The organism is Streptococcus sp. 27098_8_73 (assembly GCF_041432495.1).
Taxonomy (GTDB): domain Bacteria; phylum Bacillota; class Bacilli; order Lactobacillales; family Streptococcaceae; genus Streptococcus.
In genome coordinates, this window is record NZ_JAPVZT010000007.1 from 57,672 (window position 1) to 106,087 (window position 48,416).

The 48,416-nt window shown below is 43.3% G+C and carries 48 protein-coding genes and 2 pseudogenes (1 of these 50 only partly in view); 9 read left to right on the top strand and 41 right to left on the bottom strand.

What is annotated here, in order from left to right:
* A protein-coding gene (locus O3651_RS06280; protein WP_371609917.1) for an NUDIX hydrolase crosses the window boundary here: on the bottom strand, positions 1-486 show its 5' portion. It extends 66 nt beyond the left edge of the window; only the first 486 of its 552 coding nucleotides appear in the window; the start codon lies at positions 484-486; its stop codon lies off the left edge, out of view.
* An 8-nt stretch (positions 487-494) separates the two neighbouring features.
* Positions 495-1,874, bottom strand: a complete 1,380-nt coding sequence (gene glmU / locus O3651_RS06285; RefSeq protein ID WP_371609918.1) for a bifunctional UDP-N-acetylglucosamine diphosphorylase/glucosamine-1-phosphate N-acetyltransferase GlmU — start codon at positions 1,872-1,874, stop codon at positions 495-497.
* 528 nt (positions 1,875-2,402) lie between these two features.
* Here glmU and O3651_RS06290 point away from each other — a divergent pair.
* The gene (locus tag O3651_RS06290; RefSeq protein ID WP_125379822.1) at positions 2,403-2,687 is read left to right on the top strand and encodes a bacteriocin immunity protein; all 285 of its coding nucleotides are present in this window, start codon (positions 2,403-2,405) and stop codon (positions 2,685-2,687) included.
* A gap of 292 nt (positions 2,688-2,979) precedes the next feature.
* On the opposite strand, the gene O3651_RS06295 is transcribed toward O3651_RS06290, so the two are convergent.
* The 10 genes from O3651_RS06295 to rsmH form a co-directional block, all read right to left on the bottom strand.
* A complete protein-coding gene (locus O3651_RS06295) occupies positions 2,980-6,432 on the bottom strand; it encodes a GBS Bsp-like repeat-containing protein (RefSeq protein ID WP_371609919.1) in 3,453 nt (1,150 codons plus the stop codon).
* Positions 6,433-6,639: 207 nt separating this feature from the next.
* Positions 6,640-7,551, bottom strand: a complete 912-nt coding sequence (gene trxB, locus O3651_RS06300; RefSeq protein WP_371609950.1) for a thioredoxin-disulfide reductase — start codon at positions 7,549-7,551, stop codon at positions 6,640-6,642.
* 68 nt (positions 7,552-7,619) lie between these two features.
* Positions 7,620-7,844 carry a DUF4059 family protein gene (locus O3651_RS06305; protein ID WP_045500825.1) on the bottom strand — a complete coding sequence of 75 codons (225 nt, stop codon included), beginning with the start codon at positions 7,842-7,844 and terminating at the stop codon, positions 7,620-7,622.
* A 94-nt stretch (positions 7,845-7,938) separates the two neighbouring features.
* A complete protein-coding gene (locus tag O3651_RS06310) occupies positions 7,939-8,682 on the bottom strand; it encodes an amino acid ABC transporter ATP-binding protein (RefSeq protein WP_048764972.1) in 744 nt (247 codons plus the stop codon).
* Positions 8,682-9,488: an amino acid ABC transporter permease gene (locus tag O3651_RS06315; RefSeq protein ID WP_371609920.1), complete on the bottom strand. Its 807-nt coding sequence runs from the start codon at positions 9,486-9,488 to the stop codon at positions 8,682-8,684. Before O3651_RS06315 ends, O3651_RS06310 begins: the two co-directional genes overlap by 1 nt.
* Positions 9,489-9,696: 208 nt before the next feature.
* On the bottom strand, positions 9,697-11,040 hold the full coding sequence (locus tag O3651_RS06320) for a DEAD/DEAH box helicase (RefSeq protein WP_371609921.1): 1,344 nt from the start codon (positions 11,038-11,040) through the stop codon (positions 9,697-9,699).
* A 100-nt stretch (positions 11,041-11,140) separates the two neighbouring features.
* On the bottom strand, positions 11,141-12,124 hold the full coding sequence (gene mraY, locus O3651_RS06325; RefSeq protein WP_371609922.1) for a phospho-N-acetylmuramoyl-pentapeptide-transferase: 984 nt from the start codon (positions 12,122-12,124) through the stop codon (positions 11,141-11,143).
* A 1-nt stretch (position 12,125) separates the two neighbouring features.
* Positions 12,126-14,411, bottom strand: coding sequence for a penicillin-binding protein PBP2X (gene pbp2X, locus O3651_RS06330; protein ID WP_371609923.1), 2,286 nt, complete (start codon positions 14,409-14,411; stop codon positions 12,126-12,128).
* A complete protein-coding gene (gene ftsL / locus O3651_RS06335) occupies positions 14,404-14,724 on the bottom strand; it encodes a cell division protein FtsL (RefSeq protein WP_005591835.1) in 321 nt (106 codons plus the stop codon). Before ftsL ends, pbp2X begins: the two co-directional genes overlap by 8 nt.
* A gap of 5 nt (positions 14,725-14,729) precedes the next feature.
* Positions 14,730-15,680 (bottom strand): 16S rRNA (cytosine(1402)-N(4))-methyltransferase RsmH, encoded by a 951-nt coding sequence (rsmH, locus tag O3651_RS06340; RefSeq protein WP_125372060.1) that lies wholly within the window; start codon positions 15,678-15,680, stop codon positions 14,730-14,732.
* A 247-nt stretch (positions 15,681-15,927) separates the two neighbouring features.
* Between rsmH and O3651_RS06345 the strand changes: the two genes are divergently transcribed.
* On the top strand, positions 15,928-17,151 hold the full coding sequence (locus tag O3651_RS06345; RefSeq protein WP_371609924.1) for a transporter: 1,224 nt from the start codon (positions 15,928-15,930) through the stop codon (positions 17,149-17,151).
* Positions 17,152-17,204: 53 nt separating this feature from the next.
* Here O3651_RS06345 and htpX read toward each other — a convergent pair whose 3' ends face one another.
* Both htpX and O3651_RS06355 read right to left on the bottom strand, forming a co-directional pair.
* Positions 17,205-18,101, bottom strand: coding sequence for a zinc metalloprotease HtpX (gene htpX / locus O3651_RS06350; RefSeq protein WP_371609925.1), 897 nt, complete (start codon positions 18,099-18,101; stop codon positions 17,205-17,207).
* Between the two features lie 9 nt (positions 18,102-18,110).
* A complete protein-coding gene (locus O3651_RS06355) occupies positions 18,111-18,668 on the bottom strand; it encodes a LemA family protein (protein ID WP_062005658.1) in 558 nt (185 codons plus the stop codon).
* Between the two features lie 290 nt (positions 18,669-18,958).
* On the opposite strand from O3651_RS06355, the gene rsmG reads away from it, so the two are divergent.
* The 3 genes from rsmG (at position 18,959) to O3651_RS06370 (ending at position 21,108) form a co-directional block, all read left to right on the top strand.
* The gene (rsmG, locus tag O3651_RS06360; protein ID WP_371609951.1) at positions 18,959-19,672 is read left to right on the top strand and encodes a 16S rRNA (guanine(527)-N(7))-methyltransferase RsmG; all 714 of its coding nucleotides are present in this window, start codon (positions 18,959-18,961) and stop codon (positions 19,670-19,672) included.
* A 210-nt stretch (positions 19,673-19,882) separates the two neighbouring features.
* Positions 19,883-20,710 carry an exodeoxyribonuclease III gene (locus O3651_RS06365; RefSeq protein WP_371609926.1) on the top strand — a complete coding sequence of 276 codons (828 nt, stop codon included), beginning with the start codon at positions 19,883-19,885 and terminating at the stop codon, positions 20,708-20,710.
* A gap of 11 nt (positions 20,711-20,721) precedes the next feature.
* Positions 20,722-21,108: a bleomycin resistance protein gene (locus tag O3651_RS06370; RefSeq protein ID WP_371609927.1), complete on the top strand. Its 387-nt coding sequence runs from the start codon at positions 20,722-20,724 to the stop codon at positions 21,106-21,108.
* Between the two features lie 349 nt (positions 21,109-21,457).
* On the opposite strand, the gene O3651_RS06375 is transcribed toward O3651_RS06370, so the two are convergent.
* The 9 genes from O3651_RS06375 to O3651_RS06415 all read right to left on the bottom strand — a co-directional run bounded on the left by O3651_RS06375 (position 21,458) and on the right by O3651_RS06415 (position 27,541).
* Entirely contained in the window at positions 21,458-22,552 is a 1,095-nt protein-coding gene (locus O3651_RS06375) for a nucleotidyltransferase (RefSeq protein ID WP_371609928.1), read from the bottom strand.
* 1 nt (position 22,553) lies between these two features.
* Positions 22,554-23,288, bottom strand: a complete 735-nt coding sequence (locus O3651_RS06380) for a class I SAM-dependent methyltransferase (RefSeq protein ID WP_371609929.1) — start codon at positions 23,286-23,288, stop codon at positions 22,554-22,556.
* Positions 23,289-23,362: 74 nt separating this feature from the next.
* The gene (gene rsfS / locus O3651_RS06385) at positions 23,363-23,728 is read right to left on the bottom strand and encodes a ribosome silencing factor (protein ID WP_371609930.1); all 366 of its coding nucleotides are present in this window, start codon (positions 23,726-23,728) and stop codon (positions 23,363-23,365) included.
* A 9-nt stretch (positions 23,729-23,737) separates the two neighbouring features.
* Positions 23,738-24,241: a cysteine hydrolase family protein gene (locus O3651_RS06390; protein WP_371609931.1), complete on the bottom strand. Its 504-nt coding sequence runs from the start codon at positions 24,239-24,241 to the stop codon at positions 23,738-23,740.
* Positions 24,238-24,837, bottom strand: coding sequence for a bis(5'-nucleosyl)-tetraphosphatase (symmetrical) YqeK (gene yqeK, locus O3651_RS06395; protein ID WP_371609932.1), 600 nt, complete (start codon positions 24,835-24,837; stop codon positions 24,238-24,240). The genes O3651_RS06390 and yqeK overlap by 4 nt, the downstream gene beginning before the upstream one ends.
* Complete coding sequence (locus tag O3651_RS06400; protein WP_371609933.1) at positions 24,834-25,466, bottom strand: nicotinate-nucleotide adenylyltransferase; 633 nt, start codon at positions 25,464-25,466, stop codon at positions 24,834-24,836. The genes yqeK and O3651_RS06400 overlap by 4 nt, the downstream gene beginning before the upstream one ends.
* A gap of 28 nt (positions 25,467-25,494) precedes the next feature.
* Positions 25,495-25,806: a ribosome assembly RNA-binding protein YhbY gene (gene yhbY, locus O3651_RS06405; protein WP_002896287.1), complete on the bottom strand. Its 312-nt coding sequence runs from the start codon at positions 25,804-25,806 to the stop codon at positions 25,495-25,497.
* A 98-nt stretch (positions 25,807-25,904) separates the two neighbouring features.
* Entirely contained in the window at positions 25,905-27,011 is a 1,107-nt protein-coding gene (yqeH, locus tag O3651_RS06410) for a ribosome biogenesis GTPase YqeH (RefSeq protein WP_371609934.1), read from the bottom strand.
* Between the two features lie 2 nt (positions 27,012-27,013).
* Positions 27,014-27,541 carry a YqeG family HAD IIIA-type phosphatase gene (locus tag O3651_RS06415; protein ID WP_371609935.1) on the bottom strand — a complete coding sequence of 176 codons (528 nt, stop codon included), beginning with the start codon at positions 27,539-27,541 and terminating at the stop codon, positions 27,014-27,016.
* Between the two features lie 131 nt (positions 27,542-27,672).
* Here O3651_RS06415 and O3651_RS06420 point away from each other — a divergent pair, with 131 nt between their 5' ends.
* A complete protein-coding gene (locus tag O3651_RS06420; protein ID WP_371609936.1) occupies positions 27,673-28,299 on the top strand; it encodes a TVP38/TMEM64 family protein in 627 nt (208 codons plus the stop codon).
* A 203-nt stretch (positions 28,300-28,502) separates the two neighbouring features.
* Here O3651_RS06420 and O3651_RS06425 read toward each other — a convergent pair whose 3' ends face one another.
* The 5 genes and pseudogenes from O3651_RS06425 to O3651_RS06445 all read right to left on the bottom strand — a co-directional run bounded on the left by O3651_RS06425 (position 28,503) and on the right by O3651_RS06445 (position 33,109).
* The gene (locus O3651_RS06425; RefSeq protein WP_371609937.1) at positions 28,503-29,756 is read right to left on the bottom strand and encodes an LCP family protein; all 1,254 of its coding nucleotides are present in this window, start codon (positions 29,754-29,756) and stop codon (positions 28,503-28,505) included.
* Positions 29,757-29,762: 6 nt separating this feature from the next.
* A pseudogene (locus O3651_RS06430) lies at positions 29,763-30,283 on the bottom strand (N-acetyltransferase family protein).
* Positions 30,276-30,716 (bottom strand): tRNA (adenosine(37)-N6)-threonylcarbamoyltransferase complex ATPase subunit type 1 TsaE, encoded by a 441-nt coding sequence (gene tsaE, locus O3651_RS06435; protein WP_371609938.1) that lies wholly within the window; start codon positions 30,714-30,716, stop codon positions 30,276-30,278. Before tsaE ends, O3651_RS06430 begins: the two are co-directional and overlap by 8 nt.
* Positions 30,717-30,920: 204 nt before the next feature.
* A complete protein-coding gene (locus tag O3651_RS06440) occupies positions 30,921-32,342 on the bottom strand; it encodes an NCS2 family permease (RefSeq protein WP_015605350.1) in 1,422 nt (473 codons plus the stop codon).
* A 164-nt stretch (positions 32,343-32,506) separates the two neighbouring features.
* Positions 32,507-33,109, bottom strand: coding sequence for a DUF1361 domain-containing protein (locus O3651_RS06445; RefSeq protein ID WP_148888248.1), 603 nt, complete (start codon positions 33,107-33,109; stop codon positions 32,507-32,509).
* Positions 33,110-33,271: 162 nt separating this feature from the next.
* Between O3651_RS06445 and O3651_RS06450 the strand changes: the two genes are divergently transcribed.
* Positions 33,272-34,084, top strand: a complete 813-nt coding sequence (locus O3651_RS06450; RefSeq protein ID WP_371609939.1) for a Cof-type HAD-IIB family hydrolase — start codon at positions 33,272-33,274, stop codon at positions 34,082-34,084.
* A 120-nt stretch (positions 34,085-34,204) separates the two neighbouring features.
* On the opposite strand, the gene O3651_RS06455 is transcribed toward O3651_RS06450, so the two are convergent.
* From O3651_RS06455 to O3651_RS06470, 4 genes are read right to left on the bottom strand one after another with little or no spacing between them, the layout of a single operon-like run.
* Positions 34,205-35,071 (bottom strand): cysteine ABC transporter substrate-binding protein, encoded by an 867-nt coding sequence (locus tag O3651_RS06455; protein WP_371609940.1) that lies wholly within the window; start codon positions 35,069-35,071, stop codon positions 34,205-34,207.
* Between the two features lie 11 nt (positions 35,072-35,082).
* Positions 35,083-35,841 (bottom strand): amino acid ABC transporter ATP-binding protein, encoded by a 759-nt coding sequence (locus tag O3651_RS06460; RefSeq protein ID WP_371609941.1) that lies wholly within the window; start codon positions 35,839-35,841, stop codon positions 35,083-35,085.
* Positions 35,842-36,519 carry an amino acid ABC transporter permease gene (locus tag O3651_RS06465; RefSeq protein ID WP_371609942.1) on the bottom strand — a complete coding sequence of 226 codons (678 nt, stop codon included), beginning with the start codon at positions 36,517-36,519 and terminating at the stop codon, positions 35,842-35,844.
* A complete protein-coding gene (locus O3651_RS06470; protein ID WP_371609943.1) occupies positions 36,479-37,159 on the bottom strand; it encodes an amino acid ABC transporter permease in 681 nt (226 codons plus the stop codon). The genes O3651_RS06465 and O3651_RS06470 overlap by 41 nt, the downstream gene beginning before the upstream one ends.
* A 216-nt stretch (positions 37,160-37,375) precedes the next feature.
* On the opposite strand from O3651_RS06470, the gene lctO reads away from it, so the two are divergent.
* Positions 37,376-38,512: an L-lactate oxidase gene (lctO, locus tag O3651_RS06475; RefSeq protein WP_371609944.1), complete on the top strand. Its 1,137-nt coding sequence runs from the start codon at positions 37,376-37,378 to the stop codon at positions 38,510-38,512.
* A gap of 313 nt (positions 38,513-38,825) precedes the next feature.
* Here the strand turns inward: lctO and O3651_RS06480 are convergent, their stop codons facing one another.
* From O3651_RS06480 to O3651_RS06520, 9 genes are all read right to left on the bottom strand, one after another.
* On the bottom strand, positions 38,826-39,368 hold the full coding sequence (locus O3651_RS06480) for a hypothetical protein (RefSeq protein ID WP_371609945.1): 543 nt from the start codon (positions 39,366-39,368) through the stop codon (positions 38,826-38,828).
* 30 nt (positions 39,369-39,398) lie between these two features.
* Positions 39,399-40,403 carry a hypothetical protein gene (locus O3651_RS06485; RefSeq protein ID WP_371609946.1) on the bottom strand — a complete coding sequence of 335 codons (1,005 nt, stop codon included), beginning with the start codon at positions 40,401-40,403 and terminating at the stop codon, positions 39,399-39,401.
* Between the two features lie 16 nt (positions 40,404-40,419).
* Positions 40,420-41,082 (bottom strand): hypothetical protein, encoded by a 663-nt coding sequence (locus O3651_RS06490; RefSeq protein WP_371609947.1) that lies wholly within the window; start codon positions 41,080-41,082, stop codon positions 40,420-40,422.
* An 87-nt stretch (positions 41,083-41,169) separates the two neighbouring features.
* Positions 41,170-41,931: a DUF6261 family protein gene (locus O3651_RS06495; protein ID WP_371609952.1), complete on the bottom strand. Its 762-nt coding sequence runs from the start codon at positions 41,929-41,931 to the stop codon at positions 41,170-41,172.
* A gap of 636 nt (positions 41,932-42,567) precedes the next feature.
* Positions 42,568-43,413 (bottom strand): aldo/keto reductase, encoded by an 846-nt coding sequence (locus tag O3651_RS06500; protein ID WP_371609948.1) that lies wholly within the window; start codon positions 43,411-43,413, stop codon positions 42,568-42,570.
* An 11-nt stretch (positions 43,414-43,424) separates the two neighbouring features.
* Positions 43,425-43,613: a hypothetical protein gene (locus tag O3651_RS06505; RefSeq protein WP_125388213.1), complete on the bottom strand. Its 189-nt coding sequence runs from the start codon at positions 43,611-43,613 to the stop codon at positions 43,425-43,427.
* Between the two features lie 218 nt (positions 43,614-43,831).
* Positions 43,832-44,998, bottom strand: coding sequence for an N-acetylglucosamine-6-phosphate deacetylase (nagA, locus tag O3651_RS06510; RefSeq protein ID WP_048763992.1), 1,167 nt, complete (start codon positions 44,996-44,998; stop codon positions 43,832-43,834).
* Between the two features lie 297 nt (positions 44,999-45,295).
* On the bottom strand, positions 45,296-46,927 hold the full coding sequence (locus O3651_RS06515; RefSeq protein ID WP_125447652.1) for a Na/Pi cotransporter family protein: 1,632 nt from the start codon (positions 46,925-46,927) through the stop codon (positions 45,296-45,298).
* A 396-nt stretch (positions 46,928-47,323) separates the two neighbouring features.
* Positions 47,324-47,863 (bottom strand): LPXTG cell wall anchor domain-containing protein, encoded by a 540-nt coding sequence (locus tag O3651_RS06520; RefSeq protein WP_371609949.1) that lies wholly within the window; start codon positions 47,861-47,863, stop codon positions 47,324-47,326.
* A 100-nt stretch (positions 47,864-47,963) separates the two neighbouring features.
* Here O3651_RS06520 and O3651_RS06525 point away from each other — a divergent pair.
* Positions 47,964-48,416 (top strand): annotated as a pseudogene (locus O3651_RS06525) (hypothetical protein); the annotation flags it as partial.

Below are 48,416 nucleotides of genomic sequence, written 5' to 3' on the forward strand. Positions count from 1 at the left end.
ACCGTTTTTCAGCAACTGCTCCGCCTCCTCCAGACTGACCTCAAAAAGTTCCAATGTTTCATCCTCGTCTTGAGGACGAGGGTTTTCGACCTTTGTTAAATGGCTGGCGCTGTAGAGCTTGATTTTTTCATTGCAAAAACCGATGGCAGAGTAGAAATCATAGACCAACTCCAGCTGAGCAGTGTAGCCGGTCTCTTCTTCTAATTCTCGGAGGGCAGCCGCTTGCGGATCTGCATTCTCTCCTAGCTCAAGCTTACCAGCTGGAATCTCGTAAGAAGTCGCTTCAATTGCCTTGCGGTACTGCTTGACTAAAATCATCTTATTTTCTGGGGTGATAGCAATCACAGCCACTGCGCCATTATGAAAAATCAAATCCCGTTGAGCTTGGCCTTTGCCCTCTGGCAGCTCTACCTGGTCCTGAACCACTTTAAAAATCGGTCCCTGATAAATCTCCGTCCGTTGGACGGTTTTTTCTTCAAATTCCATGGCTGAACCTACTTATTTTGAGGATGGTGAGGAAGACGCTTAGCATAATCTTCCTTGTTAATCTGACGGCCACGTCCCAGAGCAATGGCATCTGCTGGCACATCTTTAGTAATAGTGGAACCCGCACCGACAAGTGAATTGTCACCCAGCTCAACTGGGGCAATAATGGTCGAGTTGGAACCAACAAAGACATTATCTCCAATGATAGTCTTATATTTCTTCTGACCATCATAATTGACCGTAATTGTACCCGCACCAAAGTTGACATTAGCGCCAACCTCAGAGTTTCCAATGTAGGTCAAATGGCCAGCCTTGGTATTTTCTCCAATTGACGATCCTTTAACTTCAACAAAGTTGCCGACATGGACATCCTTAGCCAGACTAGAACCTGGACGAATGTGAGCGTAAGGCCCAACCGTCACTCCATCTGCCAATCTAGACTCTTCAATCATCGAGTTTGTAATGACCGCTCGCTGACCAATTTCTGAATCTACAATATAAGTCCCATTGGTCAGGATCGTCTCTGCCCCAATCTTTGTTTGACCTTTCAGAGTCACGTTGGCTTCAATTTGCACTTCAGGCGCGATTTCTACATCAATATCGATATAGGTCGCATGAGGATTGACAAAGCTGACACCGTTAATCATGTGCTGCTGGTTAATCCGGCGGCGCATAATGCTTTCAGCTGTCGCCAAAGCCACGCGGTCGTTGACACCGAGACTTTCGTCAAAGTCTTTCAGCGTATAAGCACCGACCTTTTCACCATTCTCGCGGAAAATGCCAATCACATCTGTAATATAGTATTCTCCTTGAGCATTGTTGGTATTGATATTTTTGAGTGCCTCAAAGAGACGGGCATTGTCAAAGACATAAGTCCCTGTATTGATTTCCTTGATTTGTTGCTCAAAGTCAGAAGCATCCTTCTGCTCGACAATTTTGATGACTTCTCCATGCTGGTTGCGCACGATCCGGCCATAGCCAAAAGGATTGTCCGCTTCTGCTGTCAGGATTGTCGCAACATTCTTGTGATTGATATGAAAGTCAATCAGATTTTTCAGACTTTCTCCCGTAATCAGAGGAGTGTCGCCAGCAATAACTAATGTTTGACCAGTTAGATTTTCCAAAACAGGCTCAGCCATCATAACCGCGTGACCCGTTCCCAGCTGCTCGGTCTGACGGACAAACTCTGTCTGACCTGCCAAGACTTGCTCGACTAGCTCTGCCTTGTGGCCAACAACTGTCACAGTCTTCTCAGGCTCAATAGCATTGACACTGCGGAAAACATGCTCCAACATGGAAATCCCTGCCACCTTGTGCAAGACCTTTGGTAAATCTGATTTCATGCGAGTACCCTTACCCGCAGCCAAAATAACGGCATAATTTGTCATAAATGAACTCTTTTCTCTAAGATATTACCCTTATTATACCACTAAAAGAGAATTTTTTAAAATGCTAATTGCAGAAGCAGGAAATCGCACTTAGAGAAAAAGGTTTATGGACCAAATCACTCTGCTCAATTCGCAATCTACTCCATCCAGACCAATTCTTTAAACTTCTTCTAGCGGAGCTTAAAAACGTTTTTTCCTTCGTTTATACTAGCTTTTGATAGCAGCGAATGATCAGCAAATTGTTCTCCTTAAACACACTATATGTCTAATACTTCTATTATCAAAATTTGGTTGACGATTACACATTTAAAATTGATAAGTAAAGAAATATTTGCTATAATGATATAAAATCAAATGTTCACCCCTGTCTTATAAAGTGCAGGAAACTCTCAAATCTACTAGGACAATACTATTATTATGTGACCCATTTTGGGATGATACTATTCAAGAATTGAGAGCCCCATTTTATAGTTTTATTGTTTTTAACTAGCCAATTTATAAATTTAAAGTTGTAAGGAGATCTTGGTTATGATGTTTACTAAAAATCGCAAGAAGAGAGATGAATACTACCAACAGATTGACAGAATCTATAATAGCGATAGTATCATCATTAGCTCAAAGCTACGTGAAGAGCTCCTAAATAGTGCCAAAGGGCTACAGAAGGGGGACCAAATCAGTTATTTGGCATTTAAGTTGTATCCTTTTGTATGTGACGAGGTGCTGAAGAATAAGTCCGATGAATTGATCGCATTCAAAAAATACCTTGAAAAAACAAGATGGAAATATTATTGGGGAAGTGTACTCATTCGTTAGGGCATAAGTTGCAACTGGCACTTTTGAAAGCATTCAAGATGAATACGCAAATCATCTTCCAATATGGTATGATGATCAAAAACTCATAGAATCTCATAGTGGAGCTGGTGGGCTAGCAACTTACAGTTCACACTAGTTGAGGCTCTGTGAGTTTTTTTCTTGTACGATATTTACAATCTAGCCATAAAAAAGAGGTTAGGACTCTTTTGTCCCAACCTCCTGAATATAGGTACTGTTAGTTCACTAAAGTGGGCTAGAGCCCCATATAAAGTATTTTGTGACCAGCTACAATCTAAGCTCTCACAGAGATAAATGGTGAGCCTTCTGTATTATCTTCAGGCGCTCCGCTCTTTGAACCAAAGATATAATCCACTGAGTACCAACCGTTATTATTAGCATTATAAGGATCATAGACCTGGGTTTGGCCATTTTGATAGCCTCTTAAGACTATCTCATGGGTAACAGGATAGCTAGCAAAGACGCTATTACCAACAGCCGCCATGACATGATGACCTGCTGCCAAAGCTTCTTTAAGGGCTGCTGATGAATGCAAGACATCTGTGGTCAGTCCCCAGTTCTGTGCCCCTTGGACAATCCCCTTACTTGACGTTCCAAATAGACCATTTTTGTTAAAGGAGTCCGTATGATGATAAAGGAAGTCCGCTACGGTTGTTGGTAAAACCGTTTGACCTGTAATACCAGAAATAGTCATTGCTAATGTGGTAGGAACACAGCCAGTAGCTGCTAAATTATATTTTCCATAATATAAACCAGCCCATCTAGGATCACGTTGTGAATAATATGGCGTATCATAAACTCCTCTGCTGACTGTTGTAGTCGTTCCACCAACGCCTACCAAACTACCATCATTTTGAACATAATAGAGGTGAATATTGTATTCCCCAGTAGAATATTTATGGCTAGAGGTGCGTACTAAAGCCTTATAACTACCATCGGCTTGCTTTTGAGCCCGATACCAAACAATGTCATCCTGACCATTGACACTTGACCAAGTTGGCAATTTGACTTCCTGGACTCCTTTTGGACTATAAACATTGGTTACTACAACTTCGAATGTGCCTAATCGAGGATTATTATTTTTAATGGTGATTTGACCCGTTGGCTTAATGTGCTCTGAAGCTACATTCGCTGTTGTCTTCGTGCCTCCGACCCCGACCATACGGCCATCATTCTGAACATAGTAGAGGTGGATATTGTATTCGCCTGTAGAATACTTGTGGTCACGTAGATTGACCTGTGCCTTGTAAGTACCATCGGCTTGCTTGACTGCTGTGTACCAAATAATGTCGTCCTGACCATTAGCACTTGACCAAGTTGGCAATTTGACTTCCTTGACACCATAAGCATTCTCGACTTCAGAAACCACCACTTCAAAGGTGCCTGTCTGTTGATTATTATTCTGGATAGTCAGCTTACCTTTCGGGGTTCCTAGAGATACGGTCGTCTTGGTTCCTCCAACTCCGACCAACTGGCCATTATTCCCTACATAATAGAGATGGACATTATACTCACCTGTAGAATATTTATGGTCGCTCGCCTTAATATTCATCTTGTAGGTACCATCAGACTGCTTGACAGCTCGATACCAGATAATATCATCTCCACCATTGACGCTAGACCAAGTTGGCAGAAGCACTTCACGAACTCCCTCTGGACTGCTCACTCCGCTCACGACAACATCAAAACTACCTGTTGTTGGATTATTATTGGCAATCGTGAGAGTTCCCTTTGGTTTAGCGACAGAAACAGTGGTTGTTGTGCCACTAACCCCAATCATCTGGCCATTATCTTGAAGATAGTAAAGGTGGATATGATACTCACCAGTAGACATCTTATGGTTGCGAGCTTGAATGCTAGCCCTGTAGGTACCATCGGACTGCTTGGTCGCTGTGTACCAAACAAGGTCATCTCCACCCTTATCACTAGACCAAATCGGCAGATGTACACTCTTGACGCCAAAAGGACTGACAACATCAGACACAACAACATCGAAGCTGCCCGTATCCGGGTTGTTGTTCTCAATTTTCAAAGTTCCTTTAGGCTTAGCTGCTAAACTGAACTGGGTGCCTGCTACACCGACTAGTTGGCCGTCATCTTGAATATAGTAAAGGTGAACAGTGTAGTCCCCCAAAGAATATTTGTGATCCCGAGCCTGGATACGAGCCCGATAGGTGCCATCGGCCTGCTTGATTGCTGTGTGCCAGACTAGATCATCTTGACCTTTATCGTTAGACCAAGTCGGCAACTTGACTTCCTTGACACCAAAAGGATTGGAGACTCCTGAGACAACGACATCAAAGCTACCAGTAGCTGGATCGTTGTTCTCAATTTTCAAGGTTCCTTTAGGGTGAGATAGGCTAACTGTTGTTCGAGTCCCACCTACACCAACCAGCTGACCATCATCTTGAATATAGTAGAGATGGACATTGTATTCGCCTGTTGATTTCTTATGATTTACTGCTTTGACAGTTGCTCGATAAGTACCATCCGCCTGCTTGACTGCTGTGTACCATATCAGGTCATCACCACCTTTGTCGCTGGACCAAGTTGGTAACTTGACTTCCTTGACGCCATAAGGACTAGAAACACCAGAAACAACAACATCAAAGCTGCCCGTATCCGGATTATTGTTTTCAATTTTCAGCGTTCCTTTAGGCTGAGCCTTAGAAACTGTAGTCCTTGTACCACCTACACCGACCAACTGGCCATTATCCTGAACATAATAGAGATGGATATTGTACTCACCTAGAGAGTTCTTGTGGTGGGAAGCTTTGACTGTGACAGTGTAGTTGCCATTGGTCTGGCGCTGCGCCTCGTACCAAACTAGATCGTCTTGACCATTGACACTAGACCAAACAGGAACAACAACTTTTTTCACACCATAAGGATTAGAAACTCCTGAGACAACAACATCGAAACTACCTGTGTCTGGATTATTATTGACAATATCAATTTTTCCTTGTGGTTTGCCGATGGTAACCGTTGTTTTTGTACCGCCTACACCGACCAACTGATTATCTTCCAAGAGATAATAGAGGTGGATATTGTACTCACCTGTGGACATCTTATGGTCACGAGCTGTAACGCTAATTTTATAGGTGCCATCCACTTGTCGTTTAGCATCGTACCAGATAATATCATCCTGACCATTCACGCTGGACCAAGTTGGTAGGGCGACTTTTTTAATAGGCTTAGGGGATGAGATATTGGTTACATGCACATCGAAAGTACCAGCATTTGGATCCACATTTGTAATATTGATAGTGCCTTGAGGCTTGTCATCAGCTGCCCGAGAAACTCTCGCTTTTGGCTCAGATTCTGCTCTTGTTTCTGCCTCTTGTGGCTTATCAGAAGAAGCTGTCACAGATCTAAATGAAGATCTCCCTGAAGAAATGTTTTCAGAAGGGACTGGTGCCAAATCGTTCTTAGGCTGTTCAATTGACGAGTTATCCTCCTTTTCAGAGGAACTTGAAGCGACTTTTTCGTCTTTGCCTAAAGAAGCCTCAGATACACCACTATCTTTCTTTGTCTCAGAATCTACTTCTAAAGGCTTGCTAGCTAGATCAGACTGTTTGCCAGCATCTCGATTGGTCACAGCAACCGAAGGCTCCGTTTGCTGTCTATCATTTGCTGCTTGATTTGTTTCGTCAGCAAAAACGCTATTAGCACTGGCTGCTAATAAAATAGCTGTACTAGCTAGATAAACTAATCCTTTTGTTTTCATACGCTTTCTCCATCCTTTTTAGAGTTGCACACCTTTATTGTAGCATAATAGGACAATTATTACAAATTGGTAACAGATTTGTATCGTTTAATCCAAAACTGAATCGAAACCTATTCTTTCTATTATGTAATTCGTAAACAAAAATAAAAAGAGCTGGGAAAGACCAAAAAATGATTCATTTTTGATCTTATCCCAACCTCTTCCTCTTTAATGTTCTGTGATGTATTTATAAACTTCTTGGCCTGCGACTGCTCCATCTCCAACAGCTGTGGTGATTTGGCGTAGGTCTTTCTGACGGACATCACCAATAGCATAAATGCCGTCAATAGCTGTTTTCATATGTTGATCCGTCACAATCCAGCCAGCTTCATCGCAAATACCCAGATCTTTGACAAAGTCGCTAACAGGATCTAGGCCGACATAAACAAAGACGCCGCCAAAGTCTGACTCGCTGATTTGTCCCGTTTTTACATTTTCAAAAACCACACTGGTTACCCTACGGTCATCTCCTTTGATTTCTTTTACAACGGAATCCCAGATAAAGCTGATTTTTTCATTGGCAAAGGCCCGCTCCTGCAAGAGCTTTTGCGCCCGTAGTTGGTCACGACGGTGAACAATGGTCACAGACTTTGCAAAGCGCGTGAGGAAAATCGCTTCTTCAACGGCAGAATCGCCACCTCCGACCACTAAGAGATCCTCACCACGGAAAAAAGCACCATCGCAGACCGCACAGTAGGAAACGCCGCGGCTATTGTATTCTTCCTCTCCAGTAACTCCTAGATGACGATGGTTGGCGCCAGGAGCCAAAATCACTGTCTTGGTTTCAAAGACTTCATCCTCAGTAATGATTTTCTTAAAGTCGCCATGGTCTTCAATCTTTTCAACCTGACCAAATAGATGTTCTACACCTAGATTTTCTAAGGGTTCAAACATCTTTTCAGCCAGCTCTGGTCCGCTGATACGAGCATAACCGGGATAATTTTCAATCTCCGCAGTATTATTCATCTGGCCGCCGTAAATACCGCGTTCCAGCAAGGCCACTTTTAAATTGCTTCTAGCTGCATAGAGGGCTGCTGTCATTCCCGCAGGACCAGCTCCAATAATCATTGTATCGTACATCATCTTTTTCCTTTCTCTTTGTTGTAACTACAGTTATTCTAACAAACTAGCGCATCTTTTACAAGTATTTAAGCTTTGAGAACAACCAGTAAGCCAAAAATCGCAAAAGACAAGATTGGAATCGTCATAATTGTAATCAAAAGAAGATCGTAAATTTGGCTTTGACCTACCGCAAGCGTCCGATCCTTGCGACCGAGCCGCTGCAATAAAAGCCACAAACCATCGGCAAGTCCTACCAGAATCGTCGTATAAATGAGACTTTGGATATAGAGAGAAAAAATTTTAATTAACATGTCAGCTCCTAAATAATCAGTTGCCTTAAAAAGGTTCTAGTCGAAAACAAACCCAGCTGGTCTAGCCAACTGAGCTTTCACTTTTTCTATTATATCAAATATAAGTCCGTTTGTAACTAGCAAAGAATTCTTTGGTTCTCGCTTCCTTGGGATGATTGATAATCTCCTCTGGACTACCTGACTCGATAATATGGCCCTTATCCAAGAAAAGTACTCGATCTGCTACCTGAGAAACAAAAGATATATCATGGCTGACCAGAATCATGGTTTGTCCTGCTTTGGCAGCGTCAGCAATGGATTTCTCTACCTCACCGACTAGCTCTGGGTCAAGGGCTGAGGTCGGCTCATCTAGCAAAAGAACATCTGGCTTCATGGCTAAGGCCCGCGCTAAAGCCACCCGCTGTTTTTGACCGCCTGATAAATGCTTGGGATAATGATTCTCACGATCAGACAAGCCCACCTTTGCCAACTCTTCCTTGGCAATTTTAGTCGCCTCTTGGTCAGACAAGTTTTTAACTACCAGCAGACCTTCCTTGACATTTTCCAGAGCCGTTCGACGGGAAAATAAATTGAACTGTTGGAAAACCATGGCCAATTTTCGACGCAGAGTCAAGATTTCATCTGGTGAAATGGTTGAAAAATCCACCTTGAAGTTATCAATTTCAATCCTTCCGCTGTCTGGCCGTTCCAGATAATTAAGACTGCGCAGGAAGGTTGATTTGCCAGCACCTGAGGAGCCTATTAGAGCAATGACTTCGCCTTTTTGAATTTCCAAACTCAGGTTATCCAAGACCTTTTGGCCAGAAAATTCCTTACTTAACTGGGAAATTTTAATCATCAAATCCTACCTCCTTGCGCTTGCTCCATTTTGTCCAGATTGGCTGGCGCCTTGATATCCATAGTTTTTTCAATCGCACGACCGATTTGCTCAATCACGATATTGACAATCCAGTAAATAATGGAAACGGAAATAAAGCGCTCAAAATAACGATAATCGGAGCCACCGATAGCCTGAGCTTTGGCAAAGACTTCTACGACACCCGCACTAAAGGCCAGAGATGTTCCTTTGGTCAAGCCAATGAGGGAGTTGATCAGAGTCGGTGTTGCCACAACTGCTGCATTAGGAATGATGACCCGCAGATAAACTTGGCGATTGGTCATTCCCAGACTGCGAGCTGCTTCAATCTCACCCGGATCTACCGAAAGAATGGCTGCCCGAATCGTCTCACTGGCATAGGCCGCTTCATTGAAAGCAAAGGCAATAATTGCAAAGACTGAGGCAGGAATGGCATTGATATTAAAAGCCGTCCCATACTTTTGATTGATGGCTTTCAGCAGGAGCGGAATCCCGAAATAGGTCAGCATGAGCTGAACCAAAAGGGGCGTCCCACGGAGGAAGCTCACAAAGAGAGCCTGAATAGGATACAGAATTCTTGTGCGGTTAATCTTGACCACTGCGAAAATCATGGCCAAGATAATGCCGAAAAATGCACCACCCAGTGTCAACAAAAGTGTGACAGGTAAGGTTTTCAGAATCGCTGGAATGGCATCAAAAACAGCCCGTAAACTAAATAATTTGCCGTCTGGAAGGAGCTTCAAGAGCTCTTCATACCAGTTTGCAGCTAGGATATAAGTTGTAAACATTTTAATTACTTCTCTTTCTCGATAATGCATTATTCTATCATAATTTGCCCCAGATGCAAACTATTTGGCATCAAGAATAGATAATCTTTAAACCTTTAATAGCTAAGTGGGAAATGACAATAAAATAGACCAGTAATCCTAGTCTATCATAGTTTCACTGGTCTTTAAAATATAATTTTTCTATATCGTCCATAGAAAGAATTTATGGCTAGAATGTCTGGCGCTTAGCCTTGCGTTCTGCTCGACCACGTGCACGATTTTCAGCTCGCTTGGTCTTGCGGCGCTTTTCATTAACCGCCCATTGGATTTTCTTCTTATAGCCTGGCTTGATTTTTTTCTTTTTCTTCTTGACCAGACCAATCATTTCTGTGTCCAGCTTTTCCTTGGTCTTCTCCCGATTGGCACGGCGATCTCGGTCGTAGGTATCTTGAAATTCCCCATTTTTAATCATCTTAGGAGTAAACTTGATGCCCAGCTTTTCCAACTCTCGAATATCTGAATCGTCACTCGGCTGATAAAGGGTAATGGCTGTGCCGGGAAGGCCATTTCGTCCAGTCCGACCAACACGATGGACAAAGAAAGACAAATCCTGTGGAATGGCATCATTGATGACATGACTGACCCCCTCGATGTCAATCCCTCGAGCTGCCAAGTCCGTCGCCACTATGTATTCAAAATTCAGATTCTTGACCTGATTCATGATACGCTTGCGCTCCCGCGGCGGGATATCACCGTGAATCTTGGCTACTTTTAGACCCTGCGCAGTCAGATAAGCCTGCAATTCATCCGCTCGAGTCTTGGTATTGACAAAAATCATCGCCAGATAAGGCTGGAGGAGCTGACTAATCTCATAAATCTGGGCATTCTTATCCCGCCCCTTGGTTGACAGGAGCCAGTTATCAATGGTATCGGCAATCACCGTCTTGGTCTTAATCTGCTCCATGACCGGATTAGACAGGTATTTTCTCAAGAAAGGCTGGAGCTTCTGCGGAATAGTAGCCGAGAAAACCAAAAACTGCAGGTCTTTAGGTAAGCGAGCCGCAATCCGGTCGACCGTCTCCAAAAAGCCCATATCAAGCGTCATATCAGCCTCGTCCACGACAAAGGTGTGAGCCTTGTGGATAGCCAAATCACCTGACTCAACCAAGTCATAAATCCGCCCCGGCGTTCCAATGACGATATGGGGCTGGCTAGACTCTAGCTTTCCAATCTGACGGGCCTTGTCAGTTCCGCCGACATAATTAGCCACTCGAATTTCTTGCTCCGAAAAGCTAGCCAGTTGACGAGCTGCCTGATAAATCTGGGTTGCTAATTCTCGGCTGGGTGCTGTAATCACCGCTTGGACACTGTCCGCCTCTTCATCTAATTGCTGGAAGATAGGCAGCAAGAAGGTATGGGTTTTACCTGATCCCGTTTTGGACTCCCCAACCAAGTCTCGGCCAGATAAAACCACCGGAATCAGCTTTTCTTGAACCTCTGTCGCCTCCACAAAGTTCAGGTCCTTGAGGGCTTCCTGAATATAATCTTTAAAGTTAAATTCTGTAAATTTCATTTTTTCCTCTGTTTACTCTTAATCTTATCTATTATACCAAAAAAATATCTTTTCTGCTCAGCTCAGGACGAGAAAAGGCGGGCTTACACCCACCTTCATATCACAAATATAGAATGGCCAAAGTCAGCAAGCTAGCTAAGAGACCTACGCCCCAGAAGAAGAAGTCAACCTTCCATTCGCTCCAAGGCTGGCCATGACCAGAAAAGCCACCAAGCTCAAAGTGGTGATGGACTGGCGTCATACGGAAAATCCGCTTGCCACCCGTCAACTTGAAATAAGCCACCTGCATCATAACAGAAGTCGTTTCAAAGACATAGACAATTCCGATGAGAAGTAAGGTCCACTCTTGGTGCAAGGCAATAGAGAGGGCTGCAAGCATACCACCCAAAGCAAGACTCCCCACATCCCCCATAAAGATTTTAGCAGGCTTATGGTTAAAGACAAAGAAGCCTAGCAAACCACCAATCATGCTGATAATGACAATCAGAAGGTCAAAGCGCTTCTGCTCCAGAGCAATGACTCCGTAGGCCACCAAGCTGATCGCAACAGAGATACTAGCCAAACCATCAATTCCATCGGTCAGATTGACAGCGTTGGAGAAACCAACCAGCCAAAAGAGGACAAAGAAGATATAGAGGAAGCCTAGCTGCACTGGAATCGTAAAGACATTGAGAGAGTCACCTGCCCCGTGCTGATTGTAGAAGAAGTAAAAGATAACTCCCCCTACCAGCTGCAGAGCTAGTTTCTGCTTAGGATTCAGGCCTTCGTTGATCTTACGGAAGACCTTAAGGAAATCATCCAAAAAGCCAACGATTCCGTAGAGAAGCAAGATAAAGAGAATCATAATCAAGCCGTTGGACAGTTGTTGGGAAAGTAAAGCTGTCACAAAACTAGCCAAAACAGAAGCAACCAGAAAGACGGTTCCCCCCATCGTCGGCGTTCCAGCCTTAGCCTGATGCTGCTTAACATCCTCGTGCATTTGCTGGCCTGAAATATGAGCCTTGTGATAAAAACGGATAAAGGCAGGAATCCCAACAAGCGTTAGGATAAAGGTCAGAATTCCTGCAATAATTGCTGTTAACATGCTAGTCTCCCAATGTAACGGTTATTTTTTTCAATTTTTTCAGGTCTGTATTGACCTTCTCCTTCTGCTTGACAACTTTTGAGCCTTTGCCTTTAAAATTGACTTCCAGCCCTTGCCATTCAGCAAATTGCTCCACATTTTCCTTGGTCCAGCCATACATATCTGGCAAATCTTCAAAGTTATCACTTAAAATCAAAATCTGTTGATTGGCTTTTAGTTCTTGCCCTTCTTTTACAGAAATCTTCTTGATTTCACTACCTGTTCCTAAAATGATTGGCTGCACTAGATTGCGGCGAAGCTCATCAGCCAAGCCTCCTGGGCTGATTTGATTTTTCAACTTCAGTTGCTTGGTCAAACCATCAATAGATGGCATTTTGTAGGTTGTTTCTTTTTCAACCAATTCCAAGGCAGGGCTATCGCCAGTTAGATTCAAGCTATCTTTAAGTGCCACAGCTTCTTCCAAGACTGGATTGACAACTTCCTGCCAGAAAAGAGGGGAGAATTTAACTTCAGGCTGCTGAACAGTGACATACATAATGAAATCTGGACTTTCTGCCGGCGTCATGGCTACTACGGAGTAAATGTTATTATTCTCCCCTTCCAAATAGCCCTTATCTGTCGCAATTTGGGCTGTTCCGGATTTTACGGCCACATCTTGCCCAGCAACTTGGATAACCGGCTCACCACCGATATTCAGGGTTCCATAGTAAGGAACGGTTCCGACCTGAATCATATAATTTCGAGTCGTTTTCGCTGCTTTTTCTGAAACTGGATGACCGACAATTTCTGGCTGAGATTTGCGGGCACTACCCGTTCGTGAATCATAAATAGCAGAGATAAATTTCGGCTCTAACATGACACCATCATTTGACACAGCTGAAAAGGCACGTAGCATCTGTACTTGGGTTACCCCAATCCCTTGTCCGAAGGAACTCATGGCAATGGTTACAGCATTATCTGCCGGCAGGGCACCATATTCTTCATAGCCCATCCCAAAACGAGTCGGTAAGCCAAATTTGAACTTCGATAGATAATCGATCCACTTGGCATTGCCCATATCCTGCTCAATGCGTGTCATACCAACGTTACTTGAGAAAATAAAGCCTTGAGCATAGGTCAGGACTTGTCCTGTTGCTAACCCCATGTTCACATCCCAGTCGCGGATGGTAGCATCTGCAATCTTATATTCTGAGCTATCGAATGTTCCGGTTGGATTAAAGGATCCATTATCAATCGCTGAGGCTAGAGTCATAACTTTCATCGTTGATCCAGGCTCATACTGCGTCTGGTAAAGGAAGCTATTCCAAGTTTTCAAATGATCTACATTCAGGCCCTCTTTGGTATCCGCATTATAAGTCGGACGCTGGGTCGTTGCTAGAATCTCGCCTGTCTTAGCACTGACCAAAGTCGCACTGACAAATTTACCCTTCGCTTTTTCTTGGAAGGCATCCATCCGCGTTTCCAAGTATGTCTGTAGCTGGGCAGAGAGGGTTGTATACACATCTTTTCCGTCTTCTGTCTTAACAGAAACTTCCTCTGAACCTGGGATAATGTTTCCTTTGCTGTCTTTTTCATAGGTAACCAGACCATTCTGACCGCCCAAGATACGGTCTAGCGACTGCTCCATACCAGATTTCCCTACAAGAGTTTTGTTACCATCTTTATCCTCTTGCATCTGAGCCTGACCGATAAATTGCGAAGCAAAGATACCGTTACTATAGCTACGGTTAGGGCTGGTTGTGAAATCAATCCCCTCTATCTTTTCCTTCTCCATTGCTTGTCGGATAGAGCTCATAGTACTATAGGTGATCCCATTTCCTTGAGAACCAAAAGAAACCTGCTTTAAATCCTTTTGCGCAAGCTGCTGCTTAACATAGTCCTTATCCATTCCTAGATGTTGATTAAGAATCTCAGCAACCTTTTCATACTGCGACTCCTCTACATAGAGGACCTTGCCAGCAGCGGATTTGTAATTTTTATCAATAACAGCATAAATGTTGTAGGTTGTTGCATCTTCAGCGATCGGGACACCGTTGCGGTCATAGATCGTTCCTCGCTTGGCAGCGACCACGACCGTCTTTTGGTGCACTTGCTTGGCACCTTTTGACAAATTAACACCGAATTTCTGATCTGTTCCGATAATGGTCGCAAAATTAATCAAGAAAATGAAAAAAAGAAAGACGGCTAAGGCACTCATGCTTTTTCCCACTCTTCTTCGATTGTATTCGGGTGTCTGTCTGTTTTTTAAAGCATATCGCTGAATGTTTTTTAAAAATCTATTACTCATTGGTTGTACTCACTGTCTTACGATTTCCCTTTTGGAGTTTCATATCCTGAGAGCTGGCCAACTGGGACAGCCTTTCATAACGTGTCAATTCATTCACTTCTTGCTTAATATTATCCAATTCAGCCTGCTCTGACTCAATCTGAGCATTTACTTCAGTCAAATCATGATTGACCTGCAGCAGCTTGGTCTGCATAAACACAATACTGACTGCAAGGATAATCGCTGTTAAAATAATGGAGCCATAGAAGGCTTTTTCGACTCGGGAAAATTTCCGAATCCGTTTTTGAATAGGGTGTTGCTTTCTTTCTGCCATGAAACTTACTCATGCACCTTCCTAGCCACGCGCAACTTCGCAGAATGGGCGCGATTATTGGCTTCTAATTCTTCTTTGCTTGGTAAAATAGGTTTGCGTGAAACTAACTCCAGCTTAGGCTGCAAATCATCTGGAATGAAGGGTAGACCTTTAGGAACATCTACGGTTGAGGCCTCTTTAAACAGTTGCTTGGTCAGGCGATCCTCCAGCGAATGAAAAGTAATCACTGAAATACGACCACCTACTGCCAACAAGTCAATGGCCTGCTGAATGGATTCATCGGCCGCCCCCAACTCGTCATTGACTTCAATCCGAATGGCCTGAAAAATCTGTTTGGCTGGATGACCTTTTTTCTTCAGTTCCTTAGCAGGTTTGGCCGATTTGATAATCTCCGCCAGCTCTGTCGTCGTTTCGATAGGCTTAATTTCTCTCGCCTGCTCGATCTTACGGGCAATCTGCTTGGAAAACTTATCTTCGCCATATTTGAAAAAAATACGGACTAAGTCGTTATAAGGATATTGATTCACAACTTGGTAAGCTGTCAAGCTAGCTTCTTGATTCATCCGCATATCCAACGGAGCGTCCTGTTTATAAGAAAAACCACGCTCCCGCTCATCCAGCTGCGGACTAGATACCCCCAAGTCGTAACAAATTCCATCAATCTTCTCGACCCCTACTTCATTCAAACGAGTCTTGAGATTGCGGAAATTATCCTTGATAAAGGTCACCATGCCCCGCTCAATATAGGGAGCCAGACGTTTTTTGGCATTGTCAATCGCAGTCTGATCCTGGTCAAAAGCATACAAATGCCCCTTGTCTCCCAGCTTGCTCAAAAGATACTCGCTGTGACCAGCTCCGCCCAAGGTCGCATCAACATAGATGCCATCTGGCTGAACATCAAGCTGGTCAATCGTTTCGTGAAGAAGTACAGTAATGTGATGAAATTCTTTTGTCATATCCTATCTATTATATCACATTCATGTATAAAAAAAAATCTAAAAGAATATATCAGCTTTTGATAGGCTACCTTATAGCCTTTGCAAGTCACTTTCAGATATTTACCACTTGGCCTACGAGCTTCTACCAGTCAGCGAAAAGGCCTTGCGGGCATGCCACATTTTGCTATAATCATAACTACCAATGCATTGCGAGTTGGAATTCTTTCACATTCCGAAATTGATTCGTCCCCAAAGGAGATTTATTATGAAACTTGCTTTAAGAAATAGACTATTTGCCTTTATCAGTTTTTCACGGATCTTTAATATCCTAGGCTCTTCTATCTATAATATCGTTTTTATCGTATTTGCTTCTAGCATGCCCCAACCCAAGTTTGCCGTTGGTATTGCCAATTTTATCGTTCTTGTTCCTACCTTTTTCACAGTCTTTGTCGGGATGAAAGCTGACAAAACCATTCAAAAGGCCCGCTGGCTTATTCATCTAGGTTATTTGCAGGCCTTCCTCTTCATCCTAGTCGCCCTCCTAACCAAGTCTGCCTCCTACCTAGCCTTTTCTACCGTCTGCTTTCTCAATATCTTTTCTGACATTATCAGCGACTATCGCAGTGGCTTACAGATGCCCATCTTACAAAAAAATATAGAAGAGAAAGATTTGATGGAAGCTTACTCTTTCACTCAACTTCTCACTTTTTTAGGAAATTTTGCTGGGCAAGCCTTGGGCGTCTGGTTACTTAGTATCAGCCAGCAGAATTTCGCTATGGTAGCCCTCATCAACGCCCTTTGCTTCCTGCTCTCCTCAAGCACTCTCTATCTGATTCGCCAAAAACTCACCCATGACGCCCCAGCTATTACAGAGCAAAAACTTCCTTTCAAGACTCAAATGAAAGACCTTTACCAGAATGTCCAAATGATTTTTGAACAAGAAAAAATCGGAAACTTCCTGCTAGTGCTGCTTCAAGTCCTCCTCTTAAATGCATTGGCCGGCTCTATCATGGGACTCTACAATCTCTATTTATTGGATCACCCGTTTTGGGGGCTAAACCTGAGCCAGTCTCTGCTAGTCATCGAGTCCTGCACAGTGCTTGGGATTATCTCTGCCAGTGCCTTCTCAAATGATTATTTTTCCAAGCTCTCCCTGATGCGACTCGTCGTTTGGTGCTCGCTAGCTCTCCTCCTCTTAGGCATCAGCAATTTACTCCAAGCTCCTGCTCTCTTAGGAATTTTCTTTCTTACCTTTCTCATGTACATCTCTGGAAAAATCAATCCTAAAATCAACAGCATGCTGCTGAGTAAACTTCCTCCAGAAGTATTAGCCCAAACCTCCAACTTTCTCACCATGCTCTTTACCTTTTCCATTCCGCTAGGAAGCATGATTTTTACCAGCCTCGGTCTGTGGAATATGGGGAGCGCTTGGTTGGTCTTCTCTCTGCTTAGCGGTGTCTGCTTTCTGCTCAGTCTCAAAAACAACTAGAGTAAAAATCGTCGCATTTCCATACAAGAAAGAAGGAAGCCGGGGCTTCCTTCTTACATATTTTTCAATCTTTCTATCCGATCAGAAATTGGTGGGTGAGTATAAAAGAGCTTTTGCAAGCCACTCTTCTTCTTAGGATCATTGATATAAAGGGCTGCACTAGCATCATCTACATGGTGCTCCATAGGCTGGCTATTGTCTAACTTCAGCAGGGCATTGATCATGCCTTTAGGATTACGGGTCAGCTCAACACTTGAAGCATCTGCCAGATACTCACGTTGACGAGAAATGGCCAACTGCACCAATGTTGCAGCAAGCGGCGCCAAAAGAAGAGCTAGTAGAGAGACAATCATCAAAACAATTCCTAAGCCATTGTCATTGTCCCGATCATTTCTTCGACGGCCACCACCGCCAAACCACATCATGCGCCCAGCCATGCTAGACAGCATTGTGACAGCACTTGTAAGTGCCACTGCAATCGTCGAAATGCGAATATCATAATTACGAATGTGACTGACTTCATGCCCCATTACACCTTCAAGCTCTTCACGATTCATGAGGGCAAGCAATCCAGTTGTAGCAGCCACAGCCGCATTCTCAGGCTTTGAGCCAGTCGCAAAGGCATTGGGTGAAGCATCTTCTACGATGTAGACCCGAGGCATAGGAATCTGAGCCACCATGGCCATATCCTGCACAACGTGATAGAGTTCAGGCGCTTCCTGCTCGGAAACTTCCCTCGCACCGTTCATTGACATGACAATCTCTGTGGACTGAAAAATCATACTGACAGCATAAATACCACCGATGATAAAGGCGATGGCCATCCCACCAAAGGGAGAATCGAGCCAAAGATAGCCGACAGCTGCCCCAATTAAAGCTAAAAGAGCAAAGAAGGCGACAAGGAGAACCCAAGTGCGCCTTTTATTGCTGGCAATTTGGTCAAACAACATAGTGGTCACCTACCCCAAATCGCTAAAATCCACTTTAGGAACAGCCTTTTCTTCCTCTGGTGTCTTCAAGAAGTCTGCTGCTTTAAAGCCAAACATACCTGCAATGACATTGCTTGGGAAAGTTTCCATTTTGACATTGTAGTTGCTGGTTACTGAATTATAAAGCTGACGAGAATAAGCAATCTTATTTTCTGTATTTGTCAACTCTTCCTGAAGTTTCAAGTAGTTTGTATTTGCCTTAAGGTCTGGGTAATTTTCAGCAACCGCAAAGATACCAGAAATCGAACGAGTCAGGGCATCACTAGCCTCCATAGCTTGGGCAGGTGATGAAGCAGCAGCTACTTGGTTACGCAATCGGGTAACATTTTCCAAGGTTGATTTCTCATATTTTCCATAACCTTTAACCGTCTCTAACAGGTTGGGAATCAGGTCATTTCTGCGCTTGAGCTGAACATCAATCTGACTCCAAGCCTCTTGAGTTTGCATACGGCTTTTAACAAGACCATTGTAAACAGAAATCACGAAAATAGCTACAACTGCCACAACTGCAATAATAATAAAAAACATGGACATAATAAAGACACTCCTTATGATTTGATTGCACCTATTATAACAAAAAAAGCTCAACCTGTCTTTCTTGACATGTCATCTAATAAAATAGCTTTAGCTTGAGTAATATTCAAACACCAAAATGGTCAAATATCTAGAGCTGGCTTCTTCACTTTTCTAGAAAACAAACTCTGGAAATCAAGGCAAGTTAGTGTCTAATCCTCGGAGACAAAAGAAGCTGATAGGCAGCGGCACCTTACCTCTTTTTATGGTATAATGGTGTGAATACTGAAAACAAGGATGAAACTATGACACCGCAAGAATTTTACAAGCTACTAAGCCTGCAGGGAATTGAGCTGACCGACCACCAGAAAGACCAGTTTGAGCGTTATTTTGAACTCTTGGTCGAATGGAATGAAAAAATCAATCTGACAGCTATCACCGAGAAAAATGAAGTCTATCTCAAACATTTCTATGATTCAATTGCGCCCGTTTTGCAAGGTCTGATTGATAATCAAGAACTTAAGCTGCTAGATATCGGAGCCGGTGCAGGCTTTCCTAGCCTCCCTATGAAAATCATCTGCCCTCAGCTGAATGTGACTATCATTGACTCCCTTAACAAACGCATCAACTTCCTCAAACTGCTGGCCGAAGAGCTGGAGTTGGACAAGGTTCACTTCTACCACGGCCGCGCAGAAGATTTTGCTCAGGACAAGGCTTTTCGGGCCCAATTTGACCTCGTCACTGCCCGTGCAGTTGCTCGGATGCAGGTCCTATCCGAACTGACCATTCCCTACCTGAAAGTTGGCGGGAAATTGCTGGCGCTCAAGGCTTCCAACGCCCCCGAGGAGTTAGAGGAAGCAAAAAATGCCCTCAACCTACTCTTTAGTAAGGTTCAAGACAACCTCAGTTATGCCCTACCAAACGGCGACCCCCGCTTTATCACAGTGGTTGAAAAGAAGAAAGAAACTCCCAACAAATACCCCCGCAAGGCCGGCATGCCAAACAAAAGACCATTATAAAAAGAAAACAGTCGTCAGTCTTGTCAATAACTTCCAAGACATCAATTTGGGCAATGCCATCTGTGATAATAGAGTATTTAGGATGTTATACACCAGCTATTGTCGAAAAGCTTTCATGCTTTTCAAGCCTCTCACAATCACTTTGCTATAAATCAACTCTATCTTTTGGTATAATAAACTCAGGAAATTTCTACTAGAAAAGGACATTTTATGAAACTCATCTCTTGGAACATTGACTCTCTCAACGCTGCCCTGACCAGTGATTCTGCCCGCGCTCAGCTCTCTCAGGCTGTCCTTCGGACCTTGCAAGCAGAAAATGCGGATATCATCGCTATTCAGGAAACAAAGCTTTCTGCTAAAGGCCCTACTAAAAAACATCTTGAGATTTTAGGAGAGCTCTTCCCAGGCTATGAAAACACTTGGCGTTCGTCTCAAGAGCCAGCCCGCAAAGGCTATGCTGGAACTATGTTTCTCTACAAAAAAGAACTGACACCCATTGTGACCTTCCCAGAAATCGGCGCTCCGTCAACCATGGATGTTGAAGGCCGCATCATTACACTGGAGTTTGATGACTTCTTCGTCACTCAGGTCTATACGCCCAATGCTGGCGATGGTCTCAAACGCTTGGAAGAACGTCAGGTCTGGGATGTCAAATACGCTGAATACTTGGCAACACTAGATGAACAAAAACCAGTCCTCGCAACCGGTGACTATAATGTAGCTCACAAGGAAATCGACTTGGCTAATCCTGCCAGCAACCGCCGTTCACCAGGCTTTACCGACGAAGAGCGTGCTGGTTTCACCAACCTGCTAGCTAAAGGCTTTACCGATACCTTCCGCCACTTGCACGGCGATATCCCTAACCAATACACTTGGTGGGCGCAGCGCAGCAAGACTTCTAAAATAAACAACACAGGATGGAGAATCGACTACTGGCTGACCAGCAACCGCGTGGCTGACAAGGTAACCAAGTCTGATATGATTGACTCTGGTGCACGCCAAGACCACACACCGATTGTCATGGAAATTGAGCTCTAAGGAGAAAGCTAATGGACTATCAAGCTGTCATTCCTGAATTCGTGGTATCTGACATCGACAAGTCACGCCACTTCTACTGCGACTTGCTGGGATTCTCTGTCGAATACGAGCGTCCCGAGGAGAAATTTCTCTTCCTCTCGCTTGAAGACTGCCAGCTCATGTTAGAAGAAGGCAGCGCAGAAGAATTAGCCCAACTGACCTATCCTTTCGGGCGCGGTGTCAATATTTCCTTTGGCATCGAAGATGTCCCTCAGCTCCACCAAAAACTGCTGGAAGCTGACTATCCCATCCATCGTCCGCTGACAAAAAGAGAATTTCGCGTAGGAGATAGCTTTATCTACCCACATGAATTTGCGGTTTTGGATCCAGATGGATATTTCCTACGATTTAGTGAATAAGAAGAGGCTGGGACAAAAGGCCGACCTCAAATATAAAAAGCGAACAAAACTAGTTTTCTGGTAATCAGAATTCTGCTTTGTTCGCTTTTCGCATTTAATTATAGATTTGAAGGACTTAATAATTAAGATTTTTAAAAACTGAAATCTTTTTATCCCAAACTCTCTCAATTGTCTTTGGATTGTCGAGCAAGACGCAGTGGTTAAGTGGGCTCTACTACGCTGATTTCATCAGCTTTTACAGCCCTACTCAACTGTGCGGAGGTGGGACGACGAAATCGAATTCTAACGAATTACCGATTTCTGTCCCACTCTCTATTTACAAGTAAATTTCTCAAATCTATCTATACTATCAAAGAGTATTTTGTAGTGGAAAGCGTCCAAAATTCTGCTCCCTAAGTGCAGGATTACCCAGCTGATAGACCCTGTCAGCCTGCTGGGTCAAACTGTCCCATGGCTCCTTGCCAATACGGCTGACCAGTTCAACTTTTCCCTTAAGCTGGGACAAATGCTGGCGCCCCTGCTCGGAAAAGCCTAAAATATGAACACCTGACGGAAGCTCTTCTTGCCTAGCTCCGACTAGGATATAGGTCAGCAGACGCCGGACCCGAGCCTTGGTATAGCGCTTGGTCGCCACCTGTTCAACTAGCTCTTCTATGGTTTCACTGCTTTTCAAGGCCACTCTAATCCTGACGGCCAACTCCTGGTTGACCTGATAAAAGTCCGTCAAATCTGGACAGGTCACTATCTGGTAACGGAGATAAGGAAAGAGGTCCGACCAGGTCACCTTGGGAGCCGCTTCAATCAAGTGATAGGCTGGGGTGAATTTCTTGAGAAAGTCTGGCTGATCCAGATTCTGACGAAGGGCAGTTGCAGAGGCAAATTCTTGATTAGCTGATAAGGAATGGTAGCCAGCTCCCTGACGTTGAATCGGGCACAGTTTTATATCTCTTCCCGCCACAGCCTTGGCATAAGCCAAGCCCAAGATATGATTGGGAGTAGAGCCTGAGAAATTGAGCCCTGCAAACTCCTGCCACATGGCCTGAGTCTTCTGAGGATAAGATAGGGAATCAGGTAGGCTAGCCAGATAAGCATCCATCTGCTCTGCATTTTCACCATAGACCCTAGAGATACTTTCATAATCCAACACTTCCTCAGTTCCAAATGTCAGCTGTTCGATGCCCAGTCTCTCTAAGATGTCTACTGCCCCCTTAGCGAAAAAGTCTGCCGCCTGAACGCTGACCAAGAAAGGCAGCTCAAGGACCAAATCCGCTCCAGCTTCCAAAGTCATCTGTGCCCGAGTCCACTTATCCACGATAGCCGGCTCCCCTCGCTGAACAAAATTGCCACTCATAACGATAATTTTCAGACCAGAAGCCTGCTCCAGCAGATATTTGTGCCCATTATGAAAAGGATTAAACTCTGCGATAATACCGGTAACTGTCATCTCATTTCTCCGCCACAAAGAACCAGCGAGCGCTCTTGTCAGTTGGCTCCTTGTCCTCAAAGTCCGCGTAAACCTTGACATTCTTAAAGCCAGCCTGCTCCAGCAAGATATCATAGGTCAGAATCTCATAGGTCCGCTCCTCATGCACCTCATCATGGCGCGTGAAGCGCCCATCCTCGTCTTGGACAAAGAAGGTCAGCTCATGCACGATAGAATGAGGCGGTTCGTCCGCATAGGAATCCCATACCATAGCAAAGGTTTCAGCATTTTCATGGTAGGAATAGCCTGGAAAAACCTCGTCAATCTGGTAAATCGAGTGCACATCAAAGATAAAGCGGCCCCCTTCATTTAGATGCTGGTAGACTTGAGTGAAGACCTGACTGACATCGACTTCGTCTTCCATATAGCAAATCGAGTCCGAATAACAAGTCACCAAATCAAACTGACCGACGCCACTCAAATCCAGCATATTGCCCTGGATAAAGGGAATGTCCAAACCGGCCTTTATACTACGCTTCTCTGCCAAATCCAGCATTTCCTGACTCAGATCCAGCCCCGTCACCTCGAAACCTGCCCGCTTAAAATAAATAGACTGAATGCCCGTACCGCATGCTAGCTCCAGCAGTTTTTTCTTATCCTTGGGAAAATGACGCAGGCTGAAATCCGTCCACTTCTCATACAAAGAATCATCCATAATCGCATCGTAAACCGACGCGAAGGTTTCATAAGTTGCCATACTTTTCCTTTCAAAAATAGCCCAGCCAGCAGGCTGACTGAGCCAAATTCTGCTTTCTGCCCAAGGGCAAAAAATCACTTGTTCTTTTCTTCCAATAAGGCAGCAACATCCACACCAGTTGCTTCATGCCAGAGCTTTTCCAGATTGTAATGCGCCCGCATTTCCTCAGAAAAGACATGGACAACGATGCCGCCCAAGTCTAAGAGCACCCAGCCACCAGATGCGTCTCCCTCAACATGGCCAGCAGAAACACCAGCCGCAGCAGCCTTCTCACGGATATTTTCAGCAACCGCATCCAGCTGACGACTGTTCATAGAGCTAACGATGACAAAGTAATCTGTCACGGTTGTCAGACCTTGCAAATCCAAAGCCACAATATCTTCTGCACGCTTTTCATCGGCCGCCTTCACGACCAGTTCCAATAATTCTTGTTCTTTCATAGTTCCTCTTTAATTAAAAATGTTTTTGTAATCTAGAACTTCCGCAAAACGTCCATCCCAAATTTTTTGGTAAAATGTATTTATTTTTTCTGCCGAAGCGTCTTTTCCATCAAAAGTTGTAAACGCACCCTCTGGAATGACAAGTTTATAATCAAATTCAAATCCAACTTTAACTGATGCATCTACACAATATTCCGTCTGCATTCCACATAAAACTAGACGGCCAATATCTTCTTTATCCAAGTAATCCCTCAAACCTGTCTCTTTAAAAATACTATTATACTTCTTCTGAAAGACCTTTTCATCTGACTTTCGATTCAAGAGAGGAGACAACTGCCAATCTTCCAATGCACTATCTTCTAGATTTTCAATATGCTGAATATAGATAATTTCGACACCTTTACTCCTAGCCTGATGCTGCAAAAAGGAAATTTTATCCATCATTTTATCAGATCGAAAACCTGTTTCCACTAAGATATTTTGTACATCTATAATGATTAAAGCTGTTTTCATTCTTCTATTTCCTTCAAAGATCCTACAAAGGCATTATAAGTCTCCAAGGTCTGCGGATAGATAGGCATCCCCTTATGGGCTAGATGCTCCACTGTCCTTGCTGTTTCATAGGCCACAGCCTGATTGAGCGACCGCTGAGCCAACTCTCTGGCCTTGTCCACTCCTGGAAAGTCCCGGTTGTGCTCAATGTAGTCGGCGACATAGACCACCTTGTCCAGCTCAGACATGGTGCCACTGCCCACTGTATGGATTTCGATGGCTCGGAGAATCTCTGCATCTTCGATGCCTAAATCTTCCTGAATCTTGTAAATTCCCACCATGCCATGCCAGACATTATTGCCCCAGTTTTTCAGGTCAGGATCCAGCTGGTATTTGTGAATCAAGGCCAGAAATTCCTCATCCGAGACCTTCTTAGCATAGTCGTGTAGAAGCCCTGCCAAACCCGCTTTTTCGACATCAAGACCGAAGCGCTCCGCTAATTCTCGGGCAGCCTTTTCCACACCCAGACAATGCCGCAGGCGCTTCTCGGGCATGACTGTTTCCATCTTAGCCAGCAAGGCCTCTCGGCTCATGCGGATATAGCTTTCATAGGTCATAGGTAAAGCCCTTCTCTCTCGATATAGTCTAACACTGGCTGAGGCAGCAGGAAATTAGGAGTCCGTCCCTGGGCCAGGAAATCCCGCACCATGCTGGAGGAAATATCCATAAGTGGGACATCCACCCAGATGACAGGGTAAGAAGTCCCCGCCTTGAAGCGCGGCCGCTGAACACCGACAAACTGAACCAGCTCAACCAGCTCATCAATCCGGTACCACTTGGGCAGATAGTCCACCATATCCGCACCGATGATAAAGTAATAGTCCGTATCTGGATGTTGTTCTGTCAGGAGCTTCATGGTGTCGTAGGTATAGGAAATTCCCTTGCGCTCCAGCTCAATAGTTTCAATTCCTAGGCTTTCAATACCCTCAATAGCCAGCTCCAGCATTTTCAGCCTATGCCTTTCATCGATGGTTTCTTTCTTGTCCACATGGGGCGGCTCATACTCTGGCATGAGCAGGACCTGATCTAAGCCTAACTGTTGCCGGACCTGATCCGCCACGACCAAATGAGCATTGTGGACAGGATTGAAATTCCCACCTAAAATACCAATCTGCTTGCGTTTTTTATCTTTAACTTCTGGTTCTAATTCCACCTTGGTAAAAGGGGTCAGTAATTCAATAGCCATAGGCTGACATCTCCACAGAAATTTTTCCTTAAATTTGCTTGACTTTGACAGAGAGTTTGCGATTTTCCTTTTTGCTAGACTGCTTGTAGAGAATCAAGATCCGGCCGATCTTCTGCACCGTATCCACTCCGATTTCCTCTTCCAGAATCTCTGCGACCTCGTGGATATTCTCATCTGTATTCTGCAAGAGCGTGACCTTGATCAGTTCTCGTGCGTCCAGTGCCTGACGGACGCTGGTTTTGATTTGGTCATTAAGTCCATTTTTCCCAATCTGAATGATAGGTTTGAGACTATGTGCCTGACTGTTTAGAAAGGCCCGTTGTTTTGATGTTAGTGTCATGTTCTTCTATAAGGCCTGAGTCAGTTGGGACCTGCTTGTCTCCCCACTGCTCATAGCCTTTTCCTTCCTTGTTTTAAGGAGATTTATTCTCCTGAGTATTATATAATAGCTTTCCGAGTGACAACCGCCACACCTTCTGGTGCCCAGCCAGCTACGCGAGCAGGACCACTGACACGAATCCAGCCCAAACCTGAGAAGACGATGTCTGTCTTATCCTTGATGGTAAATTCATGCTTGACCAAGGCTGGAAATTCTTCCTTTTCCTTGCCAACTGGCGGCACTAAGAGACTGCCGACATGCTTATCATAAAAGTCGCTAGCACCTTCCAACTTGGTTCGGTGGAGCTTGAGTTCATTGTCAAAATAAGCTGTGAAGCCCTGCTTGTCACCTGCCACAAAGTCAAAGCGACCTAAACCACCCAAGAAGAGGGTTTGCTCAGGATTGAGCTGATAGGTTTTTGGCTTGATTTCCTTTTTAGGACTGACGTATTTGAGATTCTTAGCAGAAAGATAGTGAGCCATCTGGTGACGATGGATAATACCTGGTGTATCATAGATATGACTGCCGTCTGCCAAAGGAATCTCGATTTTATCAAGAGTCGTACCTGGGAAGCGAGAAGTCGTAATAATATCCTTATCGCCCGTGATTTCCTGAATAATCGCGTTAATCAAAGTAGACTTGCCGACATTGGTCACGCCGACCACATAGACATCACGTCCCTTGCGGCAATGCTCAATTTTGTCAATCAAGTCCTTAATGGCCTGCTTGTTTTGAGCAGAGGTCAAAATGACATCAACTGGACGCAGACCTTCTTCGTGAGCGCGCTCCGTCAGCCATTGGGTCACCTTGCTATCCTTGACCGACTTAGGCAGAATGTCCTTTTTATTCCCGACCAAGAGAACATCATTTCCAGCGACAAAGCGAGGCAGGCCAGGAATGACCGAGCCATTAAAGTCAAAAATGTCGACAACATTGACGACCAAGGCATCGCTATCTCCAACCTCATGCAGAAGCCGCAGAAAGTCATCATCCGTCAGCTGAACATCGCTGATTTCATTATAATGGCGCAGGCGAAAACAGCGCTGGCAATAGAGTTCGCCTGTCTCCAAGCCTTTTTCTAGAGCTGACTGGGGCGTGTAGCCTAGCTTGCCCTTATCTTCTGTCTGAATAGGGACTCCGCAGCCGATACAGAGAAGTTCTTCCATGCTTAAATTCCTTTTTTGTATTGAATTGGGCCGTATTTTTCAGTAATTTTATTGAGCACGCGGCGTTCACGCGCCCGATTGATCTGAGTTTTGATAGAGTCGTGCTCGACCAGCGGTTTGACCAAAATCGAACGAATCCCGGCCCGATGAGCTGCCCGAATATCTGTCATGAGCTGGTCGCCCACCATGACCACTTCATTTTTTTCAAAATGAAAAAGCTTGAGCGCTCGGTCAATGCCCCAAGTGAAAGGCTTCATAGCCCAGTAGACATAGTCAATTTCAAACTTTTCAACAGCTCGCTTGACCCGTTTTTGGTTATTATTGGACACCACGATAATTCGAATGCCTGCGTCCCGCAAATCATGGAGCCACTTCTTCATCTCTGGGGTTCCGTCAGGATTATTCCAAGCAATCAGGGTGTTGTCCAAATCCACCAAAACAGCTTTGATACCCTGTCTTTTCAAACTCTCTACTGTCAAATCGTAAACTGCCTCGACCGCAAAGTCGGGCATGTAATCTTCAATCGCCACATCTCTCTCCAAAAATCGTATTCGCACTATTATAGCATAAAATAGGCTTTTTAGCACCTACAGCTTCAAAGCTTACAAAAAAGGTAAAAGATGCTATAGTAGATATAAGAACAATTCTCTTGGAGGTGCCTATGGCAAGCAAGGATCGAGAAATGAAAGCTGTTTCTCCCTTTTTGCAAAAAATCATCAACTGGTCGTCCATCATCGGAGCTGTGGGGACAGTGGCCTTTTGCATCTGGGCCTACTATGCAGGAATCCTCCAGTCCAAGGAAACCTTGTCTGCCTTTATCAGACAAGCAGGCATCTGGGGACCACCTCTGTTTATCTTCCTGCAAATCTTGCAGACGGTCGTGCCCATTATCCCTGGCGCCTTGACCTCGGTTGCAGGCATCTTTATCTACGGACATATCGTCGGCACCATCTACAACTATGTCGGCATCGTCATCGGCTGTGCCATCATCTTCTATCTGGCTCGCACCTACGGACCAGCCTTTGTCCAGTCCGTCGTCAGCAAGCGGACCTATGACAAGTATGTGGGCTGGCTGGATGAGGGCAATCGCTTTGAGCGTTTCTTTATCTTTATGATGATTTGGCCTATCAGTCCCGCTGATTTCCTCTGTATGCTGGCCGCCTTGACCAAGATGACCTTCAAAAAGTATATGCTGATTATCGTGCTCTGCAAACCCATCACCCTCATCATCTACACTTACGGACTGACCTATATTATTGATTTCTTCTGGAAATTACTAACAAAATAAAATTCAAAAACATTAAAAATCGAGAGTGGGACAGAAATCGGTAATTCGTTAGAATTCGATTTCGTCGTCCCACCTCCGCACAGTTGAGTAGGGCTGTAAAAGCTGATGAAATTAGCCTAGTAGAGCCCACTCAACCACTGCGTCTTGCTCGACAATCCAAAGACAATTGAGAGGCTAGGACTTTTGTCCCAGCCTCGATTTGTTTATTCTGAAGATGCTGATGTTGTGGGGTGATCGGCAGATGATGCTGACGGTGTCGGAGCTGGAGTAGATGCAGGCGCAGAACTTGCTGGCGGTTCACTGCTAGCGCTCGGCTCAGGAGTATAGGAACTATAGTTGCTATAACTACTATAACTGCTATAACTGCTATAGCTACTACCATAAGTGCTCTCACTAGGTTGGCTATAAATAGCTCGATCATTCTGGACTGAGCTTGAACTCTCTGAACTAGAAGCACGTAGGCTCCGGCCTCCCATCAAATCTTCATACAGTACGGCATTGGTTTTCAAACTCTTGACCGTGGACAAGCCCAAGCTTTTCCGAATCAAATTTTGCATTTCCAGTAAATGCTCAGACGTAACCAGCTGATAGCTACCCCCATCAGCCAAGGTCGCATCTTCCCCACGCAATTGTTCAGATTGAATGCTTCTAAAGGCATCTTTGTAGCCCAATAACTGAGGAATACTTCTCGAATCCAGCGCTACATTGGTCTGCATATTCTTGCTGACTGCTCGCAAAATAGCTTGATAATGACTGATACTATTAAGACTGAGCACCTTCTCAACGACCTTTCGGATCACCTCACGCTGACGTTTCTGACGACCGTAGTCCCCCTCTGGATCCTGGTAACGCATGCGGGCATAGACCAAGGCTTGGTCTCCGTTGATCAAATGCTTACCTGGCTCGACAGTTGCAGTATATTCCGGTTCATTTTCTTCGATGGAAATCGGGAAATCAAAGGTATTATTGACCTCAATGCCACCAACTGCGTCCACCAGCTGAACCAGTCCTTGCATATTGATCATCATATAACGGTCAATATGGATATTCATCATTTTCTCAATGGTCGCGATGGCTAATTCTGCGCCGCCATAAGCATAGGCTGCGTTTAGCTTGGCTTCTGTCGTTTCGCCATTTTCATCGATTTGAGTCAAAATGTCCCGCTCCAGACTCATCATAACCGTCTTTTTTGTCTGAGGATTAACGGATAGGAGGAGCATGGAGTCACTATTTCCCTTCCAAGTATCAGACCGCGAGCCACTGCCTGTATCGACCCCCATCAACAAGATTGTCAGGGGCTTGGTTTGGGCAATAACGTTCGTTTCATTCCCAAAACCTTTGTAGGTACGGGACAAGGCATCCGTTGACTGATTGTAAATGGTCCAAGCATAGCCTCCCACTCCAATGGCCGTTACAAGGAACAGACTCAAAAACATTCGTACAATTTTTTTAAACATATTTCATCAATCTATCAGTTTTCCCATCAGGTAAACATCCAGAAATATCCCTTCTCTTAAATAGGCCCCTCTTTTTTGCAGGCCTTCAATTTCAAATCCTAATTCTTTATAGAGATGAACAGCTCGTTCATTCTGACCTGAACAGTCAACTCCAAACGGCGGAGATTGCTCCCATTCTCTGCCCAATCCACAGCCTCTTCTAACAGGATACGACCGAGGCCTTGATTCCAAAAGGCTTGTTTGACAACGATAAAGACTTGCCCAATATGACGAATCCGCTCATGAAAATCCGCTGTGATACTGACAATCCCAGCGATTTCATTATCAAGCAAGGCCAAAAGATAAAGCTGATTATCTGACTCAGCTTGACGCTGAATGAACTGAGCCATCTGCTCTTCATCCATCAAAATTCCATCCTCATCCAAGGTCATGTAGTCTGACTCGGCACCGACTTGATTTAAAAAGCGAATCAAGTCAGCAGCATCTGCCTTTTCGGCCTCCCGCAAGGCTAATTCAAACTCAGCCATGCAGCAATTCCTCCAGCAGTTCCTGAGAACGGCGCCCCTGACTTTCAAAGACTAGCTCGCGGCCGTCTTCTTTCTTTAGAAGAGTCAGCTTCAGATAATCATCTGGTAAACTCTCACCTAGCAATTCTCCCCACTCGATGACCGTAACTCCCTCACCAAAGAGAAAATCATCCAAGTCAATCGAGTCTGGATCTTCACCAATCCGATAGACATCTAAATGATAAAGCGGCAAACGTCCTTCATACTCGCGAACAATGGTATAGGTCGGACTTTTGATCATCTGCTTGATGCCCAGACCTTGGGCCAAGCCCTTGGTAAAGGTCGTCTTACCCGCACCCAAGTCTCCTGTCAAAACCAAAACATCTTGCTCCTGAAGCAAGCTACCGAGACGTTGACCCAAGTTGATTAATTCTTCTTCATTATGACTAAACATTCTTTTATTATACCAGAAGATTTGCATTTGCGCTCAATTTTCTAATAGAGGAAGCAAAATGTTTGAAAAAAATTAGATAGACCTCCAAATCTTTTATCGAAAACAAGCCACTCACTTCTATCAAAAAGAAACTAAGATCATTCACAAATATTTTTCTCGCATAAAAAAGAAGCTGGAAGATTTCCAACTTCTTAATACTGATTCTTAAGAAAGAGCTAGGCTGATAAAGTTAAGGATGAAGAGCAAGTTTAAAATCCAAATCATTGGATGCACATCCTTAGCTTGACCTTTGATGACCTTCACAAGAGCATACATGATAAATCCTGCTGCAATCCCGTTTGTGATGCTGTAAGTGAAGCCCATGAAGATAGAGGTAAAGAAAGCTGGGACAGCTTCTGCCATATCATCCCACTGGATATTTTTCAGACTGCCAAGCATCATGATCCCAACGACAATCAAGATTGGTGCAGTTGCTGCTGTTGGAACGATGGCCAAAAGCGGGCTAAAGAAGCTAGATACTGCAAAGCAGACCGCTACAACCAGAGCTGTCAAGCCAGTCCGTCCGCCAGCTCCGATACCAGCTGCAGACTCTACATAAGTAGTAACGTTAGATGTTCCGGCAATTGCACCGATAGTCGTACCGATCAAGTCTGAGTACAGAGCCTTGTCCAAACCTTCTGACTCATGATTTTCACCAGAGCTTGCGACGATCCCCACTTTTTCACCAGTTCCGATCAAGGTACCAATGGTATCAAAGATATCGGTCAGAGAGAAGGCTAGGATAGCCATAAATGTCTGAGGCAGGCGTGCCGTATCAGCAAAGAGAGCTCCCAAGCCTTCTGGACCAACCGCAACCCCGAACACTTGTCCAAGTTCTTTCAGAGCTGTTGACAGATTATGCTGACCAAAGTCAATCGCAGATAGGTTTACTAAGCCAACAGCAATCGCTACGACTGTCGTTGTAAAGATAGACAAGATAATGCCACCTTTGATGCCCTTGATAACAAAGAAAACTGTAATCGCTAGACCAAGTAAAGCCAGCAAAACTGCTGGATTATTAAAATCAACTAATCCTGGAGTTGCAGCTGAGTTTGCTGTAATAGCAGCTTTCGCTTGGTCAGCTCCCTTACCAGCTACTACATAGTTGCCTGGATCGATTGAAAACTTCAAAAGTCCCGCATTTTTAATCCCTACATAAGCTAGAAAGACACCGATACCTGCTGAAATAGCTGAACGCAAAGCTGATGGAATAGACTCGATAATTGCCTTCCGAATCTTAGTCAGAGTAATGAAGAGTGAGATCAGGCCACAGATGAAGACCATACCCAAAGCTTCTTGCCAAGTATAGCCCAGACTAAAGACAACCGTGAAGGTAAAGAAAGCATTGAGACCCATACCCGGCGCCTGTGCGTAAGGGAGGTTGGCATAAAAGGCCATCATGAGTGTTCCAGCGACAGAACCAATGATCGTAGCCAGAAAGACACCTTGAGCTGGCATACCTGTTTGCGACAGCATGGCTGGATTGACAAAGAGGATATAGCTCATAGCAAAGAAAGTTGTTAACCCAGCGAGAACTTCCGTACGAACATCCGTACCGTGCTCTTTGAGTTTAAATAATTTATCCATTATAGATAATCTCCTAAATTGTTTTATGGCAACTGTATAAAAGAGGACTCCTGATTTTCTTTTATACAGTGCTGCTTATTCGTTATTTACGAACAATACTATGATTATACTCAAAAACATTCACTTTTTCAAGCCCATTGCTCCAAAAAATACTTTAAAGTGTCTTATTTTTTATTTTCCCTGCTTAAAAAGAGCAAAGTCATGATTTGGATAAAGGTAAATCCAAGGATAAATACCAGACGATCCTTCTGAAAGGTTTCCAGTAATTTTTGGACAACTAGCTGGGGCCGCGTCACCAGATCCCAGGAATTGAGACGATCATAACGACCGATGTAGATGGCTAGACTCGACAGATAAGACAGCCCTGCAACCACAAGCATATCCAGCCACCAAGTCCACTTCCAGCGCTCGCGCAAAATATTCCAGCTTTCAATCCCGCAGTAAACGCCAAATAAAATGCTCGGCACAAAAGCCATAAATAGGTGCATGCTGACAGGGTTCCACAGGGTATCTCCTACCCAAGTCATGTGCACCAAGTCCGTCAGCATATAAAAAGTATTAGGATAAAAGGCCAACCAAACCACCAACAAAAGTGGATAAAGCCATTTCTGCTTCTTAGATATCGTCGTTAAGACCGCAGCGTCATAGGCAATTAAGGCCAGAATCATATTCCAGATCAGGTCCGGCCCCTGAACCGTAATCCCCTGAATATACACAACAAATGCAATTAGTAGGAAAAAAATGTGAATTAAAATTGGTTTACGCATACAAGATCCTCCCCTTACTTTAACTCTCTTCGCTTATAGACTGTCAGCAGACATCTTTCATCTTAGCTATTGAGGAAACATTATACCACAACTTGTGTCATTTATTCTTAATTCTGTTATAATAGATTTACTATACTGATTGATACTGTACGAGGAAAAAGAATGACGAATAAAGTAATTGCTGTAGATTTGGACGGAACCTTGCTCAATTCTGAGAGTAAGATTTCTGATTTTACCAAAGAAACTATCAAAAAAATATCGGCTAAAGGACATAAGGTCATCATCACAACCGGCCGTCCTTACCGCATGGCTCTGGATTTCTATAAAGAATTAGAGCTGAATACTCCCATGATAAATTTCAACGGCTCTTTGACTCATATCCCTGAGCAAAAGTGGGAATTTGAACAATCCTTGACCGTAGACAAGTCTTTCTTGCTGGATATGGTCCAACGAAAAGAAGAAATCGAAGCCGATTTCATCGCTGGTGAATACCGCAAGAAATTCTACATCACCAATACAAACGAAGGAATCGCAGATCCCAAGCTCTTTGGCATTGATAATTTTAAGCCAGAAAATCAATTTCAGGCCCAGCTAGTCACCAAAAATCCAAATGCTATCCTGCTGCAAACCCATGCCACAGACAAATACGCTCTGGCTGAAGAGATGAATGCCTTTTATCAGCACGAACTCTCCATCAATACCTGGGGCGGTCCTCTCAATATCCTTGAGTGCGGCCCTAAAGGTGTTAACAAAGCCTTCGCCCTCCAGTACCTGCTCAACATCCTCAATGTCGATCGCAAGGACCTGATTGTTTTTGGTGACGAGCACAATGATACCGAAATGCTGGAATTTGCGGGAACAGGCTATGCCATGAAAAACGCCAGTGAAACCCTGCTGCCTTATGCTGACCAACAGCTTGAACTCACTAATGACCAAGACGGTGTAGCTCACAAGCTAACTGAGCTCTACTTATAGAAATCAAAACAAATCAAACAAACACAATTTGAACCGCACCTCAACTGCTAGACTCTTTCTGTCTAACTGTTAAGATGCGGTTCATTTTTTAAGGCTGATTTTTCTACTTGACCAACGCTTCTATTCTACTTTTCCACCTTCAACGACGAGGTCATCTGCTTTTGCAGCATCACCGTAGGTTGGGTGAAGAGTCTTTTCATAAGCCTTGTGGAAGAAGTTTTCCTTGCCCAATTTTTCAATGTCTTTATTGATGAAATCAAGCAACTCTTTGTTTCCTTTTTGGACTGCTGGTGCGATGGTATCTGGGTCACCAAGTGAAGTAATTCCTACTTCATATCCTTTATTTTCAAGAGCCCAAGCTAGAACTTCAGTGTTGTCAGTCGAGAAGGCATCTCCACGTCCATCCAAGAGAGCTTGATAAGCGTCACTATATTGGTCATATTTTTGAAGTTTGACTTCTGGATGATTTTTCTCAAAGTAAGTTTCAGCAGTAGTTCCTTTTGTGACAATCAAAGTCTTGCCTTCAAGCTGTTTAACATCTGTGATGACACCTTTCTTAGGAGATACAACACCCAGTGAAACCTTCATATATGGAAGGGCAAAGTCAACTTGTTTCTTACGCTCGTCTGTGACGGTAAAGTTGGCAAGGGTGATGTCCACCTTGTTAGAAATCAAGTATTCCGCACGGTTGGCAGCATCAACAGAAACGTATTTCACCTTAACACCGAGGTCTTTGGCCAGCTGATTTCCCAGTTCGATGTCATAACCTTGGTAAGAACCGTCGTTGTCTACATAACCAAAAGGTTTCTTGTCTCCAAATACAGCAATTCGAAGTTCACCACTTTTTTTGATTTCCTCAATAGTGCGAGCTTTAGCAGTAGTTTTGCCAGATGAAGAAGTAGTATTTCCGCCTGAGCTACAAGCTGTGACAAAGATAAGGGCAAAGGCAAGTGCCAAAACAGTTAAGAGTGATTTGAGTAGTTTCATAAGAATCTCCTTTATAAATATGAGCCAAATTGGCTGAAGTCAAAAACGTTTAAAAATTCTTGTGCTCGTTTGGTTTGTGGATTGGTAAAGAAAGACTGAGCCGTTCCTTCTTCAGCAATCTTCCCTTGGTCGAGGAAGATAATCCGATCTGCAATGGCTTGGGCAAACTGCATTTCGTGGGTCACCAAGATCATGGTGCGCCCTTCTTGAGCTAGGTCGTTGATGAGTTCGAGGACCTCACGCACCATTTCTGGATCCAGTGAGGCCGTCACCTCGTCAAAAAGGATAATTTCTGGATGCATGAGAAGGGCACGGACAATCGCCACTCGTTGTTTCTGTCCACCAGATAATTGGCGAGCAAAACTATGTTGTTTATCGAGCAGTCCGACGCGTTCCAGTAATTGTAGGGCTTCTTCCGTCACTTCTTTCTTATCCCGTCCTTGTGCTTTGATAGGACCTAAGATAAGGTTCTGCAAAACGTCCAGATGGGGAAAGAGTTCATAACTTTGAAAGACCATGCCAATCTTTTGACGAACCAAGTGAAAGTCTTTCTGGCTTCCAATAATGGACTGACCATCCAGAAGAATATCTCCACCTTGAATGCTTTCTAGGCCGTTAAGGCAGCGAAGCAGGGTACTTTTCCCACAACCAGATGGCCCTAGAATAACCACTACTTCCCCTTTTTTGATTTCTAGGGAAAGACCTTGGAGGATGGGATTATCTCCGAAGGATTTTTTCAGATCCTTGATTTCTAATATGGTATCAGACATTTAGTTCCTCCAGTGTTTTTCTAAGTGAGTAGATAGTTTAGAGATAGGGAAGCAAACTGCGAAGTACAAGACCAGTATGGTTCCATAAATCCAAAAGGAAGCAGTTGGAATGGTCAAGCGATTGCTGTCGATGATCTGCTGCCCCACTTTTGTGACTTCAACGACCCCAATCAAAACAACCAAGGAAGTCGTTTTGATCATCCGAGTAACCAAGTTGATGGCCTGCGGAAGCAGTCTTCTCAAGACCTGCGGGATGATGATATAGTAGTAAAGTTGGACTCTAGTCAAACCAAGCGCCTGCCCGCTTTCAAATTGATGTTTGGGAAGGGAAGTAATGGCTCCACGAACCAAATCCCCCATTTCAGCTGTTCCCCAGAGGGTAAAAACGATAACAGCGGAAGTTTTCCCAGAGATGTTGATATTAAAATTTCGAGCTAAGCCGAAATAAACAATGAAGAGCAGAACCAGCTGGGGCATGATACGGATAAATTCCAGATAAAAGCGTGTCAGGAAGCGAACGACTCTAGAATGAGAGGTCATGATGATTCCCATGACCGTACCGAAAATCATAGACAAGAGGACAGAGAGGATGGAAATACCAATTGTGACTCCCAATCCTTGTAAGATCCGCAGGAGATTATTTCCCTGAAAGAGTACTTGTATTCCCGAATCCTGCATGGCGGAGCCTCCTTTCTATCCAACTAAAAAGCAATGAGATAGGTAGGAGCATGATAAGATAGGCCACTACCAACATAGACAGTGCAATATCTGTCTCATAGTAAAGCCCAATCAAGTCCTTGGCAACATACATGAGGTCAGCTAGGGCAACTACAGAAAAGACAGAGGTTTCCTTGATTAGGAAAATCACATTAGCACTGAAAGATGGCAGAGCAACTGCCGTGGCTTGAGGCAGAATCACGTAGCGAAAGACCTGCAGTGGTGTCAGGCCTATGGCTAAGCCAATCTCATGCTGGGTTTGACTAACCGATTCTAGCCCACTTCGGAAGGATTCCGCCATGTAGGAGCCTCCCAAAAAGATGAGTCCCAGCGTTGCACAGACCTCCGAGGAAAGGACAATCCCTATTCGGGGAAGCCCGAAGTAGAGAAAGAAGAGTTGAATCAAAAGAGGTGTATTTCGAGACAATTCAATATAAGCTGTAGCTAGCTGTGCCAAAACAGGGATGCGATAATGTCGGATGATACTAACAAGTAAACCAACTAGAAAAGCTCCCAAAATGCCCCAAACTGCGATATGTAGGGTTAGAAAAAATGCCTTTTGATATAATGGTAGATATTGTTCAACAATGGACCAATCCAAAAAGAGAACCTCCCATCTAGGAATAATACAGCTATTGTAGCACTAAAAGGCATGTTTGGATAATATGTATTTTCTATCACAATGATAGAAAATATTTATCATATTTATTAGACTCTGAAACTTCCAGACAAATTTTTTGAAAATGATATGAAAAAGAGTTAAGATGTTCCTGTAAATCAAAAAGTAAACGTTTACTTTTATCAAGGAGGACATTTTATGTCATACAAAACAAGCAATGCTGAAGGCCCTGTGGATTTTATTAACACCTATGATCTGGAGCCCATGGCGCAGCAAGTCATTCCTAAAGCTGCTTTTGGCTACATCGCGAGTGGAGCTGAGGACACGTTCACTTTACGCGAGAACATTCGAGCTTTTAATCATAAACTCATTGTTCCTCATACACTCTGTGATGTGGAAAATCCAAGCACTGAGATTGAATTTGCAGGCGAAAAACTGTCTTCACCGATTATCATGGCGCCTGTTGCAGCCCATAAATTAGCAAATGAGCAAGGGGAAGTGGCTACTGCGCGTGGTGTACATGAGTTTGGCTCTCTTTATACAACCAGCTCCTACTCCACAGTTGATCTTCCAGAAATTTCTCAAGCCCTCCAAGGAACACCGCACTGGTTCCAATTTTACTTCAGCAAAGATGACGGGATTAACCGCCATATCATGGATCGTGTCAAGGCAGAAGGCCACACAGCCATTGTCTTAACTGCGGATGCGACTGTAGGGGGCAATCGTGAAGTTGATAGGCGCAATGGCTTTGTTTTCCCAGTTGGTATGCCTATCGTTGAAGAATACTTGCCAGAAGGTGCTGGTAAGTCCATGGACTTTGTTTATAAATCAGCTAAGCAACGCTTGTCGCCACGAGATGTAGAATTTATCGCCGAATACTCAGGTCTGCCTGTGTATGTCAAAGGCCCTCAATGCCGTGAAGACGTTGAACGTTCACTTGCCGCAGGTGCTTCTGGAATCTGGGTAACCAACCACGGTGGCCGCCAAATCGACGGTGGACCAGCTGCATTTGACTCGCTTCAAGAAGTCGCTGAAGCAGTTGATAAACGTGTACCAATTGTCTTTGACTCTGGTATTCGCCGCGGCCAACACGTCTTTAAAGCCTTGGCTTCAGGAGCAGACTTGGTAGCCATTGGACGACCTGTCATTTATGGATTAGCCCTTGGTGGTAGCGTCGGTGTTCGTCAAGTCTTTGAACACCTAAATGCCGAATTAAAAACCGTCATGCAACTATCTGGAACTCAAACCATCGAAGATGTCAAACACTTCAAACTACGTCACAACCCATACAATCCAACCTTCCCGGTCGATCCTCGTGACTTGAAATTGTATTGATAAATAAAACAGATTGCAATAAAAAGCACACCTCAAAAGTTAGACATAAAATCTAACGATTGGGGTGCTTTTTATAGGGAATTAACTTATATGGGCATAATTCATAACTATCATCCGTGAAATAATGGATAACTTGAAACGAGCAAACTAACGAGAAAGTACTATACAGAGGAACAAACCAGTTAAACAAAAAAGACCTAGCCCTATACAGAACTAATTCTTTTTCTTAAATTATTTGTGTAGTTTTAGTGATTGGTATAATTCACTTTTTGTTACACTATATAAATTAGAAATTATTTTATCTATTTGACTTTTATAATTCTCTATCTAAAAATTGTTTCAATTTTCCACGTATTTCATCATCTAAATTTTCTTTTTTAATATCTTCTTTTAGACTATTATATTTTGTATTTATATCATTTCTAAGTAACAAACTAAAATAAATTGCTATTTGAAGTGCAGATCCTATAAGTAAAATAAAAACTAATAATAAAAATAAAATATAAACTCTATCTAGCAAATGGTATAAGATCTCATTTACAAAAGAAAATAAAACAATAGTAAAACTGGATATAAATCCTCTATTAATTATTGAGATAAGCCTTTTATACTCTTTCAATTTAAGTTTTGCTATAAAAGAATTAGTATCAGCACTTGTAAAAAAACCATATAAAGAAAAATAAATTCCAATAAAAACTGTTGATATGGTTACTAAATTTGTATTATCTAAATAAGCATTTTTGTAAAACCAACAATACAAGCCTGAATAGTTTCCTAGTAAAAGAGACATTGAAATAACCATTACAATTATGACAAGTAGACACCACCAAAAATATTTATCAATAAATTTAAGCACGCTAATATCTCCTTTCTAGTTTTTAGATTTTTATAAGCTATCTTCAGTTACAATCTCAAATTCATTCTCATCAATTGGTAACAAATCACCAAATAAAGTATATTGAAGATCCTTATTACGATTTTGGTCATCATAATAGTGCTTTGTCATTAAATTAGCTAATTTATAAAAATCATCAGTCTTTAATGAAGTTTTCTCAAGAATATATAAACCATCATTTTTTAAATCTACCTCATCAACTACATGTGTTTCGGGATTTAAAAATTCAACTTTTGCAGAAATTAAATTCTTATTCTCAGGATTTAATAATTTCAATATACTATCAACACGTTTTACATCCATTTCTCGTTGAAAACGACTCTTCTTGAATGCTACAGTTGTAGTATTTATATTTAATTCCTCAGACACTTCTATCATATTCCCAAATAACTTCTCTAATAACGTTTGATTACTATCATTAATATTTGGAAATAAATTTGACAACTGAAAACCTTCATTTTTAATTTGAATTACAATTGATTTTATACTATCAGAAGCTTCTATCAGAGGTTTCAAACTATCTTTTTTCATTGGTTCAAACTTCACTGAGTACTTTACATTGGGATCTTTACTCTTTACAAAACTTGACAAATACTCTCCAATTTGATTTATTGAGGGACCTAAAAATTTTCTTTCCATCAAAAAGAGGTAAGAAGTAGGAATGATTAAGCAAACACTGGGTTCGAAAAGGTCACCATCTATTTGTTTAATCTCTTCTTGACCTATCTTTCCTTCATATGGTTTTTCGCTTCGATACTTTCCAATCCATGCTGTCCTATTCTTAGGAAGATACTCAAAACCATCCAAAGAAGAACCAGTCGTTCTTCTGTATAAAGGTTCTCTGCTATTATTCATAAAAAGCGTTTGTTGGCTCCCTAATTTAACAGTTCTTTCTACAGGGGAAGATCCTCGAATTTTATCAATTAACTTTGATAAATCATAATCTGTCTTCTCACCATTACGACACAAAAAAACATTAAAATATTGAACTTTCATTCCTAATACTCCTTCATTATTTTAAGATTAGTAATTTATCCTCTTTATAATTAATTAGCCCTTCAACTTCAACATTTGGAACAAAGACATTGAAATTTAACAACTCATTTTGCTCACAACTACTTCTAATGTGAATACCTTTTGCTATTTTATCATTTAAATCATATATTAAATCGGCTCTATACTTAATTATTGCCTCTGGAGTTTTTTCTCTAATTTGATATACAATGACATTTTCATAGTATGTTTGATTATAGCCATGTGCTGCCGTATGGTGATTCCCTATATTAGACCACTTAGTTTGCTTATAGATGTTTTCCCTATTATTTTTTCTAGTATCAAAACCTTTCTTCCCTTGAAAAAGCTGTTTTCCTAAAATATGGCCGGAATCAAATCCAGTACCACTAAATAGCGGACGGCCTTTTTTTCCTTTCCCATTAATTGAATTTTTATCTATAATTCCAATTCCACCTTTAGGAAGATTATTTTCAAAAATAAAATTTTGCGGCTTATCATACTCAAGTTCTTTGAAACATTCTATTTCGTTTATTTTTTTCAATATCTTAAAACTACCCTTTTCAAAAAACAAGTCTTCTTTTGAAATGACACCTAATTCAAACAGAATTTTTTCTGAAAAAAATTTTTCAAATAATGCTTCTCTTGGGAACCTATCTTCCATTTTACTTCCTCCTCTATACCTTAGTAAAATTATACCATGAATCCACCAAAAAACGTCTTTAGATATAATATATCTAAAGACGTTTTTTTATCCTGACACTGTTATTATTTCTTCTACTTTAACTTTTTTATCCTTCTTATTCGAGCTAGTCAAACGGCGCTTGTTATCTCGGATCGTATTGAGGTCTTTGAGGAGCTTAGCCAAGTGGGCTCTATCTGGATAGGCTTCTGCGACGGCTGCTGTGTAGCGCACAAAGAGGTCGTAGGTACGGGAGATTTCACTGCGTAGCTGTTTGGTTTTACCGACTTCCTTGGCTGACTTGGCTGCACGCGCTTCTGCTTCTACCTTATCATAGTCCGCTTGGGCCGCTATCACAGCCGTCATCATAGGGAGAAGGCCTAGATTCGTCACAGCTCCCTGATAAGGCTCTTCCTGCAATGTTTTGAGCAGACTCTTAATCTCAGCCGTTGCGACAGCATTGGTATGCTTGGTAATATCCTTATACTTTTTAAAGACTGGCAGCAAGACTTCATAGGCTTCTTTCAAGTCTCTGTCTTTGATTTTGGCAAAGCCCTTATGCAAGGTAAACAGACCAACCAGAGCGTTATCTCGCTCCTTGTCTAGTTCTACGAGACTCATAGAGTCTTTCTTTTCCACATTGGCCAATTGAGCCTGAAACTGCTCTAGCTTGCTATGAAAGCCCTCTAGGTGCTTGCTGTACATATCCTCATCTCTATAGGAGCTCGTAAAAATCGTGAGTAGCTGATAAGAATCAACCATTAGACTCTCAAACTCACGGTGGGTCAGATTGCTATAAGACAAGGGGCGAATGGTGTAAGTAGTGTTCATCATAAAACCTCTCCAATATTTTTGATAAAGCAAGTATAGCATGTAGAGATGAAACTTGGGGTCTCTTGCCCTAAAATGTCATTTTTTATCCCTGAAAGGGGCATTTTTTCAAAAAACGGAGTCTCTTTCCAGCTCTTCCTCTTCTTTTTCAAAATAAAACTACAAAAAATCGCCCCTCATCTGGCACTTGTTTTTGACGACAAGTTGACTGAGGAGCAATTGATTTTATAAATAAAAGAGAAAAGAGTCTTCTAGGCCTAGGTTGCAATGATCCTATAGGAAAAGTGACCAGCCGAGGCCTAGATTATCACGATTCTATAGGAAAAGTAGCTAGCCGAGGCCTAGATTGCAATGATTCTATAGGAAAAGTGGCCGGCCGAGGCCTAGATTGCCATGAATCTATAGGAAAAGTGACCAGCCGAGACCTAGGTTGCCACGAAACTATAGGAAAAGTAGCTGGCCGAGACCTAGAATGCCACGAAACTATAGAAAAAGTGACCGGCCGAAGCCTAGGTTACCATGAATCTATAGGAAAAGTGACCAGCCGAGGCCTAGGTCACTATAAAACTTCCTTAAATACTAATCACTAAGATACCAAGTAGCTTGATTTCAACTAAAAAGATATCCGTCAGAGGTTTAAAAATCCATCCCATCTGGATTAGGTGCCCCGCCTTCCAAACCGCTGATATTTTTAAGAATTTCTAGATCAGCTGGACTCAGTTCAATATCAAAGCAGTCTAGATTGCTAGTAATCCGGCTCGGAGTGACTGACTTAGGCAGGGGTAGAAAGCCTTCTTGTAAGCTCCAAGCTAGGGCGATTTGGGCAATGGTCTTGCCATACTTATCTGCTATCGCCTGCACAGCTGAATTTTGGAAGAGCTCGCCCTGGCCAAATGGTCCCCAAGCTTCAAGTAGGATATCATGGGCACGGCAGAAGTCCACCGCCTCTGTCTGATAGACACCTGGCGCTAGGCGGATTTGATTGACAGCTGGTGTGACGCGCGCTGTTTCCAGCAGAGCCTCTAGATGGTGAGGCAGGAAATTGCTGACGCCGATCGCTCGGATCTTACCAGCTTGATAAAGGTCTTCCATGGCCCGCCAAACTTCTGCATTGCGCTTTTGCCAAGCCCCGTCTTCTCGTACAGGCTTAGGATTTGGCCAATGGATGAGGTAGAGATCCAGATAATCCAGCCCCAACCGCTCCATGGAGCTGTCAAAGGCTTCCAAGGCCGCTTCATAGGTATGCTTGCTATTCCAGAGCTTGGTAGTGATGAAGAGCTCCTCACGCGGAATGCCGCTGTCTTTAATTGCCCGACCGACACTCTCCTCATTCTTATAGATAGCTGCTGTATCAATATGGCGATAGCCAGCCTTCAGAGCGGCTAAGACTGACTGATAAGCCTCTTCTCCGTCCTGAGCCTTCCAAGTACCAAAGCCCAAGACTGGAATCTTGACGCCATTGTTAAGGGTATAATTTTTCATATCTGTTCTCCTTATTTTTTCTTTCTTTTGGACAACTTTGGCTTAAAGATATTTTCCTTAGTTGGAGCCATGCCTCGGCTAAAAAAGCTATAAATGATAAAGGCCAACCCAGCAATAAATATCAAGAAACGATGCAGTAGCAATCCAAAGAAGAGGAACACCAAGCCCATTCCCATAAATTTATAATCAATCTTTTTCATCCTGTCCTCCTCGTCTGTGATAACCCTATTATAACATCTTCTCTTTCATTGAGAAAGCCTTATCATTTTTTAAAGGGCCTATCTCAGAAAGTTTTTTTCACGCTCTGCATTTCCTGATTCTCACCAGCCACTCTAGGAAGTCCTACATCAAAAGCATGTAGCTCCACATTAAAAAGGACAGGTTACCCCATCCTTTCTAAAAATATAAGGAGACTCAATTAAAGAATACTGGAGGCAGCTTCAAAGCGTTTTTCGCCATCCAGATAAGTAGCAACCAGCTCCAAATCCTTGTCCAGAACGATAAAGTCGGCATCATAGCCTTCCTTGATCTGGCCACAGACATCGTCAATGTGGACGGATTTTGCTGGGATGAGACTGGCCATCATGACTGCTTGGTGAGGATTTGCGATGCCCCACTCAACCACATTTTTCAGGCCATCCTTGAGCTGCAGGATAGATCCTGCTAAGTTGCCAGTCGATTTGAGACGAGCTGTGCCATTGGCTACCACCACTGGAAATTCTCCCAGCATATAGTCGCCGTCTTCCAGCCCACCTGCAGTCATACAGTCTGTGATGAGGGCTACATGTTCATGACCCTTTTGCTTGAGCAAAATATCACAGGCCTTGGGATCCACGTGGTGACCATCACAAATCAGCTCCGCATAAGTGTGGGGCAGCTCGTACATAGCCCCAACCATACCTAGCTCACGGTGGGTCAGGCCTCGCATACCATTGTAGGCATGCACCCAGACACTAGCACCTGCTTCGACCGCAGTCTTGGCTTCATCATAGGTTGCGTTAGAATGCCCCAAAGCAACTGTCACACCTTCATCAGTGATGGTGCGGACAAATTCTTCCACGCCCTCACGCTCAGGTGCCAAAGCAATCTTATTAAGCAGACCATTAGCTGCCTTTTGCCAAGCACGAAATTCATCCATACGAGGATCCTTCATGTAGGCTGGGTTTTGGGCACCCTTGTACTTTTCGGTGAAGTAAGGCCCTTCAAAGTAGAGACCGCGAATCTTGGCACCACTTGCTTCTTGATAGCGCGCACCAATATTTTCCGTCACAGCTAGGAGTTGCTCGTAAGATGATGTCAGCGTAGTCGGCAAGAAACTAGTCACCCCAGTCGTCAAAAGCCCTTCACTCATGGTATGGAGGGTACCTTCGATGTTATTGTCCATGACATCGACCCCACCAAAACCATGGATATGGGTATCCACCAGACCTGGTGCGACAGAGTAGCCTGTATAATCCACCACTTCTGCATCCGCAGGGACTTCCTCTACTAATTTTCCAAATTTTCCATCAATCACTTCCAAAAATCCACCTTTGCGAATTCCTTGAGGATAGAAGAACTGATCGGCTTTGATATATTTAGGCATCTGACTGCCTCCCTTGTTCTATTTCTATTGACTCTATTATAACGCTTTCTATTTTATTTGTAAATGGTCTATACCTCTTTTTTAGAAAAATTTATTATATTATTTAAATCAAGAAAAGAGAGTGGAACAAAAATCGGTGATTCGTTAGAATTCGATTTCGTCGTCCCACCTCCGCACAGTTGAGTAAGGCTGTAAAAGCTGATGAAATCAGCCTAGTAGAGCCCACTCAACCACTGCGTCTTGCTCGACAATCCAAAGACAATTGAGAGGCTAGGACTTTTGTCCCAGCCTCCTGTTTTAAATTTGTTCCATCTGTACTTTCTCAGCCAAATTCATGGCGTGGTCAGCAACTCTAGTATAGTGGGAAATAATATCGATGAAGTTGACCCCAGCCTGAGGCGTACATTCTCCCTTGTTGAGACGGGCAATGTGAGTCTTGCGCAAGCTGCGTTCTAGCTTGTCAATAGCTGTATGCTTAGCTTCTAAAGTGTTGGCCAATTCCACATCATTTGTTTCCACAGAAGTCAAAGCTTCTTTGATAAAGTCCAAGGTCAGTTGATAAATGTTTTCCAACTCTGCTAAGGCAGCTGGTGAAAATTCCACTTTCTTACGGTGCAAGTAGTCTGTCAAATTCAACAAAGCTTCTGAGTGGTCACCGATTCTCTCCAAATCACGACTAGAGTCCAGAATGCTAGTCAAGACTTCACTCTCTTTTGGATTGAGCTGCTGACCAGAGAGGACAATCAGGTAGCGAGTCAATTCATCATCAATGGCATTGATAGCTTCCTCAGTCTTATGACCCTTCTCAGCTGATTTTTCTTCGTAGTTAATAATATAATCATAGGCCAATTCGAAAGATTTAGCCGCGTAGCCACCCAAGTGAAGGAGTTCCTTTTTAGCATTTCCCAAAGCCAGTGATGGCGCTTGGTCAATCAAAATCGTATCAAGGTAAAGAGATTCGTATTTAACAGTTTCATCTTCACCCGGAATCAACTTGGTAACCAAATATGCTAAAAAGCCAATAAAAGGAAACTGGATAATGGTATTGGTAATATTAAAAGTCCCGTGGGCAAAGGCAATGGTCATTTCTGGTGACAAATGCAAGGCTGTCTCAAACCACTGAATCAGCGATGTAAAAGGCAACAAGAAAATCATACAGATGATTGTCCCCAAAACATTAAAGGCCACATGGGCTCCAGCGACACGCTTGGCTGCGATATTAGCACCTAAGGAAGCGATGATCGCTGTAATCGTCGTTCCGATATTGTCACCAAAGAGGACAGGCAAGGCCCCATGCAAATCAATGAGATTGCTGGCATAGAGATTTTGTAGAATCCCAATGGTCGCTGATGATGCCTGGATGAGCAGGGTCAAACCCGTTCCGACAAAGACACCTAAAACTGGATTTTTACTTAGCTGAACCATATAGTCTCGAAAGACTTGCAGATCTTTAAGCGGCTCCATGGCTCCACTCATGAGATTGAGGGCAAAAAAGATCCCGCCAACACCAAAGAAGATGCGCCCGATATTGTTAACAGAGCGATTTTTTGTGAAAAATAGGCAAACCGCACCGATAAAGAGCAAAGGAAGTGCATAATCACCCAACTTAAAACCAATGATGAAGGAAGTCACGGTCGTACCAATATTGGCCCCCATGACAATCCCGATAGCCTGGCGCAAGGTCAACAGCCCCGCACTAACCAGACCAACTGTGATCACTGTCACACCTGAACTAGACTGGATCAGGGCTGTCATCCCAATTCCAACTAGCACACCTAAAAAAGGATTGCTCGTGTACTTATCAATGAAATAGCGCAGACGATCTCCTGCCGCCTGCTGCAAGCCGTCACCCATCATACGAATACTGTACAGGAACAGCCCCAAGCCTCCTAAAAAGCTAAATATAATTTCTTGCCAATTAATGGACATTTCTTTTCCTCCGAAAAATAAATAGCGGATAATCTCCTATACTATTTTAAAACATCCAGCCTAATCTCACAAGCCTTTTCTAAAAAAGAATTGAATTATTTTTGCTCATTTTGAAACTTTTATTTTCTTCATACTCAAGAGCAAACTAGAGCAAGCAACAAGGCCCTCTCACTACAAGAAAAGACAAGTAGACAGAACTAAATTTCAATATTTTTAGCTTGGTTCATCGCTTTCTAGTCTCAGGCTCAAAACATCTAAATTGCCCAGTTTATCTTTTATCTCAGCATAACTCACATTCTATACATGCAAAAAGCAAAAACCCCAGATAGCCTACGGCTATCTGGGATTTGCTTTCCATCGCTAAAGTGCTGGTATCATTTTAGCTAGGTTTTAAGATTAGTCTTCCAAATTCACATCAGATGTTGATTCTTTCTTCTTTTTGTTCTTGAGAAAGGCTGATGCCAACGTTGCTATTCCTAATCCAAGAGCTGCTAATGGATTATTGGCAGTTCCTGTATTTGGTAAAGCTTTAGTATTTGGAGTAACCTTAACTTTTTCTGGTTGTGCAGGCTGTGGCTTAGGTGCTTGAGAGTGATTTGTAACACTAGATACAGATGCACTTTCAGACAGACTAGTAGAGATGCTTGCGCTATCACTCAGTGACACACTTGCAGATGTGCTCAATGAAACAGAGACACTCATGCTCAAGTAGGCACTTGCTGAAAGTGAATCGTCAGCGATAGCATGACTGGCACTGATTGATCCTGAAATGCTTGCACTTGTACTCAATGAAGTAGAGATAGACTGACTATCACTTACAGAAGCTGAAGTACTTGCACTTACAGATGCGAGGTAGCTTGGCGGGTTAAACTCTGGCTTAGACTCGCTGGTTGGATCACCCTTACTGTAGCTGAATGAGTTTGACTCTTGTGACACACTTGTACTCAAGCTGCTTGAAAGGCTATCACTAAGCGATGTAGATGTACTTACACTTGTACTTGTTGAATCTGACGCGCTGAGTGAAGCCGATACACTAGTGCTGAAGCTTGCGCTTGCTGATAGAGATTCGCTTACGCTCAGTGATGCCAAATCATTTTCACTTGCAAGAGCTGACGCACTAGCGCTCAATGACACTGAAGTGCTCTCGCTTGTTGAGACTGATTGGCTACTGCTTACAGAAGACGAGGCACTCTCGCTTGCTGAGATTGAAGCACTTAGACTAGTACTCATGCTTGTACTTGTTGAATCAGAGGCACTTAGACTGGTACTCAAACTTGTACTTGCTGAATCTGATGCGCTAATTGAGGCACTGAGGCTTGTACTCAAGCTGGTGCTTGATGAATCTGAGGCACTGAGTGAAGCACTGAGGCTAGTGCTCAAACTTGTACTTGCTGAATCTGAAGCGCTAATTGAGGCACTGAGGCTAGTGCTCAAGCTGGTACTTGCTGAATCTGAAGCACTAATTGAGGCACTGAGGCTTGTACTCAAG

Excerpts from the sequence above, each read along its gene's own strand:
- glmU (WP_371609918.1), bottom strand. The coding sequence starts at position 1,874 with ATGACAAATTATGCCGTTATTTTGGCTGCGGGTAAGGGTACTCGCATG.
- O3651_RS06290 (WP_125379822.1), top strand. The coding sequence starts at position 2,403 with ATGATGTTTACTAAAAATCGCAAGAAGAGAGATGAATACTACCAACAG.
- O3651_RS06295 (WP_371609919.1), bottom strand. The coding sequence starts at position 6,432 with ATGAAAACAAAAGGATTAGTTTATCTAGCTAGTACAGCTATTTTATTA.
- trxB (WP_371609950.1), bottom strand. The coding sequence starts at position 7,551 with ATGTACGATACAATGATTATTGGAGCTGGTCCTGCGGGAATGACAGCA.
- O3651_RS06305 (WP_045500825.1), bottom strand. The coding sequence starts at position 7,844 with ATGTTAATTAAAATTTTTTCTCTCTATATCCAAAGTCTCATTTATACG.
- O3651_RS06310 (WP_048764972.1), bottom strand. The coding sequence starts at position 8,682 with ATGATTAAAATTTCCCAGTTAAGTAAGGAATTTTCTGGCCAAAAGGTC.
- O3651_RS06315 (WP_371609920.1), bottom strand. The coding sequence starts at position 9,488 with ATGTTTACAACTTATATCCTAGCTGCAAACTGGTATGAAGAGCTCTTG.
- O3651_RS06320 (WP_371609921.1), bottom strand. The coding sequence starts at position 11,040 with ATGAAATTTACAGAATTTAACTTTAAAGATTATATTCAGGAAGCCCTC.
- mraY (WP_371609922.1), bottom strand. The coding sequence starts at position 12,124 with ATGTTAACAGCAATTATTGCAGGAATTCTGACCTTTATCCTAACGCTT.
- pbp2X (WP_371609923.1), bottom strand. The coding sequence starts at position 14,411 with ATGAGTAATAGATTTTTAAAAAACATTCAGCGATATGCTTTAAAAAAC.
- ftsL (WP_005591835.1), bottom strand. The coding sequence starts at position 14,724 with ATGGCAGAAAGAAAGCAACACCCTATTCAAAAACGGATTCGGAAATTT.
- rsmH (WP_125372060.1), bottom strand. The coding sequence starts at position 15,680 with ATGACAAAAGAATTTCATCACATTACTGTACTTCTTCACGAAACGATT.
- O3651_RS06345 (WP_371609924.1), top strand. The coding sequence starts at position 15,928 with ATGAAACTTGCTTTAAGAAATAGACTATTTGCCTTTATCAGTTTTTCA.
- htpX (WP_371609925.1), bottom strand. The coding sequence starts at position 18,101 with ATGTTGTTTGACCAAATTGCCAGCAATAAAAGGCGCACTTGGGTTCTC.
- O3651_RS06355 (WP_062005658.1), bottom strand. The coding sequence starts at position 18,668 with ATGTTTTTTATTATTATTGCAGTTGTGGCAGTTGTAGCTATTTTCGTG.
- rsmG (WP_371609951.1), top strand. The coding sequence starts at position 18,959 with ATGACACCGCAAGAATTTTACAAGCTACTAAGCCTGCAGGGAATTGAG.
- O3651_RS06365 (WP_371609926.1), top strand. The coding sequence starts at position 19,883 with ATGAAACTCATCTCTTGGAACATTGACTCTCTCAACGCTGCCCTGACC.
- O3651_RS06370 (WP_371609927.1), top strand. The coding sequence starts at position 20,722 with ATGGACTATCAAGCTGTCATTCCTGAATTCGTGGTATCTGACATCGAC.
- O3651_RS06375 (WP_371609928.1), bottom strand. The coding sequence starts at position 22,552 with ATGACAGTTACCGGTATTATCGCAGAGTTTAATCCTTTTCATAATGGG.
- O3651_RS06380 (WP_371609929.1), bottom strand. The coding sequence starts at position 23,288 with ATGGCAACTTATGAAACCTTCGCGTCGGTTTACGATGCGATTATGGAT.
- rsfS (WP_371609930.1), bottom strand. The coding sequence starts at position 23,728 with ATGAAAGAACAAGAATTATTGGAACTGGTCGTGAAGGCGGCCGATGAA.
- O3651_RS06390 (WP_371609931.1), bottom strand. The coding sequence starts at position 24,241 with ATGAAAACAGCTTTAATCATTATAGATGTACAAAATATCTTAGTGGAA.
- yqeK (WP_371609932.1), bottom strand. The coding sequence starts at position 24,837 with ATGACCTATGAAAGCTATATCCGCATGAGCCGAGAGGCCTTGCTGGCT.
- O3651_RS06400 (WP_371609933.1), bottom strand. The coding sequence starts at position 25,466 with ATGGCTATTGAATTACTGACCCCTTTTACCAAGGTGGAATTAGAACCA.
- yhbY (WP_002896287.1), bottom strand. The coding sequence starts at position 25,806 with ATGACACTAACATCAAAACAACGGGCCTTTCTAAACAGTCAGGCACAT.
- yqeH (WP_371609934.1), bottom strand. The coding sequence starts at position 27,011 with ATGGAAGAACTTCTCTGTATCGGCTGCGGAGTCCCTATTCAGACAGAA.
- O3651_RS06420 (WP_371609936.1), top strand. The coding sequence starts at position 27,673 with ATGGCAAGCAAGGATCGAGAAATGAAAGCTGTTTCTCCCTTTTTGCAA.
- O3651_RS06425 (WP_371609937.1), bottom strand. The coding sequence starts at position 29,756 with ATGTTTAAAAAAATTGTACGAATGTTTTTGAGTCTGTTCCTTGTAACG.
- tsaE (WP_371609938.1), bottom strand. The coding sequence starts at position 30,716 with ATGTTTAGTCATAATGAAGAAGAATTAATCAACTTGGGTCAACGTCTC.
- O3651_RS06440 (WP_015605350.1), bottom strand. The coding sequence starts at position 32,342 with ATGGATAAATTATTTAAACTCAAAGAGCACGGTACGGATGTTCGTACG.
- O3651_RS06445 (WP_148888248.1), bottom strand. The coding sequence starts at position 33,109 with ATGCGTAAACCAATTTTAATTCACATTTTTTTCCTACTAATTGCATTT.
- O3651_RS06450 (WP_371609939.1), top strand. The coding sequence starts at position 33,272 with ATGACGAATAAAGTAATTGCTGTAGATTTGGACGGAACCTTGCTCAAT.
- O3651_RS06455 (WP_371609940.1), bottom strand. The coding sequence starts at position 35,071 with ATGAAACTACTCAAATCACTCTTAACTGTTTTGGCACTTGCCTTTGCC.
- O3651_RS06460 (WP_371609941.1), bottom strand. The coding sequence starts at position 35,841 with ATGTCTGATACCATATTAGAAATCAAGGATCTGAAAAAATCCTTCGGA.
- O3651_RS06465 (WP_371609942.1), bottom strand. The coding sequence starts at position 36,519 with ATGCAGGATTCGGGAATACAAGTACTCTTTCAGGGAAATAATCTCCTG.
- lctO (WP_371609944.1), top strand. The coding sequence starts at position 37,376 with ATGTCATACAAAACAAGCAATGCTGAAGGCCCTGTGGATTTTATTAAC.
- O3651_RS06485 (WP_371609946.1), bottom strand. The coding sequence starts at position 40,403 with ATGAAAGTTCAATATTTTAATGTTTTTTTGTGTCGTAATGGTGAGAAG.
- O3651_RS06490 (WP_371609947.1), bottom strand. The coding sequence starts at position 41,082 with ATGGAAGATAGGTTCCCAAGAGAAGCATTATTTGAAAAATTTTTTTCA.
- O3651_RS06495 (WP_371609952.1), bottom strand. The coding sequence starts at position 41,931 with ATGAACACTACTTACACCATTCGCCCCTTGTCTTATAGCAATCTGACC.
- O3651_RS06500 (WP_371609948.1), bottom strand. The coding sequence starts at position 43,413 with ATGAAAAATTATACCCTTAACAATGGCGTCAAGATTCCAGTCTTGGGC.
- O3651_RS06505 (WP_125388213.1), bottom strand. The coding sequence starts at position 43,613 with ATGAAAAAGATTGATTATAAATTTATGGGAATGGGCTTGGTGTTCCTC.
- nagA (WP_048763992.1), bottom strand. The coding sequence starts at position 44,998 with ATGCCTAAATATATCAAAGCCGATCAGTTCTTCTATCCTCAAGGAATT.
- O3651_RS06515 (WP_125447652.1), bottom strand. The coding sequence starts at position 46,927 with ATGTCCATTAATTGGCAAGAAATTATATTTAGCTTTTTAGGAGGCTTG.